Here is a 54706-nt window from a genome sequence, read left to right on the forward strand (position 1 = left end):
GCCCGGGATGTAGAAGTAGCCGGTGCCGTAAGCGTCGCAGACGCGAACGTACTCAACCGGTTCCGGCTCGGCAGCGACGATTGCGTCTGCTGCGAGTACCGGGGTCGATGCAGCAAATGCTGCTGCCGACGCGAGCAATACCATCTTGATGTTCATTGTAGAATTCCACTCCTTTGTCGATCGGGGCTTTACCCTGTCTCCGAAGATCCAAAGCCGACCCGTTTGAACAGCCTCACGGCGTGCGGATCGATCGAACCGCCGAACGTTCATCCCACAGACATCAGACTGTAGCAATTCGTGAACGGCCCCCACCCGCAAACGCAGCATTCTTTCTGCGTAAAGCGTGGTTTTTATACAACAATTTCAATGAATTGGATAGGTGACGCACAAAAACCGCCGCGACAAGCAGCGGCTGTCGCAAGCGGTTGGATAATCCTCCCAAGGCATCGCGAAAGGGAGCAAGCTCAAACGCTTCGCGAAACAAGGGAACTGTAGCGCTGGCTAAGGACTATATAAAGATCGGAGATTGGGACATTGTGTCCTGAAATCGAACCTAATGGTGCAGATCGCGACCATTTGATCGACCTGAAGGCCCGCTGGGCGTTGTCTTATCAATCAAGATAGATACGCGCGTTGCCATTGGCCTAACGTTTTGGCCAAGAATCAAAAATAGCGCAGCGCGCGATATTGGGCTGCACGGACATTATCCAGATATCCCCTGGTCTCTGCCCGAATCAGCACTTGCGCCTCCCCAACGCCCAGGCCAACTCACGACCAGGGTGGCTTCGCACAGTTCCATGACAGGAAGATTACAATTTGGAAAGGTTTCGCGCTCGACGTCGAGATGTAGGTTCTTCGCGAGCACTCTGAGAAGTCACGGATGAACCCCTGAGTCTCCGCGGCTCGTCTGCGCAGATATGTCTCCAAGAGGAGCTTCTCCCCTCGTTAAAGCGGGCGCGATTCGCTCGCGCCTGTCTGAATTATACGCGCTTCATTGAAGGCGCCTGCCCGCCTCAGTCCTCGTTGGACTTGGCGTTTTCGATTAGCATGTAGTCAAGCGGCAGCTGCGTCGAATACTTGATCTGCTCCATCGCGAAGGCAGAAGACACATCCCGAATTTCGATCTTGGCGATCATGCGCTTGTAGAAGGCATCATAGGCGGCGATATCGGGCACGACGACGCGCAAAAGATAGTCGACATCGCCGCTCATGCGATAGAATTCGACCACTTCGGGGAACTCCGCCACGACCTCGGAGAAGCGGCGCAGCCATTCGATGGAATGGGTCGCGGTGCGGATCGACACGAAGACCGTGACCTTGGTGTTGACCTTTTCCGGATCGAGAATCGCTACCCGGCGCTTGATGACACCGTCTTCCTCCATTTTCTGGATACGCCGCCAGCATGGCGTCGTCGAAAGCCCGACCTTTTTGGCGAGGTCGGCGACGGCGAGCGTCGAGTCTTCCTGGAGCAGGCGCAGTATCTTTCGGTCGAGGCGATCCATGCGAAATTAAGTCCCTTTCGAATTATTTTCTTTGTATAGCGCGATTCCGGCCGACGAAAAGAATTTTGTTTCAGAAGACAAGCATTTTGATTCGCCGACGTAGCTCGGGAAGCAGTTCTTCCTCGAACCACGGATTCCGTTTGATCCAGCCGGTATTGCGCCAACTTGGATGCGGCAGCGGAAGAACAGCGGGCTTGCCTGGAAGAGTGAGGCTGTCGCGCCAGGCCCGCACCGTCTCTGTCATGTTTTCGCGCCGCATCGACCCCATATGCGAGGCCTGCGCATATCCGCCGACGGCAAGCACCAATTCGATCTGCGGCATGGCCGAAAGCACGCGGCCTCGCCAGACCGGCGCGCATTCCCGTCGCGGCGGCAGGTCGCTGCCCTTGGCGTCGTAACCCGGAAAGCAGAAGCCCATCGGTACGATCGCAAAGCGATCCCGGTCGTAGAAGGCCGGTCGGTCCACCTGAAGCCACTGCCGCAGCCGGTCGCCGGAGGCATCGTCGAACGGCAGCCCGCTTTCATGGACGCGGAGCCCCGGCGCCTGGCCCGCGATCAGGACACGGGCGCGCGTCGAAAGAACGGCAACCGGCCGAGGCTCATGCGGCAGGCGATCGTCAATGCCGCGGATCGGCGCGTCGCGGCAGATCCGGCAGGCGGCGATGGCCTGCCGTAAGGCCTCCAGCCCGTCATCGGGCTCACCATCAGTCATTCCCATCCTGTCCATTCGCCGATCAGCCGCCGCAGGCTGGAGCTTTCATGCCGTGCCTGATCCCTGACGTCGCGCGGCATTTCGAAACGACCTGCCCAAAGCCCGAGCTTTTGCACCCGCGCCTGCTCTTCCTCGTGCTGGTAGCCGCCATAGGAAACTGCCAAGCCCAAGGCTACCATGCGCGCATTGATATCGCCGGCGTTGCTGCGGCAGACGACCAGAAGCCGGTCGTAACGATCCCGCTCGCTTCCGCCGCATTGCGTGCCTTTGTCAGAAACCAGCTGCTGCAGACTGCGCTGGGCAAGTTTGCCGCAGGGCCAGTCTTGTCCTGCCCGCTCGCATGTCTGCGACAGTTCCGGTGCATCGATGCCCTTCAGCCGCATGCGCTGGCCCTCAAGAGCGAGGCTGTCGCCATCGACGGCATGGAAGGAACCCTGATGCTGGATGTCGGGCCTGTCGTTGAGCTTGGCCGCGATTAATGCAACGAAAACAAGAAAAGCCAGAGCGGTTGTACCGTCCCGGGTCAAGACAAGAAGCCGCGCCACGCTTTTGCCTCCTTCAAAAACAAACCCTTGGCAAAGATGGCAAACATCTTCTTAAGACTTTCCGGTTAAGCTCTTATTCATCTGCGGAACAAATTTCAACGTGCACATGAGTACCGGCGTCAGCACATCGACCGACAAGATCATTGTCGACAAATCGCGCGGCCACCGCAACAAGGCGGTCTCCAGGGCCGTACGGCAGACGCGCGAACGCCTGCAGTCCGGTCATACCTCCAGTGCTGCCTTCGATCGTGATGTGCTGCAGATGTATGTCACTGCCGTGCTGCAGGGCGCGGCGATCATGCCGCTTTTCGTCATCATCGTCGCAGCACTCGGCACCTATTTCGCCGAGGATGCGAGCCTGCTCTTCTGGGCGTTGCTGACGCTGACCTGCCATACAGCCAATATTCTTCTGGCACGCCACGCCAGGACGAAGGAAATAACGGCTGAAGCGGCGCGCCGTTGGCGCAACCTGTTGCTTACGGGCCAGTTCCTGATCGGCTGCTGCTGGGCGGTCTTTGCCCTGCAGGACTGCTCGGCCTGCGAACCTTCGAGCTTCACGCTCTATAAGGGTGCCACCCTTTTGATCGCACTGTCGGTCACGACCATGTCGAATTTCATGCTGACGCCCGCCGTGCTCGTCGGCTTTGCGCCCGCTGTCGTGGCGCTCGCCGCAAAAAGCGGCCTGTCGCGCGATATTCTGGAACTCTCCCTGGCCGGTGTCTTCACCGTGACGGTAGTCTTCTTCAATTATATCAGCGACCGGCTCTTCCAGTTCAGCCTGAAGATCCTTTCCTTCCAGTCGGAAAAGGACGATCTGATTGCCGAGCTGGAAGTGGCCAAATCCATGTCGGACGAGGCGCGCCGCCGTGCTGAGGAGGCAAATCTTGCCAAGTCTCGCTTCCTCGCCTCCATGTCGCATGAGCTGCGCACGCCGTTGAATGCCATACTCGGCTTTTCCGAGGTCATGTCGGCAGAGGTCATGGGTCCGCTCGCAAATCCCACCTATAAGGAATACGCCGGCGATATCCATCGCTCCGGCCAGCATCTGCTCGATCTCATCAACGAAATCCTGGACCTGTCACGCATCGAAGCCGGCAAATACGAGCTCAGCGAGGAGGCGGTCTCGCTGCTCGACATTACCGAGGACTGCATCGGCATGGTGCAACTTCGCGCCCGCGCCAAGAACATTACCATCCACGATCAGGTCGAGCGCCAGCTTCCGGCGATCTGGGCGGATGAGAAATCCATGCGTCAGGTCGTGCTCAACCTACTTTCCAATGCTGTGAAATTCACGCCTCAGGGTGGAGAAATCAACGTCAAGGTCGGCTGGACGGCCGGCGGCGGCCAGTACATCTCCATCAAGGATAATGGCCCCGGCATTCCCGAAGACGAAATCCCGGTCGTGCTGTCGGCCTTCGGCCAGGGCTCGATCGCCATCAAGAGCGCCGAACAAGGCACCGGCCTCGGCCTGCCGATCGTTCAGGCGATCCTTGCCAAGCATGACGGCCAGTTCATCCTGAAATCCAGGCTACGCGAAGGCACCGAAGTCATCGCCATCCTGCCGGCCAAGCGCGTGCTGCAGAGCATCCCGGCTGTGGAACAGGCTCAGCCGGTTGCCAAGAAACGCCGCAGCTTCGCTTAGTCCATCCTATAACTTAAAAGAACAGATGCCTGATGATGACGAAGCCGAGATAGAGGCTGCAGGCGGCGATCATGCAGGTCACGGCGAAGGAGCCGAGATCCTTGGCATGTTTGCCGACGATCGAAATCTCCGGTGAAATCCGGTCGATTACTTCCTCGACCGCCGTATTCATCGCTTCGATGGAAAAGAGCCCGAGGAAAAGCACCGTGGTGACGACGAATTCCGTGGCGTCAGCACCGACGAAGAAAAGCACGATCAGCGCCACGGCAAAGAAACCGATCTCCTGCCGGAAGGCCGCTTCCCTGAAGACCCGCAGGAAGCCGGCCCAGGAATAGCTGGCCGCTGCCACGAAATGGCGAAATCCCGTTTCCTTGATCACGGCAGGTCTCGTCAAAGGCGCCTCGTTTCCTCCAAGCCGGTCTTTTTGCCGACGCTTTCATGTATGAGCGAATACGCAGATACCGTTTCCCCGATCTCGGCGCAAGCAATGCGCTGGCAGGGTTGCGGTTTTGACCGTATCAATGTTTGCCGGAAACGCCGGCCTGGCTGAAGGTCGCCATGCCCGAATGGCAGGCGGCAGCCGCCTTGACGATGCCGGCAGCAAGCGCTGCCCCCGTGCCTTCGCCAAGCCGCATCCCGAGCGCCAGAAGCGGCGTCTTGCCGAGCTGTTCGATGGCGCGCAGATGTCCCGGTTCAGCCGAGACATGGCCGATCAGGCAGTGGTCGAGCGCAGACGGATTGGCCGCCCTGAGGATAGCGCCTGCGGCAGTTGCCGTATAACCGTCGATCAACACAGGAATACGCTCCATGCGCGCCGCAAGAATGGCGCCCGCCATCGCCGCGATCTCGCGACCGCCGAGCCGGCGCATGATTTCCAGGGGATCGTCGAGGTGATCGCTGTGCAGCTCGACGGCGCGCTCGACGGCATTGATCTTGCGCTCCAGCATCTCGCCTTCCGAACCGGTGCCGGGGCCGACCCAGTCGCGCGCCGTGCCGCCATAAAGCGCGTAGTTGATGGCGGCCGCAATCGTCGTGTTGCCGATGCCCATTTCGCCGATGCAGAGCAGGTCCGTGCCGCCGGCAATCGCTTCCATGCCGAAGGCCATGGTGGCGGCACAATCGCGCTCGGTCAGCGCCGGTTCCTGGGTGATGTCGCCGGTCGGGTACTCGAGCGCCAGATCGAAGACTTTTAGGCCGAGATCATAGGCGACGCAGATCTGGTTGATTGCCGCCCCGCCAGCCGCGAAATTCTCGACCATCTGCTGCGTGACTTCAGGCGGGAAAGGCGTGATCCCCTGCCGCACGACGCCATGATTGCCGGCGAAGATCGCCACCAGCGGCCGATTGACGGCGGGCGGCTTGCCCGTCCAGGCGGCGAGCCAGAAAGCGATCTCTTCCAGTCGTCCAAGCGCACCCGGCGGCTTCGTCAGCTGCGCGTCGCGTTCGCGGGCGGCGACCAGCGCGCGACCGTCCGGTCCCGGCAGGTCACGAAGAAGGGCGCGAAAATCGTCGAACGGCAGGCCTGAAACGCTCATCTGAATGGCTTTCCTTGTATTCTTGTCTTTTCCCGGCAAATCGGGTTCTTTGCGTCGCGACTCTCTTAAAGCGAGCGGCTCAGGCTCACAACTCAAAAAGCCCGAAGACGGCAGTCGTCCGAGAAGACCAAAACGCCGCAGGGGAGACGGGGGCCGCGAGAATGATTCCAGGAATGATAAAGGACATTGCAGTCGATGCCGCGCGCGCAGTGGCGTTCTTAAGCCGCATTCCCATGCCGCCATGGCTCTTTATCGGCGATGACGGCAAGATTGGCCGGCTGGTCCGTGTCTTCCCCGTGGCCGGGCTCGTTATCGGCGCCCTGCCCGCTCTCGTCTTCCTGCTGATGCTGGCATTTCACGCCGACCGCCTGATGGCCTCACTCGCAGCGCTCGCTGTGCAGACGATCCTGACCGGCGCACTGCACGAGGACGGGCTTGCAGATACCGCCGACGGTATCGGCGGCGGCAAATCCCGCGAGCAGAGCCTTGTTATCATGAAGGACAGCCGCATCGGCAGTTACGGCGCGATCGCCCTCATCCTTTCTTTCGCCCTGCGGGCCTCGGCACTTACCGCCATTGCACGTGAAGCATCGCCTTTTGCCGCAGCACTCGCCATTCCCTCCGTCGCCGCACTCAGCCGCGGGGCCATTGCCTGGCACTGGCAGCGCCTTCCCGCGGCAAAGCCGGATGGGCTCGCGGCCTCGACCGGCAGTCCCGCCGAGGTAGCCATGCAGATCGCCCTCGTCACCGCGGGTTTTATCACCGCCATCCTCGTCTGGCCGGCACTCGGTCTGCTGCCGTTGGTTTCGGCCCTTCTTGGCGCCGGTCTCTCGACGCTGGCCTTCACCTGGTTCATCCGCCGCAGGCTCGGCGGGCACACCGGCGACACGCTCGGCGCCACCCAGCAGATTTGCGAGGTCGCAGCCTTCTGCGCTCTTGCCATGGCGCTGTGAAATTACGATATATCGCCCATGCGAACACCATGCATCCGCGTATGCTCCTTGGATCCTCTCACCGGTCTTTGCGCCGGATGCGGCCGCACAACGGATGAAATTGCCGGATGGATGCGCTTCTCCGACAAGGAGCGCGAGACCATCATGGAAAACCTGCCCACCCGCCTCGCGGCACTCGCTGCCGAATCGACGAAAACCCTGGAGGCCATCGGTTGATGCGCCTCATTCTCCTGCTTGCCGTCATTGTCATCGGCCTTGCCGTCCTGCTCCTCAACAATGATCAGAGTCCCATCATGGGCCTTGAAAGCGATGATTTCGGCCGCTTCGTCTACCTGTTGCCAATCGCTCTGATGCTGACAGCCGGAATCTGGGGCAGCCGCCAGAATATCGGTCAGACCCTGCGCCAACTGATGATCTGGGTCGTCATCATCCTGGCGCTCGCCACTGCCTATCTCTACAGGCAGGACGCGATGGCCGTCGGCAACCGCCTGCTTGCCGGCCTCGTGCCCGGCCGCGCCGTGGTGGTTACGACCAGCGAAGGCGGACAGGAAGTCATCGTCCACAAGATGCTGAACGGCCATTTCGAGGCCGAGGTGTCGGTCAACGGCCAGTCCGTGCCGATGCTGGTCGATACCGGCGCCAGCATGGTGGCGCTCTCGCACGCCGACGCGCTGCGCATCGGCATAGACCCGAAGCAGCTCACCTATTCCATGACAGTGATGACCGCCAACGGTCGCGCACGCGCCGCCCCTGTTACCCTCGATCAGGTTGCGATCGGCCCGATCGTGCGCAGCAATGTCGCGGCATCCGTCGCCGAAGACGGCAGGCTCGACCAGAGCCTGCTCGGCATGAGTTTTCTTGAGACACTCGGCTCCTTGCAGATGCAGACGGATGAGTTAAGGATGCGGGACTAACAGCCGCATCCGCCTTGCGGCACGGATCCTCTAGCCCTAGTCTCTCCGCATCCCCGCCATAGAGGGTCACATCCACCAATGTCCATTACCATTGCATTGTTCGGCGCCGGGGCCATGGGCAGCGCCGTTGGCCGCCGCCTCGCCGAGTCCGGCGCCAAGGTCATCACTTTTCTCGACGGGCGCAGTGAAGCGACGATCGAACGCGCCCGCGCCGCGGGCCTCATCGCCACTCCGCTTTCGGCATTCGCCGAGGCCGATATCATTCTCTCCATCGTCCCGCCTGCCGAAGCGCAGAAGGTTGCGGATCTCATCGCTCCGGTGCTGCGCGACAGCGGCAAGAAACCGCCCTTCGTCGACCTCAATGCCATCAGCCCGAAGACCATGGAAAAGCTTGTGGCAGGCCTTGCTCCATCAGGCGTCAAGGTCCTCGACGGCTCGATCATCGGTGGCCCGCCGGTATCGGGCAAGGCCGGTCCGGTCGTCTGCCTCAGCGGCGATCTCGCCTGCGAGCCGGATTTGCTTTCCCGCTTCGGCCTGAAGATCCGCCCCATAAAAGGCCCGGTCGGAGCCGCCTCGGCTTTGAAGATGTGTTACGCCGGCATCAACAAGGGCATTACCGGCCTCTCTGCCGCCATGCTGCTTGCCGCCGCCCGCAACGGCGCCAGTGAGGCGCTGAAGGTGGAACTGGCCGAAAGCCAGGCCGAACATCTGAAGCGGCTGCGCCAGTCCATTCCGGACATGTTTCCGAAGGCCTATCGCTGGGTGGCGGAAATGGAGGAAATCTCCGAGTTTCTCGGAGCCGACGATCCCGCCGCCCTCGTCTTCAAGGGCATGGCAGGCGTCTTCCGGACCATTGCCGATGATCGCAGCCGGGAGTTGATCACCACGCTCGATGCGATGCTGGACGACGGGTATTAAACCGGTCACAGGCCCTGCGCGAAATCGATAATCGCGCGGCTGACGATCTCCGGCCGCTCCTGCGGCAGCCAATGGCCAGCACCGGGCACGAACTGCGTCGCCCTGAGGCCAGGCGCGAGCCCTGGCATCGCATCGATAATCTCCCGCATACCGGGGATGGTGAGGCCCATGTCGCGTTCGCCGATCATGAACAGCGAGGGAACCTCCACCTTCAGCCCCGCCAAAGCTTTCTGCAGTTCCCAGTTCCGGTCGAGGTTCCTGTAATAATTCAACCCGCCGCGAAAGCCTGACGCCTTGAATGCGTCGGCAAAGACGTCGAGCTCGGCTTGCGGCAGCCAATCAGGCAGCCTTTCCCCGTCGGGCAGATCAGCAAGAAGACCGGATGCGCGCGAGACCATGCCGAACGGATTGGGCGTTCCGTCGCCTGGCAGTCGCGGACCCGCCTCGCCGCCGGCAGCGCCATAGATCTTGCGCAGTGTGACATCCACATTCCGCTCGAATTCAGCTTCCGCCAGTCCAGGCTCCTGGAAATAGAGCACATAGAGCAGATGATCCGCTGTCGCCGGAAAGATTTTCGTCGGCGGCACGGGCGGTTGGCCGATGAGAGGCACGCTCATCGCGACAATGCCCCGGAACCTGTCCGGCCGCATCAGTGCGGCCTGCCAGGCAACCGTTGCACCCCAGTCGTTGCCAACGATAACAGCCTTTTCCTCACCAAGCGCATCGACGAGTGCCACCATGTCGGCCACGAGATCAAAGACTGTATAGGCGCCGGTCTCATCAGGGCTTTCCGTTCGGCCATAACCGCGCATATCGGGCGCCATGGCATGGAAGCCCGCCCCGGCAAGTGAAGTAATCTGATGGCGCCAGGCATGCGAGGTCTCTGGAAACCCGTGGCAGAGCAGCACCAGCGGCCCCTCGCCGGCTTCGGCAATGTTCATCCTCAACGTTGCGGTTTCAATCATGCGCTGCTGCATCGCTGCCTCCTCGACAACAGGCGCGCTCCGGAAAAAATGCACCCGGGCGCCATTGAATCTTTAATTCCGTATCTTTTTACGTTACAGAAAACAGGAGTCAATAGAGCGTAACACTATTTGTTACGCTATCGAGAGGCACAGATGCGACAAGACGGAAGACTGGCGCGGATGATCCACGTTCTCGTCCATATGGGATTGCTGGGCGGCCGGGAAACGAGTGAGCGCATCGCCCAGATGCTCAACACCAATCCTGTGGTCGTCCGCCGCACCATGGCCTCGCTGCGCCAATACGGCATCGTCGAATCGGAGGGCGGTCGCGGCGGCGGCTGGTCGCTGACGAGACCGCTTTCCGAGATTACCATTCTGGATGTGCAGCGCGCTCTGCAGGGCGAAACCATTCTGGATGCGCCGCTCTCAAACGATCACCCTTCCTGCCCGGTCGAGCGCGCCGCCAACGCCAAGCTGCAGCGCGCCTTTGCAAGCGCGGAGCAGACGCTTGAGCGGGAATTCCAGCAGGTGACGCTGGCCGAAATCGGCGAGATAGCCATGACTTCCGCCTAGGCTGAAAAGCGGGCGTGACTGGTGTCATCCTTGTCAGCAATGCCTGACGCCTGCCTTACCGACAGCCGTAGCTGCGGGAAACGACGGTCATCACCAGATCGTCGCCCTCGGCACTGCGAACGCCTGGATTCTCCTGCAGGAAGTGGCAGAGCATTTCGCCGATAATGATCGGTGTCGTGCCCGGCGGCAGGCAGATATTCCACCCGACCGAATGGCCGAGACGGGTTATGCTGACCATCGCCTGCGGATCCTCGGCCGCATCTGCGAACGCACGCCGCGCAAGAAACTCATCCCGGTTCCATTTGTCGAGCCAGCCGGAAACATAGCCGGTGACGAACTGCCGCGAACCGCCACAATCCGAAAAGAGAAGATCGCCGCTGGCATATTCCATCGGCGCCTTGGCCGAGACAGTCGCCAACAGGGTTGCAATGAGAATGCCCGGCATCTGATCCCTCGCCCGCATATCGATGCCGGAAACTTCAGCCCGAACATGTCGGAATTAAGCTGGAACTATTGCCGATCCATGACGTCGGAGAAGATGGTAAATGCCCGAATCGGAACTGAAATTCCTTGTTAATGGGGGTAAATAGCCTTCAATGCGACTTGCCTTGCAGCAGCACATCAAAGACCATCTGCTTGAATGTCTCGAGCGGCGCTCCGATGCGTTCTGCGCGCATACGTAGAAGCGCCCCTTCCCAGCCGTTGATGGACGAGTTCGAGGCCAGGGCTCTCGGCCTTCAGCACTCCGCCCTAAGCCATTCATTTCCCCTAATAAAGTCGGATGTCGCAGCAGCCTCACCCAGCGGCATGTTCAGCCTGCCGGCTATCCCACCATTTCAGCACCCTGAGCGCCCTGAGCGTCACCCAGCGGGAGGGTTCACCCTCGCCGTCATCCATTACAAACCAGGTCCGGCCGGAGACGCGCCAGTCGAGGGGCCAGCGACCATCTTCCAGTCGCCGCGATCGGAGGTATCTGATTGCCTCCTTCAGTCGCACATCAGGCGCAGCCCCGGTCAGCAAGCTTGAGGCGCGAAAATAATCGAGCCCCCGCAGCACATCGAAGCGCCAGCGGTTCGGGTGCAGGAACTGCATGAACTTCTCGTCGACCGGTTCGCCGGTGCTGAGCCGCCACATCAGGTGCCGCGCCAGCAGATAATCCTCCCCCGACCGTCTTGCCTCGCGCGATAGCTCCGTGCCGCCGGTTGCCCGCTCATATTCCAGAAGCCCCTCCAGTACATTGATCGTCGTGTGGAAGGAGGAGCGCAGCGAGCCATTCGCCCGCTCGCAGTTCCAGCCGCCGTCGGACTGCCGCTCGCCAAGCAATCTTTCGACGATCGGCGAGACATCGACGCCGAAATAGGCGCCGTCACCAACCGTGCGGCCATTGATGCATTCCTCCACCTCGCCCTCCCAGAAAGGCTGCCCGCCCTCGTCCCAGCGGCAATTGGCGCCGATGAGCGCGACGGTTCTCTTGGCGCTCTCGGAGTGCGGATCGAGCCCGAATTCGCGAAGCTGCGTCAACGAGAAATTCGTCGCCGTCCAGGGCTGGCCAGTCGCCTGCCATTCCTCGCGCGTGAAATCGCGGGGAAGGAAGGAACCGCCCGCCCATTGCCCATCGGCATCCTGAAAGGACAATAGCTTGGCACCCCACCCCTCCCGCTCGACCTTCTGCCGCTCGGCAGACCAGACGGGTTCGGGCGCGTCCAGAAGATCGCGCAGCACCTGCCAGCGGATAGCGGGATCGGAGGCGAGCAGCCAGTCGATCACGGATGTCTCAGATGGCATCGGCAGGTCTCCCTTTGTTGCGAAGACGGTTTAAAGTTTGGCCAAGCATGCGTCTGCCGTCAATATTGCGAGGCTCTACGCGAGGATCCCCCCGGAGACTCCCTCTGCGCATGGCAGCCTGATATAGGAGCGCCCATCCTTGCCATGGAGCGCACGGAGCTCGAGATGAACCCACGACAATTGAAAACCTTCCTTGCGGTCGCAAGGCATTGCAACTTCACCCGCGCGGCCAGCGAGGCGAACCTCGCCCAGTCGAGCCTCAGCGACCAGATGCAGGCGCTCGAAGAGGAATTGGGCGTTCAGCTTTTCGAACGCTCCCGGCAGGGCGTGACCCTGACACCGGCCGGTGACACGCTGAGGGCCTATGCCGAAGAAATCCTTGCCCTGAACGACGACGCAAGGACTGCAACCCGTACAGCAGCCGGTCTTGAGAAACAGGCTCTGACGATCGGTACGCTCGAAACCATTGCGGTGGAGAAACTCGCGCCCTTTCTGTCGCGATTTCGCAGGGTCCATGCCGATATCGCTCTGACGCTGAAGGTCGCCGGCAGCGGTGAATTGCAGGGGCGGCTAAGAGATGGCTCGATCGATATCGCCTTCACATTCGATCGCGGAGAACAGGACGAACGTTTCGCGACCCGTCTCGTCTCGCAGGAACCGCTGATGCTGATTGGAGGCCGCAATTCCACGGCCACGCCGCCCGAGAGCCTTGCAGATCTGAGCCGCCTGCCCTTCATCGCCACGGAACCCGGTTGCGTCTATCGCCGCCTGTTCGACACCGCCTTCGCCGAGGTAGGCATTGCCGCACCCGCTATCGTCACGCAAGCCGACAGCATCCAGACGATCATCCGCCTCGTTGCATCGGGCGCCGGTTACGGTCTTGTCCCGCGTCTAGCCGTCACCCCGGCCGTCGAGCGCGGCGATGTCCTGGAATTGCCCTGGCCGGGCGACACGCCCACCGCCTCGCTGATCTTGATATGGCGGCGCCGGCGTGTGCAGCCGCCTGCGCTCTCCATGTTGCTTTCCGCAGCAGTAGAGGAACTTCGGCCGGTCAAACCAGCCGATGCCCGCCTTCGACGTGCAGGATAGCGCCTGTGGTAAAACCGTTGCCGATCAGGAAGCGGATTGCATCGGCAATATCTTCGGCTCGGCCCACGCGGCCGACCGGCAGGCGCTTGGCCATCGCTTCCAGCGTCGCCTGTTTGGCGTCGCCGGCCACGAAACTCCAGATCGGCGTATCCACCCATCCCGGCGACACCGCGTTGACGCGCAGAGGCGCAAGCTCCACCGCAAGCGCCCGCACCAGCCCTTCCAGCGCCGCATTGACGGCCGCAACGACCGAACCGCGAGCCGCCGGCCGATAGGCCGCGACGCCTGACGTATAGGTGATCGAGCCAGACGGCGGCAGACAGGGCGCGCCGTATTTGGCAAGCAGCAGCGGCCCGTAGAATTTGCTCTCGACCACCCGCTGCGCCGCTAAAAGCTGCAGATCCGGCAGAAGCTGGTAAGCCCCTTCGATGTCCGCCGCCGTGCTGACGATATGATCGACCGGCCCGCAATCGCGAAAGAAGGCCGCGATCTCCTCCTCCCGCGCAAGATCGAGGGTGGCGGTCTTAAGATCGGAGGGATCACCGAGTTCCCGCCGCGCCGCTTCAAGCCTCTCCTCACTGCGCCCGGCAATCGTCACCCGCGCCCCCTCGGCCAGCAGCCGTCGCGCCAGCGCCAACCCCATGCCGGAACTACCGCCCACGATGATAATCTCTGCGCCTTCTATTCTGATCTCAGCCATCTGCATCTCCTTCTTGGCTGGGAGAGCAGATGCCTCGCTACGGACTGCAAGAAAAACGGAAGAAACCGATGACGCCATCGGTTTTTCCGATGATGCTGGCAAGGGCGGCGATGCCTCAGGTCGGCCAGAGCATCCCGGCGACGGCGCAGCCGAGCAGCACCGGAATGACCGCCAGCTTGAACCGGAAGATCGCGATTGCCGCCGCAAGGCTCAGCAATAGCGACGGCAGCGACAGCGACGTCCAGACGGGCAGCTCGATCGAGATGGATCCGATGCTGTAAACCCCGGCGCTCCGGAACAGGAAGTGCAGGCCGAACCAGATCGCGAGATTGAGGATGACGCCGACGACGGCCGCCGTGATGGCCGACATCGCGCCTGCCAGCGCGGCGTTGCCGCGCAGCTTCTCCACGAAGGGGGCGCCGAGGAAGATCCAGAGAAAACAGGGAACGAAGGTTACCCATGTCGTCAGTATGGCGGCGAGCGTGGCTGCCGTCATCGGACCGAGGCTGCCGGGATCGCGATAGGCCCCCATGAAGCCGACGAACTGGAGAACCATGATCAGCGGCCCGGGCGTCGTTTCCGCCATGCCCAGACCATCGAGCATCTCGGTGGGCGTCAGCCATCCGAAGCGCTGGACGGCTTCCTGCGCGACATAGGCAAGCACGGCGTAAGCGCCGCCGAATGTCACCATCGCCATCTTGCTGAAGAAAACCCCGATCTGCGTGAAGATATCGCCGGGGCCGAGGAAGAGATAGAGCAGCAGAAGCGGCAGCAGCCAGAGCACCAGCAGGACCGACGAGATCTTCAGCGACCAGCGGAGGTTCGGTCGCGCGTGATCAGGTATGTCTTCCCCGAGCAGCGCGTCTGCGTCGGACAGAACCGCGCCGCCGGCTGCCTTATGCCCGCCGCCGACCTGGAACAGGCGCGAGCCCGACTTCGATCCTAAGAAGCCGATGATGGCGGCCGCCAGGATGATGAGGGGAAAAGGCACATGCAGGACGAAGATCGCCAGGAAAGCGGCTGTCGCGATCCCGATCATCGCCCTGTTCTTCAGCGCACGGCCGCCGACCCTGACGACCGCCTGAATGACGACGGCAAGCACCGCCGCCTTCAGACCGAAGAACAGGCCTTCGACGGCATCGACGCTGCCGAGGGTCACGTAGAGATAGCTAAGCGCCAGGATGGATAGGAAACCCGGAAGCACGAACAGGATCCCAGCGACCAGGCCGCCGGCGGTCCGGTGCATCAGCCAGCCGATATAGATGGCCAGCTGCTGCGCCTCCGGCCCCGGAAGCAGCATGCAATAGTTCAGCGCATGCAGGAAGCGGTGCTCGCCAATCCACCTCTTCTCATCGACGACGATGCGGTGCATGACGGCGATCTGCCCAGCCGGTCCGCCGAAGCTGAGGGCTGCGACGCGCACCCAGACGCGAAAGGCCTCGCCAAAGGCGACGCCATGTGGGTTCGGCGGCGCCCCGCTATCGGGCGCCGCATGGGTGACGGCACTGTTCACGTCAGTTCCCCTTCTTCGCGGAAGGCCAGTTGTGGGTTTCGTCCGTGGCATCGCGGCACCAGCGGTAGAAGGCATCGTAGAGCAGCATGCCGGCATCCAGCTGCTTGAGGTCGTCGACGAACATACGTGACAAGCCGAGCGAGGCCGCCAGCAGCCCGGCGGCTTCGGGGGCAATATCCGGCCGGGCGGTATCGGCGCCGCGAACGATCGTTGCGAGCCTCGACAGCGGCCCCGACGTAAGGCCGAATTCCGCAACCATTACATCGAAGGTGCAGAGCTCGCCGCGATGGCTCCAGAAGACCTCTTCGATATCGAAAGGCACGGCGCCGAAGCGGTCGGCAATCAATAAGACGTCTGACGTAGGCACGAAAAGAAAAACCGCGGCGGGATCGACGAAGCGCCGGATGAGCCACGGACAGGCGATGCGGTCGATCTTCGGACGCGCACGTGTGACCCACACGGTCCGTCCCTGCCGGTCGCGCGGCGGCAGCCTGTCGACGGGCACGGCCACGCCGCCCGAGCCTATCCACGCTTCGAAGCCGCCTTCCAGCACCTCCGCAGCGCCGCCCGCATGGCGGATATGGGCGGCGACCCCATGGCTGAGCTTGCCGCCTGCCTGGCAGACGACGACCACCGGCCCGGCGAAGCCGGCCGCCCATTCGTCGATATTGGTATGGGATTTACGGATCGAGCCCGGCACGAGCCTCGGATCACGGGCGAAATCATCGTCGACGCGCACGTCGACGATGACAGGCGCATTGGGTGTGCCGACCATACGGTTCAATTTGTCTGAAGATATTTCGAGAAATGAAGGCATGACGCGTCCTCCGGTGTTCGGTTTCATGGACGCGATTCTTCGGCATGTCGCCTCGTGGGGTGATCGCAACCCCATATGGTTTTTATGCGCGCCGTCGTTTTTCGTGTCAAGCGGCGGAGGAACTCAATTCCGCCCGCCATTCGCCCTGATCACCTGCCCATTGACCCAGCCGCTTTCCGCACTCGCGAGAAACGAGACGATGCGAGCGATATCCTCCGGCTGCCCAAGCCGGCCGAGTGGGATTTCGTTCGTCAGGTGCTGGATCAGCTCCAGGGAGCGGCCGGCGAGCAACAGTTCGGTCGCGACAGGCCCGGGCGCCACGGCATTGACGGTGACGCCGCGGTGGCCGAGTTCCTTGGCGAGGATATGCGTCATCGCTTCCACCGCCGCTTTGGTCGCCGTGTAGACGGCGTTACCCGGCGAATAATGGCCGATGATGCTGGTGGAGAGATTGATGATGCGGCCGCCGTCGCGCACCCGTCTTGCACCCTCGCGCATGCCGTTGAAAGTGCCGGTCAGGTTGACGGCGATCAGGCGCTGATAGTCTTCGTCGCTCACGTCGGAAAGCGGGCCGAAGGTGGCGACGCCGGCATTGTTGACGAGCACGTCGACGGTTCCGAACTCCGCTTCCGTGCGCTGGAAGAGGTCGGCAACCGCCCCTGAGTCCGAGACATCGGCGCGGAGCGCGAGCGCCCTGCCGCCGCCTGCCGCGATGGCCGCGGCCACCTCTTCGGCCTGCCCAGCGCTTCCCGCATAATTGACGACCGTCCGGAAGCCATCGGCTGCGAGCCGTCTGGCAATCGCCGCACCGATGCCCCTGGATGCGCCGGTGACGATGGCGGTCTTGATCTCGTTCGACATGTGTCATTCTCCGTTCTGTTCCGGCTCAGGAGATCGCAGGCACGCCAAGGCGTATGCGCCTCACCGGCTCCGGTGACGCGTCAAATGAACTCGACCTCGTTGTGCTGCCCGATCGCTTGTGCGCTTGATCCGACGTCGGTAATGTGAGCGATAACTCGCTTTCCCGCTACTCGCATTTCAAGGCCCGTTTTCAGCGATGTCCGAAAGCCGCTCCGCGCCCAGAAAAGCGCCCAAACAGGCCCGCTCGCTTGCGACGGTCAACGTGATCGTCGAAGCCGCCGCTCGCATTCTGGAGGAGCGCGGCCATGAGGGTTTCTCTACCAATGCGGTGGCCGAAAGAGCCGGAGTCAGCGTCGGCTCGCTCTATCAGTATTTCCCGCGCAAGGATGCGCTGATCGGTGCGCTGATCCTGCGCCAGACCATGTCACTGATCAGAGATGCGGAAAGTGCTGCCGATCAATCGACGGGCGAAGCGGCGCTCTCCGCCCTGATCGCCCCATGCGTTCGCCAGCAGCTTGAACGCCCTGCTCTTGCCCGTCTGCTGGACTATGAAGAAGCGCGCCTGCCGCTCGATGCGGAGACCGAGCAGGTCAAGCGCCGCTTCTTCGAGCTCACCCGCGAGGCGCTGCTGCGGCCGGACATGCCGGCGCAACCCGATATCGATGTTGCGGCGCGCGATGTGGTAGCGATCGTCAAGGGCATGATCGATGCCGCCGGCGAGCATGGCGAGGAGGACAGAAACGGGTTGACGCTGCGCGTCAAACGCGCCGTCATCGGCTATCTCAGAGCTTCACCGGAAGGCGGATAATCCCGGAACCAGATTTAGATCCGGATAAAAGACCCCTCGGCCCGGGAGCAGGACCGAGGGGTCTTCATTTGCAGGATAAACGCGGCGATCGCTGGGAACGACGAACCTTCGGGAGGGAACAAGGCTGCCGCGTTGCATCAGGAACGACAAGGATCGCGCTTGGTTCCCAGAAAATTGTCAGCCGCCAGCCTGCGCAGCAGAAAATCCGCGCGGGTTTCAACGTCTGTCTTCGGCAGGATGACGAGTTCATAGCCGATTTCAGGATAGGCCGCAGTCAGCCGCTCGTATTCGGCAACCGCCTCCTCGAAACCATGCCGCCGCTCGGGATCATTGACATAGATCTCCGGCCACGGCGGCGTCAGAAACACCGTCTGGTAGTAACGATGCCGATCCCGGAGGGTCTCCAGCACCGCTTCTCCGGTAGCGGCCTGCAGCGCGGCGGCGGCATCGATCAGACCGCGATCGAAAAACGTCCAGCCCGCCTGCGTCTCTGCCAGCGCCTGATCATCGAGCGCCATCGCGATCGCGCGTCTGGCAAATGCCACCGGATCGACCCAGGGCAAGGCCGCGCCCTGCCCGGCCAGCTCCTCTTTCACGATCCGCCGTCCGGGCTCCTCGACGGTGGCGTAGCCGCGCCGGGAAAGCTCTTCGAGCAGAGTGGATTTCCCGCCGCCGGAGCAGCCGGATATGACGACTAGTTTGATCATGGATATCTCCAATCAGTGACAAGGATGAAATGCCGGGCCGGAGCGCCACGAGTCCGTTACGCCACCGGCGCTTGAGTGCTGAGAGGGATTGGGATTGCGGGGCCGAACCGCCTCATCGCTGCGCGAAGCATGAGGATACGCCACCCGTTTGGAAAATCAGGAGCCGATTTCCAGATCGAAGGCGTGGCCCCGCTGGGAGCCGGAGCAGCGCAGTGAACCCCGATGAATCGCGGCGATGCGCTCGACGATCTTGAGGCCGATCCCGAGGCCGTCGCTTTGCGTGGCAAAAGTGTTGACGGCGGCGGGATGCTGATCCTCGACTCGAATACGGCCATTGGCAACACGCACGATAATGGCGGTACGGATAGGCGTATGGCGCACGGCATTTTCGATCAGGTTGCGCACGGCATCTTTGAGCAGGGCCGGCACACCCTGCACGATGGCGGCATCGACCTGCGCGGAGAATTCCAGCGAATGGTCGTTTTCGTAGACCCAGGGGGCAAGCTGTTCCACGACGCTGGATGAAAGCTCGACGAGATCGACCTCCTCGAACATGCCGTGATCGAAGGTATCCAGCCTTGCGAGGGCGGTGATCTGGCTGACGAAGCGCACGAGATCGTCGAGGTCCGCCTCCGCCTTGCGCGCCCGCGGATGGTCGATATGGCCAAGCTCCAGCTTGATCGCCGCAAGCGGCGTGCGCACCTCGTGCGCGATGCCCGATGTCAGGATCTTCTGGGATTTCATCAGTTCGCCGACACGTTCGAAGGCCCGGTTGACGGCCTCGGCGAGATGGGCGATCTCCCGCGGCATATCCTGGAATTGCAGATGCGAACGGGAATCCATCGGGTCGATCCGTTCGGCCGCTTCGGCCGCGATCCGCACCGGCTTCAGCGCCTGGCGCACGGAAAGCAGGGTGGCGCCAAGCACGAGCACCAGCAGAATGCTCATCGGCACGATCATATGTTCGATCACCTCATTCCAGAGGACATCCGATACGACATCCTGCGGATCTCCCATCGTCGCGACATCGACGAGGAAACGCCGTCCGCCGATCGTGAACGCGCGCCCGCCCACCAGCGTCAGCGGTTTGCCGGCTTCCAGCGACCGCAGCCAGAAATCCGGAGGGTTCACGTCCGGCGGCAGGAAACGGCTTTCGCAGGCGGCGTCGCAGGACTGGAAAACAAACCCGCCATCGGCCTCGCGGATGCGGGCCACATAGCCGGTCTGCGCCTGCCCGTAGCGCCCCTGGACGCTCTCAGGAAGCCAATAGCGGACGGCGCCGTCCTCCACTGCGATGCCGGAGGCCAGCCGTTCGGTCTCCTGCTCTACGAAGAGCCGTGAAAGCTCCCCCACATTCCAGTAATAGTCGGAGAAGATCACGGCGAGCTGCACCACCATGGCCAGCACCGCGAAGAAGGCGATACGCCGGGCCAGGATCGCGCCCAGTGTCGGCGACCGGCCGCTCATGCGCGCGCCTCCCGCATCATGTATCCGACACCTCTGACTGTCTCGATCAGCACCTTTGTCGGATGTCCTTCGAGTTTCTTGCGCAGCCGGGAAACGGCAAGCTCGACGGCATTGCTGCTGCGCTCATCTCCGAATTCCGAGAACGCATGCTCGATCTTCGGCTTGGGCACAACCTGGCCGCCATTGCGCATCAGAAGTTCGAGCAGCCCTTTTTCGGAGGGCGCAAGCGCAATCTCGGTACCCGCACAGACCACCCGGCGCGAGGCCACATCATATTCAAGTGCGGCGAATTCCAGGACGGGCATGACGGTAGCCGGCGCGCGCCGCGTCAGGGCGCGGATGCGGGCGATCAGCTCACCGTTGTGAAACGGCTTTACGAGATAATCGTCCGCGCCGGCATCGAGCCCGGCGATGCGTTCGTCGATCGCGCTGCGCGCGGTCAGCACCAGAACCGGCATCTGAATCCTTGCGGCCCTGAGCGACCTGAGAAACGCGATCCCGTCCTCATCAGGCAGGCCGAGATCGAGAAGCAGCAGGTCATAGTCCGCTTCCTGCAATGCGAGCCGCCCCTCCTGCGCGAGCGCGAAGGCATCGATCTTCCAGCCGACATCGTGGATGGCTTCGCAAAGCAGCTCGCGAAGCCGGGAACTATCCTCGATCAGCAGTATCCTCATGCCCTCTTTCGACCCGTGACCATCGACCAGACGAGGTTTTCCTTGTGTCTCCAGCTTTCGACGATGGCCGCACCCGCATGGATGAGGGCAAGCACCATGATGCCGTTTGCGATGGTGCCATGCAGCTTCTCCAGCCACTTCTCGCCCCAGAAGGCATCCAGCGTCGTCATCCAGCCGGTTAGCGCCGTTGCCGCCAGCAATGCCATCAGGGCAAGCATCATAACCGATGCCAGCGGGTTGTGACCAAGATAGCGTCTCTCGTTGCCGTCGATCATATCGAGGATCTGCTCCATCACCCTGCGCGGCGTCGGCAGGAAATCGGAAAAGCGAGCGTGTTTTGTACCGGCGAAACCCCAAATGATGCGAATGACAATTGCCGCAGCCACGATATAACCCGTGATGCGGTGCCAGTATTTGCCCTCTTCGAGGATGAAGAGATTGAGCGCGCAGGCCGTAACGACAGTCCAGTGAAACAGCCTGACGACCGGGTCCCAGACCCTGATTGTCTCCGTGGCGGCTTCGGAGGGCTCTTGGCCCTCCTCCTCCTTCTTCTTCAATGAGATGGCGGACATCGCTCAATCGCCCTTCTGGACAATCTCGCCGGAAACCGGATTGAAATAGACTTCGGCGCGCTCGCCGTTCTTGTCCTTGCCGTAGATCTCGTAGCAATTGCCGGTGACCTCGAAGGTTTTGATCTTGTAGCCCATGGCCTCGATCTTCGCCTTCATGGCCTCCTCGGACATCCACTTGGATTTCGGCTCCTTCGTGCAGCTTGGGCTCGCGAGCGCCAAGGCCGGCGAGAGCGACAGGATTGTAAGAGCGGCGATCAGTTTCAGCTTCATGATTTTACCCTTTTGCTGCGGCCCCTAGCGGGCGACGACAATCGGGTAGCGCGACGAAGCTGTCTGTTTGCTGTCGGGAATTGCAGACTGATCTCTTTCAGCCGGCGGATACTGAGCTCTCCGCCCTATTTGCTACGCGGCAGCGGCCGCAGGAACAGGCGCTCGTAACTCTTGAACGGCGGATCGGCGCCGAAGCGCGCGTTGGCTGCGATACTGTCGGGATCTGCAGCGACATTGGCGCGGTAGCTGAGATAGGTCTCCTCATCCGGAAAGGTGAAGAGCGCTATCGCAATATTGCCTGCCCCATCCGCCCCGGCGCCGGGAAAACTCAAGCCTGCACCATCGGGCTTTTCGCGCGGCATGAAATATCCGTGATGTGTTCCGCCATAGCGCTCGATGAGCTGCATCCAGACTTCGGCATAGGCTTCGAATTCGGCGCGTTTGTTCGGATCGAGGCGGTAGCGCACCTCGCAGGTAACAGGCATGGTCGACTTCAAGGAAATTCCTCCCATGTCAGCATATAGCTCATAAGAGGACGCCGGCCATGCACACAGTGCCAGATCTGACGGAATTGCAGGAAACGCGGCTGCGTATGGAGGTCAAATACCTGCCCGCCTCGCCGTTCCGGCGGAGTTATGAGCGGCTCTGCAGGCGCTTCGAGGAGGATCTCGCCGATGAACGGGACCGCCTGCTCAGCCAGTGCGCAAGCCTGATGCTGATCAAATTCATTCAGGAGGATATTGCAGGTGTGACGGATTGATGCCGGCTCTGAGCCCTAACCGGTCCGTCATTCCAGCTTGCCGCGAATCGCGCCGCCCGCTACCTCTTGGGCAAGGCTCGACCCAAGCCTCCTCCCTCCATCCGGGAAAGCATCGTCCATGCGGGGCAATCCACCATCGAACCATCTGTTCGAGCACCGCATAAGGAGGGGTTGCGTTTCCGGCTCGCAATGGAGGTTTGAATGAAACTGTCTGCACCCATCTACCAGCTGAAGCGCCGGGCGAAATTGCTGGCGCGTACCGACACGATCCCGCTCCATCAGGCGCTCGATCGCATCGCGCAGGAGGAAGGCTTTACGGCCTGGAGCTTGCTTTCTTCCCAGCATGAGTCAACTGCATCTCCCATGCTGTCGCAGCTTGCTGATGGCGATCTGCTGCTGATTGCCGCCCGCCCCGGCCACGGCAAAACCCTGCTCGGCCTGCAACTTCTGCTCGATGCCGTCAGGCAGGCCCGAAGGGCGACCTTCTTCACGCTCGAATATACCGAAGCGCAGACCCTGCAGCGCCTGCATGCCCTGCCCGAAGGCCACGTGCTGGGCGAAAAGATCGAGATCGTCACCTCGGACGAGATCAGCGCCGATTACATCATGCGCCATCTCGCGGGCGCGCCCAAAGGCACGGTTGCCGTCATCGACTATCTGCAGATCCTCGACCAGCAGCGCATCAAACCGAGCCTTTCTGAACAGGTGACCGCGCTTCGCAGCTTTGCCCGCGAAACCGGCATCGTGCTGGCCTTCATCTCGCAGATCGACCGGTCCTTCGAGGCCGACGGTAAGAGCCTGCCGCGTCTTCAGGATGTCCGCCTGCCGAACCAGCTCGATCTCAGGCTGTTCACCAAGGCCTGCTTTCTGCACGATCGCGAAATCCAGCTTCAGCGCGTCGGCTGAACCGGAAATCGGGGCCGGCGCCCTGCCTGAGCTGTCATGGCGGGCAATGGCAGAGCTCTGCTCGCGTGATCTTAGGCAGAAAGTTGCAGAAATGCCGCAGACGACAGTTCCCTCTCGTGGACTGCGGTATGACACTCCCGTTCGGCCGGATCATTTGCTATCCCTGCGCTCGAAGAGCATGGGCGCATCGAGGTAGACTTTGCCTAAGTAAGAACCGGTCTCAATCCAGTTTCACCCGTACGACCTGATGGCGGCAGCTGTCGGCGTATGAATGCGTTCATCGGGTGGCGGCAAGAGACCGGTTTGGCATTGTTCCGATCGCCAGCGCAGCTCCGCTGTCTCTGCTCTTCAGCCACCCCAAAGCATCGCCACACCGCGCCCTCAAGGCATTTCTCTCGCGCCATCTTGGTGGACTTCCGAACGGAAGACCAAGACTTATGTGCGATACTTTACGGGTCCGATGGACCGTTACGCCGAAAACCGCCCCCCAGCCCTGGATCGCCTGTGGCGGATGCGGCGGATTGAGAGCCTTTCAATCCAGTGACAAGATCAGGCTGAATGCCAACGGCCGCAAGCTGGATGCCTGGCTCATCTACAAATGCCTCACCTGCGACAAGACCTGGAACCGGCCACTCTTCGAGCGCCAGAACGTCCGCGATATCGATCCGGCCACTCTGGAAGCGCTGCAATCCAACGATATCAGATGGATCCGGACGGAAAGCTTCAACCTCGATGCCTTGAAACGCAAATCGCAGCGCATCGACGAATTCCCGGAATTCGATATTGCGAGAGAGGTGCTGCGAGAGACTGCCGGCTGGACGCGGCTGGAAATCGAACTGGTGGTACCGTTGCCTGCGGGCATACGCCTCGACCGTCTGCTGGCATCCGAGCTGAGGCTTTCGCGCACGCGGCTCCAGATGCTCCACGAGAGAGGTCTGCTCGGGACGAGCTCGGATCGCGCCGACATCCTGCGGCGGCGTATCAGGACCGGTATCGAAGTGGTGATCGATCTTGCGACCGTCGCGGATCGCGAGCTCTCCTGGGGACCTCTGGCAACCGGCAGTCCCAGGTAGCCTATTGCGCGAAGGCCCGTATGCCGGGCCTTCGCCACTCCATGGGGCATTCCACAGAAATGGGGGCAGTCAGTGTGAGGCCGGCGACGTGGCGAGCGACACCGCCGGCTCATGCACCGGTCGCCGACCGGTGATCCGCCGCGGCTTCAGCCGGTCCTGCGATGTCAGGGGATTGTCCGCGTCGATGGAGCGGAAGAGCGCCTGCAGCTCAGGCTCCTCGACAAGCAGCGCTGCCTCTGCCGGCGAAATCCAGATCTTCTGCCTCTGGGCATATTCGCGGAAATGCGCCGCCTCGCTCGCCAGCCGCAACAGATGGATCGAAACCGTCAACGGCGTCTCATGATCTTTCAGGTAGGTGTAATAGCCGAGCGGCTTCTTCCTCACCTTGCCGATGATCCCGGCTTCTTCGAAAGCCTCGCGCTGAGCACACCGATAGGGCTTTTCCCTCCGCTCCGGATAACCCTTGGGGATCACCCATCGTCCGGTATCTCGGCTGCTGATCAGCAGCACGCTCAGCCTTCCGCCCCTCTCGACGCGGCAGCAGATGGCACCGCTCTGGTCAACCCAGCGGCCGCCCGCCTTTGCCGGGATTTTCTTGTTCAATTCAGATAAATGCCTGGATGGATGCATAGTCCGCTCGTTGTCTCCTTCTCCTTGCATGAAGAATAGAGCACAACGCCGAATCGAAAATAGCGACCCCTAAAATTAGGGTATCCGATGCATGAGCAAACCCTTGCCCTCAGGCAAACAGGTTTGCAATCCCATAGCAGGCGGCGGCGATAGCGGCGGCAGCCGGCATGGTGATGATCCAGGCAATGACGATATTGCCGGCAATACCCCAGCGCACGGCCGAAAGACGCCGCGCCGCGCCGACGCCGATGATCGCGCCGGTGATCGTATGCGTCGTCGAGACGGGGATGCCGAGCCACGTCGCACCGAACAGCGTCAGCGCCCCGCCGGTTTCGGCGCAAAATCCCTGCATCGGGTTGAGCCTCGTGATCTTCGAGCCCATCGTGTGAACGATCCGCCAGCCGCCGAAGAGCGTGCCGAGCGCCATGGCCGACTGGCAGGAGATGACGACCCAGAGCGGCACATGAAAGCTCCCGCCGAGATGACCCTGGCTGAAGAGAAGAACGGCGATGATGCCCATCGTCTTCTGCGCATCGTTGCCGCCATGACCGAGCGAATAGAGCGATGCCGAGACGAACTGCATGAAACGGAAGGTGCGGTCGACGGCGAACGGCGTCTGGCGCACGAACATCCATGAGACGACGAGCACGAAAAACAGCGCCAGCAGGAAACCGATTGCCGGCGACATGACGATCGCACCGACTGTCTTCAAGAGGCCACTCCAGACGATGGAACTGAAGCCGACCTTCGCAAGTCCGGCCCCGACCAGTCCGCCGACCAGCGCATGCGACGAAGACGAGGGAATGCCGAACAGCCAGGTGACGATGTTCCAGACGATCGCCCCCATCAGCGCCGCAAAGATCACCTGCGGCGAGACGATTGAGGGATCGATGATGCCGGTGCCGAGGGTTTCGGCGACATGCAGGCCGAAAAACAGAAATGCGATGAAGTTGAAGAAGGCCGCCCAGGCGACGGCATATTGCGGCCTCAGAACCCGGGTGGAAACGATCGTCGCAATCGAATTCGCCGCGTCATGCAGTCCGTTCAGGAAATCGAAGAACAGGGCCACACCGATCAGGCCGATCAGCAGCGGAAGGGAGAGAGTGGCTTCCATCAGACGTTCTCGATGACGACGCCGCTGATTTCATTGGCCACGTCCTCGAACCGATCGACGATCTTTTCCAGGTTGGAGTAGATCTCGCTGCCGATCATGTAGGCCATGGCATTGCCGCTGGCACCATGCCTGCGATAGAGGTCCTTCAGCCCCTCGTCATGCAGTTCGTCAGAACGGCCCTCGACCCGCGTGATCTCCTCGGCGATCGCCGACAGCTGATGGGCATTGGCGCCGATCCTGTCGAGCAGCCCGATCGCCTGCTGCATCAGGCCGGCAGCCTTGACGATCTCGCCGCCCAGTTCCCGCATCAGCGGATCGAAGCTCGATTGCTCGAAAAGCCGTATGATCTTCACCGTCTTGTGCATCATGTCGATCGCATCGTCCATGGACTGGATCAGATCCTTGATGTCGCCACGATCGAAGGGCGTGATGAAGCTGCGGCGGATGGCGAGCATTACTTCGCGAGTGATTTCGTCGGCCTCGTCCTCCAGGGCGATAATGCGGTCGCAATTCTCCTGAACCGCCTCGCCTTTCAGGAGCTTCTCCATTGCCTCGGCTGCCGCCACGACGGTTTTCGCATGCCTGCAGAACATCTCGAAGAAGCGGTCCTCCCGCGGCATCATCTTACGAAACACGCTCATCATATCAGGCGATCCTTCCCTGTGCGGGCGACGGTCATCGGAGACTGTCATAAATGTGTCATAAAGCGTCGCAGGCAATTGATCGAAAAAGTAAAAGTTGACAATGCTTGATGTCATGAAATCCAGCAAAAAAGGTGCAAAATCTCGCACCGGTCCATCGAGACCCCTGTTGAAGCAGCTTGCAGGACGGCCGGAGAAGCTATTCTCCGGCGCCTTTCGCCAGCAATATGGCGCGCTCTGCTTCCGCTATACGAACCCCGGTGCCGAGACCGACCACCCCGAGATCGAAGTCCTCGTCGTCACCACGCGTGACAGCCGCCGCTGGATCATTCCCAAGGGCTGGCCGATGAAAAAGAAGAAGCCGCATGAGGCGGCCGCTACCGAGGCCTGGGAGGAAGCCGGCGTGCGCGGAGCCGTCAGCAAGCAGCCGGTCGGCCGCTATACCTATCTCAAGGAGCTCGATGACGGCGACGTCGTTCCCTGCATCGTCGATATCTTTCAGATCGAGGTGGCGCACACCCAAGAGCAATTCCGGGAAGTCGGCCAGCGCGTGCTGGACTGGGTGAGCCCGGACGAAGCAGCCCGGCGCGTACGCGAACTCGAACTGAAATCCCTGCTCGTCGATTTTCGCCCCCGGTCTGGCAAGGGGCAGCGCAAGAAGAAGGGCTGAGACGTAGAGCAGCCCTACTCCCGGTCGCCCCGCTTCTCCTGCGACATAAGCTGGCTGAGCGTTGCCGCCAGGATCGCATCGGCGGCATAAGTGAAGGTGCCCGATGATTTCACCTCCTCGGCCGCCCGCAGCAGTGCACCCAGTGCGGCGCGCGCAAAGGACCCGCCCACACTCACACGGCGCACCCCGGCAGCCGAGAGTTCGGTAACGCGATAGCGCGGCCCCTTCAGCCCCATCACGACATTGACGGGCTTGTCGACGGCGGCGCAGACCGTTCTGATCGCTTCGATATCAGGCAGGCCGGGCGCATAGAGCACATCGGCGCCGGCTGCCGAGAAAGCCTGCAGCCGCCTGATCGTGTCATCGAGATCGGGACGCTCCCACAGAAAATTCTCCGCCCTTGCCGTCAGCAGGAAAGGCAGTGTCCGCGCCGCTTCCGCCGCGGCCTGCACACGCTCGACGGCCTGTGAGAGATCATAGATCGGCCTTGCCGGATCGCCGGTTGCGTCTTCGATCGATCCGCCGACCAGCCCGGCAGCAGAGGCCAGCCGGATCGTTTCGGCGCAGATCTCGGGCGCGGCACCGAACCCGTCTTCGAGATCGGCGGATACGGGAAGATCGGTCGCTCCGACGATCTCCGCGGCATTGTCGAGGATCTCGCCGCGCGTCAGGCTGGCAAATGAATCCCGCTTGCCCTTGGAAAAGGCATAGCCGGCGCTGGTCGTTGCCAGGGCTTCGAAACCAAGGCCTGTCAGGATCCGCGCCGAGCCAGCATCCCATGGGTTCGGAATGACGAATGCCTCATCCCGCTGATGCAGCGCCTTGAACCGCTCGAACTTCGTCTGTTGCTCCGCCACGACTCTCCTCCTCCGCATATGACAGCTAGGTCAGACTAGCATCCGCGAACAAAATGTGAACGACTTTGTACTGTCTATACAGTTTTTGCCGATGGCGGTCCGCCGATCAGTTGCGTAGCCGATAGCCCGTCTTGAAGATCCAGCCGAGCGTGCTGAGACAAATCACCAGAAACAGCGAAATCATGCCGAGGCTGACCAGCGGGTTGACGTCAGCGATCCCGTAGAAACTCCAGCGGAAGCCGCTGACGAGGTAGAGCACCGGGTTGAAATGGCTGACGGCCTGCCAGAAGGGCGGCAGCATGTTGATCGAGTAGAAGCTGCCGCCGAGGAAGGTGAGCGGCGGTACGACGAGCATCGGGATCAAGTTCAGCTGTTCGAAATTCGTCGCCCAGATGCCGATCATGAAGCCGAACAGACTGAAGCTGATTGCCGTCAGCAGGAAGAACAGCACCATCATGAAGGGGTGCTCGATGCGGACATCGACGAAGAGATTGGCAGTCAGGAGGATGATGGTGCCGATGATCAGCCCCTTGGTGGCCGCCGCCCCGACATAGCCGATCAGGATTTCCGTCATGGCGACGGGGGCCGACAGGATCTCGTAGATCGTGCCGGTGAATTTCGGAAAATAGATGCCGAAGGAGCCGTTGCCGATGCACTGGCCGAGCAGCGTCAGCATGATCAGGCCGGGCGTGATGAAAGCACCGTAGGAGACGCCCTCCACCTGCTGGATGCGCGAGCCGACGGCAGCACCGAAGACGATGAAATAGAGCGAGGTGGAAATGACGGGGGAAACCACGCTCTGCAGCAGCGTGCGGCGCGTGCGCGCCATCTCGAAATAGTAGATCGACTTGATCGCCTCGAAGTTCATCTTGCGGCTCCCACCAGCGATACGAAAATGTCTTCGAGCGAGCTCTGCCGCGTCGAGAGATCCCGGAAATGGATGTTGTTCTCGCCGAGGCGCGTCAGCAGCGATGCGACGCTTTCGTGCTCGTCGCGCGTATCGAATTCGTAGACCAGCCGGTTTCCCTCTGCCTCGATCGACAGGCCGTTGCCGGCAAAACAGTCCGGCAGCGTGTCGAGCGGATCGTTGAGTTCGAGGATAAGCTGCTTGCGGCCGAGCTTGGCCATCAGCGCCTGCTTGTCTTCGACCAGCAGCAGCTCGCCGCCATTGATGACGCCGACGCGGTCGGCGATCTCTTCGGCCTCTTCGATGTAGTGTGTCGTCAGGATGATGGTGACGCCTTCGGCACACAGCCGCTCGACGACCTTCCACATATCCTTGCGCAGCGTCACGTCGACGCCGGCTGTCGGCTCGTCGAGGAAGAGGATGGAGGGTTCGTGCGACAGCGCCTTGGCGATCAGCACGCGCCGCTTCATGCCGCCCGAGAGCTGGCGCAGCGTATTGTCCTTCTTGTCCCAGAGCGACAGGTCGCGCAGCACTTTCTCGATATGGGCCGGCTTGGCCTTCTTGCCATGCAGCCCGCGCGAAAAGCTCACTGTGTTCCACACCGTCTCAAACTGGTCGGTGGTCAGTTCCTGCGGCACGAGGCCAATCAGCGTGCGCGTGGCACGGAAATCCTTCACCACATCGTGCCCGTCGACCACGACCGCGCCGCCGCTCGGATTGGCGATGCCGCAGATGATCGAGATCAGCGTTGTCTTGCCCGCCCCGTTCGGCCCGAGCAGCGCCAGGATTTCGCCGCGCTCGATTTCGAGGTTGATGCCCTTCAGCGCCTGGAAGCCATTTGCATAGGTCTTGGTGAGATTCTGGACGGAAATGATCGGTGCCATAGGGGCTCTTTGCGGATATCAGTCGAATTTGGCCCGCTATATAGTCCCATTATGAAGCTTTGACATCCCGGCGGGTCTGAACACTGAATTCACACCATTGTCCCATCCGCCGATCCTATCAGGCATCGGACGCTATCGCGGGTCATCTGCCGGGTGAAAGAAAATCACCTCCCGGCTTCCCATGTCATCAATCGGTGATGTTCATCCCCCATAAACACACGCGAGGACAGCATCGGCTCCCGCCCGCCGCCACCCCTTTGCGGAGCCGCCCCTTCGGCGATCTCGTTACGCCTCTCTGCTGACCTCGGCATTGTAATGAAATTTATTGTCAGTCACGAAATGCAAGGAACCGGCCCAGTATCCCCTGTTCAGCCGTGTTCGTCTAAGCCGGCCCCTGGCCGGCTTCTTTTTTGTCGAAGCACAGCCTACGGCACGGCTTCATGCTCCTCCCGCGCCGCTTCCCAAACTTCCTTCGCCGCATCGAGGTTGATAAGCGCGATGGCAAGCCCGACGACGAGATCGGGCCAGATCGAATGCCAGAGATAGGCCGTCACCAGACCGGCGGCGATGATGGCGATATTGGCGGCTGCATCGTTGCGGGCCGACAAAAACGCAGCCCGCGTCAGCGAGCCGCCGGCATGGCGGTGGGCGGCAAGGATATAGGCGCAGAAGAGATTGACGGCGAGCGCCCCGAGACCCGCAAGCGACAGCTGCACGGGCAGCGGCGGCACCGGATGGACGATCTTGCCCCACGCCGTCACCAGGAAGGCGAGCGCCGGCACGAGCAGGATGCCTGCCATGCCCATGCCGACCCGCGCCCGGCTTTTCGCCGACCATGCCATGGCAAAGAAGATCAGCAGATTGACCGAGGCATCTTCGAGAAAATCCACGCTGTCGGCGAGCAGCGAGACGGAACCGATCGCCAGTGCTACCGCAAATTCCACGCCGAAATAGCCGAGATTGAGAAGCGCGACCGTCATGACGGTGCGCCGAAGAGCCTGTTCCATGCTGCTGTTCCCTATCCGATGGCGTCTCGTCCGAAGCCCCTCGCCTTAACCCGACCAAGGTCGAGGGACGTGCATACGACGCCTTGGAGAGTGCGGAGACGTTTACGACATACCTCTTCTCCCCGCCGGGGAGAAGATGCCGGCAGGCAGATGAGGAGGCTCCGGGCGCAAACGGACCTTTTCAAAACCCTCCCCCTATGACACTCGTTGCTCGATCTTGGAGAGGTTTGAAACAGGGTCTTTAAGCTGAACAGGAGAAGCGAAGAGAGCCGCTTCAGTCGTTGACGCTCTCGAGGATATCGTCGAAAAGCCGCTCGGCATAGCGCATCGTTTCGATCTGCTCTTCCGGCGAAAGCTTGTGTGCAACGCATTCCGCCCGTATCGCGGTCCTGAGCTTTGCCAGCAGGGCTGCCTGTTCATAGGGCGTGAAGGCACCATCGCGAACGGTGATCTTTGCGATCGTTTCCAGGATGGCGATACGGCCTTCCACCTGTCTTGCCGAGCCGACATAGAACGGCCGCGGCGGGCGGAGGTTACGGCGCGGAAATGCTACGATGTTGCTCATAGCCCGCTCACAGGGCTGGTGTCTTGAAATCGGAGCCTGACAACATGGTGTGCAGCTTGTATTCGCTGTCGGCACCCTGCCGGTAAAGGTCGATTGTCACACGAGCGAGTTCACGCGCCTCAGTGCAGTCGCGTGACCAGCCGCGCTCCGCGCAAAGCCGGTCGAAGGCCTTCTGCACGATCGCAAGTTCCACAGCGCCGATCCAGCGGTCCGCAGGTGCATCCGTTCTGATCTTCGGTTGCATGATCTCCTCCCGATCGCTCCATAAAGATGCTGCCAAACGCATGAATGTGGAGAGAGTTCCACACAAAATGCGGAACGCAAAAATCTTCCTTCAGCTCCCTCGCACGCCTTGGTTTACCGCCTGAAAGCGTCCCCGCCTGCCGCCGGAAAAGAAAAATTGTGCGTTAAAACTCTTAGGAATCGTCCAACCCGCGCTTGTAGATCGGTCTCCCGCCTGACGGCCCGCGCCTCCTACGGCCCGGCCCCGAAGAACGCGAGCCGGGTCAGGATCGTATAGTCCGCTTCCGATACCATCAGGGCCACAAAAACCAGCACCAGGAGCGGCGGCAGCAGGATCGCGTAGACCAGCGCCAGCCGTTCCCAGGCCATGTGCATGAAGACGGCGACGATCAGGCCTGCCTTCAGCATCATGAACACCAGGATCAGCGTCCACCTGAGATAGCCCTGGATGCCGAGATAATCGACCATGTAGGAACCGGCGCTGAGCACGAAGAGCAGGCCCCAGACGAGGAGATAGAGCCGGATCGGGTGCTGCTGCCCGCTATGTGTTTGAGCAGGCGCCGTCTGGCTTTGTGCATGCGCCGTTGTCTCGCTCATGACGACCTCACCACAGATAGAAAAACGCGAAGATGAAGACCCAGACCAGGTCAACGAAGTGCCAGTAGAGGCCCATGATCTCGACGGCCTCGTAGCGGCCCTTTCGGCTGGTGAAGAAGCCGCGGCGTTCCAGATCGAAATCGCCACGCCGGACCTTGCGGGCAATGATCAGCAGGAAGATGACGCCGATGGTCACATGCGTGCCGTGAAAGCCCGTGATCATGAAGAAGGTCGATCCGAACTGCGCCGCCCCCCACGGATTTTCCCAGGGACGCACGCCTTCGGTGATCAGCTTCGTCCATTCGAAGGCCTGCATGCCGACGAAGGTTGCCCCGAGAAATGCGGTCAGCAGCATCAGGGCCGCGGTCCTTCCGCGTTCGTGGCGATAGCCGAAATTGACCGCCATCGCCATGGTGCCGCTGCTCGAGATCAGCACGAAGGTCATGATCGCGATCAGGATCAGCGGAACGTCCTGGCCGCCGATATGGAGCGCGAAGACCTCACTCGGATTGGGCCAGGGGACCGGCGTCGACATGCGGGCGGTCATATAAGCGATCAGAAAACAGCCGAAGACGAAAGTGTCGCTGAGCAGAAAGATCCACATCATCGCCTTGCCCCAGGAGGCGGTCTTGAAGGCGCGCTGATCCGAGCTGAAATCGGCCGCGACACCACGCAGGCCTGGTAGCCCGACGCCGGGCTCGCCATGTGTCTGGACGGGATGTGCCATCTGCAAATCTCCTAGTTCAGTAGCGTACGGCAGAGATCGACGAAATCATTCGCCCAGCCGGCAAAGAGCGCGAAGAGCAGAAGCCAGACGGCGAGCATGAAATGCGAATAGATGGCCGAGAGATCGACGCTGAGCCGCAGCCTTTCGGGCTGGACATCGGCTGAAAATGCCCTCACCGTCGTATGCGAGAGAACGGCAAGCCCGCCCAGAATATGCAGGCCGTGCAGGCCGGTGAGCATATAGAAGAAGCTGTTGGCGGGGTTGTCGGCAAGCACGTAGCCGGCCGCGTCAAGCTCCCGCCAGGCCTGGATCTGGCCGACGAGGAAGAAGACGGCAAGAGCAAGCCCTGTCACGAGCGCCAGCCGCAGGCTTTCCATGCGGCCGTGCCGGGCTTCGCGTCTGGCCCATTGCAGCGCAACGCTGCTCAAAGCGAGTGCTGCGGTATTCACCCAAAGCAGGCGCGGAATCGGCATCCCCCACCAGTCGGCGGAGGCCATGCGCATGAAATAGGCGCTGACGGCAAGGCTGAACAGCGCGCCGACGACGCCGAGAAACACGAAGAGGCCGAGTTTGACCGCCGGCACCGGTGACAGCTGCCGGCCGGTATCGTCATGCGCCGGCACCTGCACAGACCCTGTTTCAAGCCAGGGCTTCGAGGTCAGCCGCTGCCCGGAGAGCCACCAGATGATGATGACGGCCACCGCGGCAAGGAAGATCAGCATGACGTTCATGCCGGAACCTCCCGTGTGACGCCGCCGCTTGCCGGCACATTCTGCGGAATGAAATCCTCCGCCGCTCCCGGCACGCTGTAATCATAGGCCCAGCGGTAGACGACAGGCAGTTCCCTGCCCCAGTTGCCGTGCGCCGGCGGCGTCTGGGGCGTCTGCCATTCGAGCGTCGTTGCCCGCCAAGGATTGCCGCCTGCCTCCCTGCCCCGGAAAAGGCTCCAGACCAGATTGAACAGGAAGACGATTTGGGCAGCCCCGACAATCAGCGCCATGATGGTGATGAAAATGTTCAGCGTATGGGCCGAAGGCGGAACGAAGGCTGTCTCCCCCATCTCGAAATAGCGGCGCGGCACGCCGAGCAGGCCGAGATAATGCATCGGGAAGAAGATGGCATAGGTGCCGAGGAAGGTGATCCAGAAATGGATCCGTCCGAGCGTCTCGTCCAGCATGCGTCCCGTCACCTTCGGATACCAGTGATAGATCGCCCCGAAGATGACGAGGATCGGCGCGACCCCCATGACCATGTGGAAATGCGCGACGACGAACATCGTATCCGACAACGGCACATCGACGACGACATTGCCGAGGAACAGACCGGTGAGCCCGCCATTGACGAAGGTGACGATGAAGGCGAGCGCAAAGAGCATCGGCAGCGTCAGGTGGATGTCGCCGCGCCACAGCGTCAGCACCCAGTTATAGACCTTGATCGCTGTCGGCACGGCGATGATCAGCGTCGTGGTGGCGAAGAAGAAGCCGAAAGCCGGATTCATGCCGCTGACATACATATGGTGCGCCCAGACGACAAAGCTCAAGGCTCCGATGATGACGATCGCCCAGACCATCATCCGATAGCCGAAGATGTTCTTGCGCGCATGCGTGCTGATCAGGTCCGAAACGATGCCGAAGGCAGGCAGTGCCACGATATAGACCTCCGGATGGCCGAAGAACCAGAACAGGTGCTGGAACAGGATCGGGCTTCCGCCGCCGTGCTGCAGCTGCGTGCCCATCTCGACGATGGCAGGCATGAAGAAGCTGGTGCCGAGCAGGCGGTCGAACAGCATCATGACGCAGGCGACGAAGAGGGCCGGAAAGGCCAAGAGCGCCATCACGGTCGCGGTGAAGATGCCCCAGACGGTGAGCGGCATGCGCATCAGCGTCATGCCGCGTGCCCGCCCCTGCAGCACCGTCACCACGTAGTTCAGGCCACCCATGGTGAAGCCGATAATGAAGACGATCAGCGAGGTGAGCATCAGGAGGATGCCCCAGTCCTTGCCGCCGGGCGTGCCTGACAGGACGGATTGCGGCGGATAGAGCGTCCAGCCGGCTCCTGTCGGGCCGCCGGGCGCAAAGAAGCCGGCGACCAGGATCAGCACCGCAAGCAGATAGATCCAGTAGCTCAGCATGTTCGCGTAAGGAAATACCATGTCGCGCGCGCCGACCATCAGCGGGATGAGGTAATTGCCGAAGCCGCCGAGGAAGAGCGCGGTGAGCAGATAGATCACCATGATCATGCCGTGCATGGTGATGAACTGGTAATAGTGGTCGGCATCGATGAAGGAGAGAGCGCCGGGAAAGGCAAGCTGGATCCGCATCAGCCAGGAGAGCACCAGTGCCACCATACCGATCGAGATGGCGGTAATCGAATATTGCACGGCGATAATCTTCGCATCCTGGCTGAACACGTATTTCGTCCACCAGCTGTGCGGATGATAAAGCTCGACATCCTCGACTTCGGCGGATGGGATGCTGCCGGATGGAATCTCGACCATGATCTCTCTTCCCTTCCTTCCCGATGCGGCCTCCGGCTGTCATCTGCCGGTTGCCAGCCGGCAAGTGGCCTTTGGCCACTTTCGCCGGCTTCAGTTTACCGGCGGCGGCTCTCCCGATGACGCCGTAAGCTGGGTGAATGTCTGCTGCTGATCGAGCCAGGCCTGATAGTCCGCCGTTTCGTCGACCACGACGGTCCCGCGCATCTGCGGATGACCGACACCGCAGAGTTCGGCACAGAGGATCTCGAAGGTTCCCGTTCGCGTCGGCGTGAGCCAGAAATAGGTGACCATGCCGGGGATCATGTCCATCTTGGCACGGAATTCCGGCACGTAGAAATCGTGGAGCACATCCACGGAGCGAAGCAATATGTGGACCGGCTTACCGACAGGCAGATGCAGCTCGCCGCCCTCGACGATGAGGTCGTCGAGGCCGTTCGCGTCGTTCTTGTCGAGGCCGAGTGGGTTCTCAGGGGTAACGTCGCGCGTCTGCGCACGGCCGAGCTTTCCGTCCGCGCCCGGCAGGCGGAAGCTCCATAGCCATTGCTGGCTGACGACCTCCACCGATGCGGCATCGGCAGGCACCGTGATGAATTGGTTCCACACGAAGAGCCCCGGCGCCAGCATGGCCGCGACGCCGACCGCCGTTCCCCCTGCCAGCAGCAGCTCCAGCCTGCGGTTCTCGGGCTCGTAATGCGCCCGGTTGCCCGGCTTGTGCCGGAAGCGGAACACGCTATAGGCCATGAAGGAAATCACCGCCACGAAGACGATGCCGGTGATCCAGAAGGTGATGACGAGCGTGCTGTCGATATAGCTCCAGTTGGATGCGATCGGCGTCCACCACCACGGGCTCAGCACATGGAACAGCACGGAGCCGACGACAACAAGGACGAGAACGAGTACAACAGCCATTTCCGCCCCTCCCTGGGCCGACCGACCGTAAAACTGCACTCCGCAAATCTGCTGTTTATTATCGCACAGATAGAAAATATGGCAATTACGGCGTTTCAGGGCGCATTTGGGGACGCGTCCTGCGCTTTTGGTTGAAAGTGTGTGGCAACCTGAGGGCTTGGCGCCACGCACGCTCGACCGCTTGCCTGGCAAGGAAGAGCACCTAATTCGCCTGATCACGAAGTGCCGGCTGTGAGGACGCGGCCTCCCAAGGATGCCGCGGTATCCTCTTTATCACGAAAGTTTGGCATGCCTTTCGCCGGTCCATTGTTGCCGATGCTTGCCGGAGCATGTATCCGGTCGCCGAAAACCTAGTCCCAACACGGTCCGAGGCCATACTGTACCTCGCAGCCAACAAGCATGAGCCGAATGACTGAAAATGCCATCGTATGGGGTATCGCCGGGCTTACCGCGGCTGGCGTGGTCGCCCGGCCGTTCCGCTGGCCGGAGGCGATCTGGGCTGTCCTTGGTGCCCTTGTCCTGGTTGCCTTCCAGCTGATCGGACCTGTCGATGCCGCGGCAGGCATCGCTAGGGGCATCGACGTGTACCTTTTCCTGATCGGCATGATGCTTTTGTCCGAACTCGCCAGGAGAGAGGGCCTGTTCGACTGGATTGCCGCCATTGCGACCTCGTATGCCAAAGGGTCCCCCAGGCGCCTTTTCGTGCTCGTCTATCTCGTCGGCCTCGTTGTGACGGTTTTTCTTTCGAACGACGCGACCGCCGTCGTGCTCACCCCTGCTGTCTATGCAGCTTGCCGAGCGGCCCGGGTTCGGGACCCGATGCCCTATCTGCTCGTATGCGCCTTCATTGCTAATGCCGCGAGCTTCCTGCTGCCGATCTCGAACCCAGCCAATCTCGTGATCTTCGCCGGCGGTGAAATGCCGCCTTTGTCACGCTGGCTGTCGACATTCCTCCTGCCGTCGATCGCTTCCATCGTCGCGACCTTCATTTGCCTCTACTGGACGCAGCGGCGCACCCTCTTGGAAGAAAACCTTGCCGCCAAAGCGGAACGACCGGCCCTCACCCGCAGTGCAAGCCTTGCAGGCTGGGGAATCCTGGTGACCGCCGTCATCCTTGTGGCAGCGTCAGCGATGCATGTGGATCTTGGTGTTCCAACATTTCTTGCAGGAACGATCACCACGGCACTGGTTCTCACGCTGACGCGGCAGAGCCCGGTCGAGACGATAAAGGGCATAAGCTGGAGCGTCTTGCCCTTGGTGGCCGGCCTGTTCGTGATCGTGGAAGCGCTCGATCGGACAGGTGTGACGGGCCTTCTCTCCGGCCAGTTGGCCTCCCTAGCTTCGGCATCAGAGGCGCAGGCCGTCGGGGTGGCCGGGGTGTTCGTCGCCGTGATCTGCAATCTCGTCAACAATCTTCCAGCCGGATTGGTTGCCGGCAGTGCAGTCCAGGCGGCACACGTCTCGGATAAGGTTGCGGGTGCCGTCCTAATCGGCGTCGATCTCGGACCCAATCTCTCTGTGACGGGATCGTTGGCGACGATTTTGTGGTTGTCGGCATTACGCCGCGAAGGTCTCGATCTTGGCAGCTGGAGATTTTTAAAGCTTGGGGCGGTGGTGATGTTTCCCGCGCTGATCCTGTCTTTGGCTTCCCTTATCTTGCTCTGACGAACCGCCTGCGCTAGGTCTGCCAAGCCATCTGTCTTTATAAGATCAGGGGTCGGGCCTTATCGGCTCGACCCCTGAGAAAACTCGCCATTGTAGCAGGACCGGACGAAGTTCCCGGTACCCGATCAGAACTCTTCCCAACTGTCCGCCGGACGGGCACCGCCACCCGCTGCGACCTTGAGCTTGGGAGCCGCGTGCTCGGATGAGGCGCGCGAGGACGGCAGCGCCATTGCCCGCCCCACTTGCCGCAGCGCCGAAGTCTGGACCGTGCCGACGCTGAATTGCGCAATCAGCGTACGCAGACGGCCCGCTTCTTCAGCAAGCGCATTGGAGGCCGCATTCGATTGCTCGACCATGGCGGCATTCTGCTGGGTCGTCTGGTCCATGGAGTTCACGGCGGAATTGACTTCAGCGAGACCCGTCGACTGCTCCTTGGCAGAGGTAGCAATCGCCTCCATGTGATTGTTGATCTCGATGATGAAGCTTCCGATTGTCTTCAGTGCCTCTCCGGCATCGCGCACGAGCTTCACGCCGCTTTCGACCTCGGAGGTGGAATTCTGGATGAGCCCCTTGATTTCCTTGGCGGCCTGCGCCGAGCGTTGCGCCAGCTCCCTCACCTCCTGCGCGACGACCGCAAAGCCCTTGCCCGCCTCCCCGGCGCGCGCAGCTTCCACACCGGCATTCAGCGCCAGCAGGTTCGTCTGGAAGGCGATTTCATCGATTACGCCGATGATGTTGGAGATCTGCTGCGAGCTCTCCTCGATCTTTCGCATCGCCTCTTCCGCATGTGAAACCACTTCGGCAGACTTTGCCGCAGATTGATTGGCCTGGCTTGCGACACCGCGGGCCTCTTCGGTTCGCTTCGTCGAACTGTTGACGTTGGCGGTGATTTCGTCGAGAGCGGCCGCCGTCTCCTCGAGGGACGCTGCCTGTTGCTCTGTCCGCTTCGACAGATCGTTGGCGCCCGCGGCAATCTCCCGGGTGCCGGAATCGATCCGTGCCGTCGTGTCGGCCACGGACCCGAGGGCCGTGCCGAGTTTGCCGACAGCTTCGTTAAAATTGCTCCTGAGGCTTTCGAAGTCGGTTGCGAAGGGCTGTTCGAGGCGAAAGTCGAGTCTGCCCTCGGCAAGCTTGTTCAGCGACGAACCGATTTCGGTGACGGCAAAAACCCGGTCCGTGACGTCGGTGGCGTATTTCACCACTTTGGTGACCTTTCCGTGCTCGTCGGGGATCGGGTTGTATGAGGCATTCAGCACGACCTTCTTGCCGTTCCTACCGACGCGCGTGAACTCCTGCGCCTGAAACCGGCCGCTTCTGAGCTCGCTCCAAAACTCCGCATAGTCGGGACTGGCGGCATAGGACCGGTCGACGAACATGCTGTGATGCTTGCCCCGGATCTCGTCCAGCGAGTAACCCATCGTCTTGCAGAAATTCTCGTTGGCTGTGACGATCTCTCCGTCCAGGGTAAACTCGATAATGGCCTGCACGCGGCCGATCGCAGCCAGCTGGTTCTGATAGTCGAGATTGAGAAGACGCTCCTTTGCGTCAGCCCACTCCACCACGAATGCTCTGGGCTTTCCGCCCTCCATGACCGGAGTAACGTGAAGGTCGAAGCTATGGCTGCCCACACGGATGGTTGCACTGTGGGGCTTGGTCAGCCGCGCGAGCATGTCGCGCTGGTGCGACGGATTCTTGTGAAAGATGTCGATATTGCTTCCGATCAAAGTATCGACGGCAAAGCGCGGCAGTTCCTTCTTGAGGTCCTGTTCGGCCGCCGTCAGTAGCTTGCGGACAGCGCCGTTCATATAGATGATGTTCAGCTTGCTGTCGGCAATCATGACATTTGCCTTCAGGCTTGCCAGTGCTGCCAATTGAGCCTTGGTATTGCCGCCGATCATTCCAATCATTTCGCTCCTTTCGAAGCCGTAGCTTCAAGTTGAAATTTCGAGCGATCGACGGTTCAGCTGAACTCCATTTCTCGCATGTGCAAATATTTGCACATGCCGATTAATCGTCGTTTAACGTTAATTTCGCGGATATCCACGCACGAGAAAGGCTTCAGGCAGCCTCGTGAAGTATTTCCGTTATTTGGAATACTGTTTGAGATAGGCGATGAGATCCGTGATTTCCTGATCGTCCTTCAGGCCGACGAAGGCCATCTTCGTGCCCTTCACCTTGACTTTCGGATTGTGCAGATAATCGCGCAGCGTCGCCTCGTCCCAGACGAGCCCGCCATCACCGGCCGCCTTCATCGAAGCCGAATAGGCGAAATCGGGGTGCGTTCCGGCCTTCCTGCCGAGCACCCCATTCAGCGACGGACCGACCTTGTTCGTATCGGATTCGACGATATGACAGGTCGCGCATTTCTTGAAAACAACGGCACCCGCTGTCGGATCGCCCTCCTGCGCCCCTGACCTGCCAGGGGAAAGAGCAATCACAGATGCACCGATCAGCAGAACGACACGATAATCCACGGCAAACCTCATCCTCCTAAAGGTCGCCCAGCCACTCCCGCCCTCCGCTGGCATTCGCGCGGATCGTGGTTGCGATGGCCAAAAGCTTAATCTTTCGCGCGAGCAAGTCAATCGGCTCCACAATTCGGCACCGGGGTGACGATCGCCACGAAGTCGAAACCGGGCATTCGCGCTTAACAGCGGCGGGGGGGCGCCTGCCTTCGCCCGATTGTTCCTGCGCGTGGGAACTGTAGCCGCCGCCGGATGTTCGTCGCCGCAGCGCTCGTCATGCGGCAGAGCAGCCGCCAAAACTGACATATGATGCATGGCGGCGACATCAGGCTTCGTCGTTGCTCGACCAGCGGACGCCGGCGTCGTCCGCCGCTTCGATGAAGGCTTCCCGCGCCTCGTCGGGAAGAAGCTGGCCTTCCAAGACAGCCGCAAAGCAGGCCAGCGCATGCTCAAAGGCCAGACCATGGGTGACAGGCCATTTTTCGGCAAGAAGCACCGCCGCATGGCCCGTTCCACGCACGATAATGGGGATCTCCTGGCCCGGAAGCCGGATATGCAAGGGTATGGTCCAATCTGGCATGATGAATAGCGCCGCCGCCCAGGATCGATCGTTTCCGCGCCCAAACGCGGCGACCGGGAGAAAGTTCCCGCACGATAATTCCGGCCAATGCGTTAGTGATGGTAGCCAATTTCGTGTGCGATGCGCTGGCGGGCACGGTTCACCCGGCTCTTGATGGTGCCGATCGGGCAATGGAAATGGTTTGCCGCTTCCTCATAGGAGCGCCCGTCCACCAGGATGAAGGCAAAGGCGGCACGATAAGGCTCCGGCAGGTGGCCGCAGGCAGCTTCAAGTTCATGGCCGCGCAGATGCCATTCCTGATCCGCAGGCACACTGCCCTGCGACGAAGCGCAATCCTCCAAACCGAACGTCTCGCGCTGCCTAAGTCGGAAGCGCGTGCAGAAGGAATTGCGCATGATCGTAAACAGCCAGGATTTCATCCTCGTGCCCTGTTTGAACTGCTCTATATTGGCGAGCGCCCTGACTAGCGTTTCCTGCACGAGATCATCAGCATCCGCTGGCGTCCGGTAAAAGGTGCGGGCAAATGCCCTCAGCGCTGGAATGTGCGCGACTATTTCCTGTTGAAGAATTTCGGGGGAATATTTCACGTCCCAGCTCCCTGGCCTTGATATGGATGGCCGTCGAGATGACCCACACTATCGCGGGCCTTCGATATAGAGGGGAAAGGGTACAGACCTCTATTCGTTCCACGACCGAACATATTTGAGAGGAGCCGCGCGGCGGGAAGACTGACGGCATCCGGAGCGCCCCTGACGTCAGCTGCCGTTTTCGCTTGATGCAAAGATTGCCTTGGCGATCTCGGCAAGTGCGACCGGGCTCCCCGATGAGCCTGTAGCCGCCGTATCTTGCGGCACATTCACGTCGACCCGTGTCAGAACTCGATCCAGGTTTCCAGCCGGGCCTTCCGGAAGGATTGTTGGGCACTTGCCGGCGCCGCGCTGTTAGCCGCTCAGTAGGCTCAAGAGATGCTGCACATGCCGATGAACGGCATCCGCACTCTCCTCTGCCGATAGCGAGGTAACATTGAGGTTGAGTTTATTGACATGCTCGGGATTGAGCACCTGCAGCGTCCGGCTGCGTTCCCGCGAGGCTTCGGCATCGACCGATTTTAACCGCTTGCGTCGCTCCGCTATGGCAACCCGCCGCGCCAGTTCCTCCACCTCGCAAAGCAATCGCACCGGCACCAGCAGCGATCGTCGCTGCTCGGCAGCGTCGGCAATCTGGTGGAAGGTTCGATGACTGCGCTCGTCGTCCTGAATGCCGGCATGGGTGAAGATGAAATTGACTGAAGGCGTGCTGAAGGCGACGATCGTATCCAGAACCGCCTGCCGCACCCTGCCCGTCTGCTCCCAGATCTCCTTGGGCAACGGCGTTGTCAGATCATGATCGAGAACGCCGAGCACCGGGTTGTTGACCCAGTGATTGTCGATGATTTTTGCCGAAAGAAGCGGGCTCAACTGCTTGGCGATGGTGAGCTTGCCGCTGCCCGGAAAGCCGATGAGCAGGAGGAAGATGCCGTTCATGGGGGCGCAACTCCGTGAACAGGCCGACGACAACAGGTTTGTGCGAATGAGCGCATGACACCTCTCAAGCTTCAACAAATATTGTTAGATATTGATAGGGCGAAACTGTCGCTGTCACAGTCGGCACCAGCGACGCTGACTCAGACCTCTCCGTAATGTCAGCCTATTTGCAGACGGCTCGTCCGCCCCTGCGCGACATCAGATCGAAGTGGAAATGGTTCCAGTGCTCCGGATTATAGCCGGGGCCGAGCACGGTCGTGAAGTAATTGCAGCTGTCGCTGCGCACGGCCTTCAGCAGGCGCCCTTCGCGGAAGGAGAACAGTCCCTTCTTGCGCACATCGATTTCATGGCCGTCTTTCAGCACGAACTTGCCGACATCGATGGCGTTGCCTTTCGCGTGTTCCGATATCGGATTGTATCTCTGGCGGCTGTTGTTCATGCGCCGGCAGGAATAGCCGCCGAGCGGCTCGATGGTGCGAATGCCGGTCCAGTAGCGGAATCGGGCCGACGGTGCGAGTTCGTTCTTCACCCATTTGGCGAAGGCGAGTGTTACCTGGCAATTCAGAACCACCGCCGGCTTGACGCCGATATTACCCGAAAGGCCCTTCAGCGACACCGGATATGGCACTTGGCATGACGGCCCGTTGGAGATCGGCGGGCGGTCCTCGAAGATCACGCCCATACGCTTCAGTTCGCGCCGACAGGAAAGCTCCGAGGCCGGCATGGCACCGGGATCGACGGGAGTTGCCGGCTCGCTCATCATGGGGTTGTTCGGCCGCAGCATGGCGACCTCTTCCGGCTCATCCTCTTCCGGTACGCGCGTCGGCGCAAGAACCGGGCTGCCGTCGCTCCAGGTCTGCGCGCGGTTGCCTGCGGCGCGCATCGGCGCACGGCTCATCTGGCTGGCTGCGACCGGCTGCGGCATGGTCCGCTGGTTGAGTTGTCTCGGATTATCGGTGCCGATACCGTCGACGACTGGCTGGGTGGCATTGCCCTCGGCAATCTGCTGCTGCTCGTCCTGCGCCAGCCCCACCACCGGCTCGTTATCAGATCCGGCGCCGAGTTCCTCATCCATATTGACGCCCCCTTCGGGAACGGCGAGCGGCTTCACGCCGCCCCAGTTGCCGCCGGATGCCTCTTGCTGCTGGCCCTGTTGCTGGGCGAGCGCCTCGTCGCTGTCGATCATCGGCAAGCGCCGCCGCCCTTGCTGGGGCGTGCCCATGGGCGCCGATGGCTGTGCCGGGGCGCGCATCTGCTGGCCCGTTCCGGCAAGGTTTGGCGTATCGAGATAATCGATCTGGCCCTGCGTATTGCCGACGGGAGCGCTGGCGGCAGGATAGGGTTGCTGGCTCTCGACCGTCGCCATGCGCGCGGCCCCGCGCGCCGGCGTGATGGAGCTAACCCTGGTGCCATGATCGACATTCTCAGGCGGCACCAGGCCGTCGCTGATCGAACAGGTCGTCAATGCCGCAGAAAGCAGGACTGGCAAGGCGGTACGCCGGAGAAGGGAAAGGAACGCCATACTATCGCTTCCGCATGCGGCCTGTGATCGGAAAACCTCGATTCAAATTTAATTAAAAACGGTGAATGAAAGCTTTACGTGTGGAGAATGGTTTATCGTGAGGGTCAACACTCGCTGGAGAGGTATCTCCACACCGCGGGATTAGAGGATGCCCTTGAAAGCCGTTTGGTGAGCCGGTCCGCTCAAGCTTTCCACCGCACATCGCGAAAGGCGCAAACGAAATGAACACACTTGAAATCCGCATCGAAGAAATCCGTGCACGCGAGGAGGCCTTGCATCGGCCGGAGATACGCCGCTCCCGCCAGGCCTTGGAAGACCTGCTGGCGGAGAGCTTTTGCGAATTCGGCGCATCGGTGACAGTTTATCGGCGCGCCGACATGATCGAACTTCTGCTGCGGGAAACCGACAGCGCCGGTAACGGCGAACTTTATTCCGGCGACTATGCCTTAAGACCGATCTCGGCCGATGCTGCTCTGCTGACCTACCGCACATGGCGCAAGCAGGCGGAGATCAGAGCGGCATGTGCTGCGCAGCTCAATCTGGAAATACGACGGACGGCGCTGGCAGATGCTCTTCCACCAGGGCACGCCGACACGGCACTAGCGCCACAAGCGGATCGTCGATCCGGCGCCGGCGCCTCCGCGAAGGCCGGTCATTGCTTTGGGCCTATTGGCATCCCCAGCCGGCACCATACCTACTGCACCATGAGCCCGTACTCAGGAAAACAACCGATGGAAGCGGCAGTAGAAAAATTACTCGAGCGCTACCAACGCCTTTTCCGGCAGGCACTCGCCGGCAAAGCCGATATGGATGAGGTCGCCACCCTCTATGCCTCCGATGTCATCGCCGCCTCGCCTGCCGGAGTCAGGTCCAGCAAGAATGACGATGGACTCAAGCGGATGATGGCGCAGGGTTATGAGCGCTATCGCTCCATTGGCACCAAGGAGATGACGCTTCGGCATATTCGCCTTTCGACGGTCGATGAGAGCCACTGTGTTGCCCGTGTCGCCTGGAGGGCAACTTATGCCCACAAGGACCAACCGGACACCGACATTGACTTCGAGGTCCATTACCTCGTGCAGGTTCTGGATGGAGATGCGAAAGTCTTCGGCTGGGTCTCCGGCGACGAGCAGGCGCTCTTGAAGCAGCATGGTATCGGCTGACGCGCTGCCAGACCTGACCTGTCTTCGGAGGAAAAACATAGGGCCGCGGCAACCAACGCCGCGGCCCTTTGTCGTCACATCAGCAGCCTGTCAAGCCGCCCGGCCGTACTGGGCACCCTGCCCGGCCTGACCGCGCAGCCGGAACTTCGACAGCAGCGCCCGCAGTTGCTGGCTTTCCTCCGCAAGGGTCTGGCTGGCGGCCGTGGTCTCCTCGACCATCGCCGCATTCTGCTGGGTCATCTGGTCCATATGATTGACCGAGGTGTTGATCTCGTGCAGCCCGGTCGCCTGTTCGCGGGCGGCGGTGGCGATGGTGTCGACATGGGCGTTGACGCGGTTCACCAGGGCCTCGATTTCGACCAGCGCATCGCCGGTGGAGCGCACCAGCGCCACGCCGCCTTCGACTTCGGCTGCCGAGCTCGAAATCAGCGTCTTGATCTCCTTGGCCGCATTGGCCGAGCGCTGCGCCAGCTCGCGTACTTCCTGCGCCACAACGGCAAAACCGCGGCCCGCCTCGCCCGCACGGGCCGCTTCCACGCCGGCGTTCAGCGCCAGGAGGTTGGTCTGGAAGGCGATCTCGTCGATGACGCCGATGATCTGGCTGATGCGGCTTGAACTATTCTCGATGCGGCTCATGGCCGAGACGGCATTGCGGACGATCTCGCCGGATTTGCCGGCACTCGTCTTCGTCTCCGCCACCATGTTGCGTGCCTCATTGGCACGCTCGGAGGCAGTGCGCACCGTGGCGGTGATCTCGTCCAGCGCGGCTGCCGTCTCTTCGAGCGCTGCGGCCTGCTGCTCGGTGCGCTTGGAGAGGTTGTTGGTCGCCTCGCTGATATCTCGGGCGCTGTCATTGACGACATGGCTCGATTCCGCGATCGCATTGATGACGCTGTTCAACGCATCGACGGCGGCGTTGAAGTCGGACCTGAGCTTGGCGTAATCCTGGCCGAGATCATCGATTGCAACCGTCAGGTCACCCGCTGCAAGCCGTTCCAGCCCGGCGCCGAGCGCGCGCATCGCCGCCGTCTGGCGTTCGGAGGACGAGCGCAGGCTCGCCTCGTTGCCGCGCCGCTCGCTTTCGATCTCCTGCCGGCGCTCGTCTTCGCGAACGCGCAGTTCCGCCCGCTCGGCAACGGAGTCGCGCAGCACGATCAGCGATTTCGCCATCTGGCCGATCTCGTCGCGCCGGTCGGCGTCTGATATCTCCACGGAAGCGTCTTCGTCGGCAATCGCATTCATAGCGGCCTTCAGACGTGCAACCGGCGTCGTCACGCTGCGCACGATGGCATAGGCGATGGCGAGGGTGGCGATGGCGCCGATCAGGCAGAGAGCCGCGGCCCAGATCGCATTCTGGCGATAGAGCGCAGCAAGGTCATCCGCATAGACGCCGGTGCCGACGACCCAGCCCCAGGGCTGAAAACCTGCCACGTGCGAATATTTCAGCACCGGCTGGTCGGCGCCGGGTTTCGGCCAATAGTAATCTACGAAGCCCTGCCCGTTCGCCTTCACCGTATTGACGAATTCAACGAACAGGAACTTGCCGTTCGGGTCCTTGTTCTGTGTGAGATCCTTGCCGTTGAGTTCGGGCTTGACCGGATGCATCACCATGACAGGATGCATGTCGTTGATCCAGAAATAGCCGGTACCGCCGCCGTAGCGCATCGAGGCGATTACTTCCTTGGCGGCCTCCTGCGCCTGCTCGCGGGTCATCGTGCCCGCTTGCTCCAGCTTGTAATATTTATCGAAGATGGCAAGCGCCGTGGCGTCCATCTGCGCCAGACCGGCTTTGCGCTCGGCCTCCAGCTCCTGATAGGAATAGTTGAGAAAGAAGATCATCGTCGCGGCCAGCACGACAAGCGCGAAGGCGACGAGGCTGTAGAGGCGGGTTGAAATCCTGATGTTGCGCATGGGGTTCCGGCGGCTCTCATATGTGACAATGAACAGATACTGATGGAGGTCGCTTACCGGACGGTAAAACTTGATTAGAATATTTTGAAAAAACGCTGCGTGAGGCGATCAGGCGGCCACGCTGCAACATCAAGCAATTGAATTCAAACCGCATTTAAACGGCTGACGATTTTGCGCAACCAGCCGATATCTTTCGGGCACACGGCCCGAACAGTCGGTTTTGCGGGCCTTCGCACCGCCTGGCCTTTGCATTAGGGTGACTCTACATGAATCACCGGCCAGATAAGGAGCCCTTGATGACCGATGCCGCCAAGCCGACAGGCGAACTCACCTTGCGTACGCTCGCCATGCCTGGAGACGCCAATCCGGCCGGCGATATTTTCGGCGGCTGGGTCATGGCGCAGATGGACCTGGCGAGCGGCATCCGCGCCGCCGAGCGCGCAAGGGGCCGCGTCGTCACCGCCGCGGTCAAGGAAATGGCCTTCGAACTGCCGGTCAAGATCGGCGATACGCTGTCGATCTATACCCATGTGGAGCGCGTCGGGCGCACTTCGATCACGCTGCGAGTGGAAGCCTGGGCGCACCGCTCACGCTACAACCAGCAGGAAAAGGTCACCGCAGGCACCTTCATCATGGTGGCGCTGGACGAGGACGGCAAACCCAAGGTCGTCCCCCAGGAGTGAGATGATGCAGGCGGCCGCGACACCGGAAGTCTACGTCTACATCCGCACCGTGATGTCGATGGTGATCGGCCTCTCGCTCGCCCGCTTGCTGACCGGCCTCGGCGGCATCGTGCAATCGCCCGGCAAGTTCAGGGTCTATTGGGTGCATCTCGGCTGGGTCGCCTCGATGTTCCTGTTCATCATCCATTTCTGGTGGTGGGAGTATCGCCTGCAGTCGCTCGCCGTCATCTCCTTCGGCGTCTACCTCTTCCTCATCAGTTTCTGCTGCCTGTTCTTCTTCCTTTGCGTGCTGATCTTCCCGACGACGATCGAGGATTACGGCGGCTACGAGGAATATTTCATCTCCCGGCGGCGCTGGTTCTTCGGCATGCTGGCTGTGACCTATGTGGTGGATTTTCTCGACACGCTGCTGAAGGGGAAAGCATATCTCGCGGCGCTCGGATGGGAATACCCGGTGAGGAATGCCGTCTATATCGTTCTGTGTATCGTAGCCGCGTGGACGGCGAACCGCCGGTTTCATGCGGTGTTCGTGAGCATTGGCCTCATCTACCAGATTACGTGGATCTTCCGGCTGTATGATTTCATTTGAGGCCTCGCTTCTTCCTCATTGCTGTGTTTGTCACAGAATGAGGGAGGTGAGGATGCCTCAAGCCCGCAAAAACTGCGACCCCTTGTCGAAACTCAGCCCCGGGAAAATGTTCCCAGTCAGGTCCCCGGCCGACACATCGAATTGCCGATAAAGCATCGCCGCCGCCAGTTCCCGCACGTCGGCGGTCGGCATCAGGTCGCGATCGTCGAGCAGGCTGCCATCGGCAATCCCCGGCCATTTACCGAGAATGCGCCCGCCATCGATTGCTCCGCCCGCCAGCACCGCGCAGCCGCCCGTGCCATGGTCCGTGCCGCCGGAACCGTTCTCGCGCACCGTCCGGCCGAATTCGGTCATGGCGAGCACCACCGTCTTCGACCAGAGACCGGCCCCCATCGTCGCCTTCAATGTCGTGATCGCCTGTGCCAGATCCTGCACCGGCCGCTTGAACTGGTTAAGCTGGCCGACATGCGTATCCCAGCCGGTGATTGAGAAGCTGGCAATGCGGTAATCGCCCTTCAGCATGTTGCCGGCAAGAGCCGCCACATCGGTGATCTTCTCGCCGCGCTGGCTGAAAGGTTCAGCCATCATGGAAGCGCTGTTGGCCCGCATCGCCTCGTCCATCGCCTTGGCAAAGGCCGGATCGCCGGCATAGAGGCGCATCAGGAACTGCATCTCGTCCTTGGCAGGTCCGAGATTGGAATCGGAAGCCCAGACATCGACATTGTTGGGGCCCGTCAGGATCAGCTCCGTGGAGGTGTTGACGTCGATCGCCTTTCGCGCCTCCGACCGCGGGATGACGGCAAGCGCCCGATTGAGCCAGCCGGTCCTCTCCTCGGCCACATGCTCGCCGCCGGATTCCAGCATGTCCTGCCCGTCGAAGTGGCTGCGCTGGTCGCGATAGGGCGTCGAAACGGCATGGACGAAAGAAAGCTCCTTCGCCTTCCAGAGCGGCATCAGATCGGCGGCCGCCGGGTTCAGGCCGAAATGCCCGTCGAGATCGATGAGCCCCTTGTCCGGCGTCAGCGCCAAGGTCGGCCGAAAAGCCGCAAAACCGGCATCGCCGTAAGGCTGTACGAGATCGAGCCCGTCCATCGCGCCACGCAGCACGATCGTCACGAACCTGTTTTCGCCTGGCATCGCCGCGAAAGTGACGGGCGTGACGATGGGTGCTGCGGCAAGACAGCAGGCGGAGGCAAGGAAACCGCGCCGGGAAAGCGTAAACTCTGTCATGACAGGCTCCTATCGGCGATTGAATTCGGGAGAAGCGAGCACCAGCGTCAAGCCGCTGATCTTGTTCGGTGTCTGCGACACGACACGGATCGTCTCGTCACGGGCGGCATCGGCGAGCGTTGCTTTCAGGAATTCGCGCGGATCGGCATCCTTGCCGAACTGGGCGTTGGCGCGGCGTGCCCATGACAGGCGCTCCGAAAGCTGGCTTGCGGTAATCCAGGCGGAAAAATTTTCCTCGAAGCCGGCCGGGCTTGGCGGCAGCCACGTCGGCTGGCCCATGCGGCGAAGAGCGCCCTGCCCGAGCGCGCGCGCCATCTGGAAAGCCTTGCGCCGCTTGATCCTGGCCTCGTCATCGAGGCTCGGCGGCGCGTTCATTGCCTGAGCATCGGGCGCTTCAGTATCAGGAGCTTGCGCATCCGGCGATCGCCTATCCGATTCGGCATCCTTCGCCCGCGTCATTGCCATCATGTCGTCGCCATCGCTATCTTCCTGCTGATAGGCCTGCATGAAGGCAGCGACATCGCCCGCGCCCGCGCCGCTGTTCAGCGCCCGAAGCCCGGTGACGATAAAATCGAAAGGCTGGCGCGCCTTGGCGCCCTCATCCCGCCAAGCGGCCGGATGGTCGAGCATGGCACGGTAGACGGCCGATAGCTCGCCATCCGTCTTCTTCCATGCTTCACTCATGGCAGCGATCATATCCTGCGGCGGCTGGTCCGAGATGAAATGCACCGCAAGCTTGCGGCTGATATGCTCGGCCGTCTTCGGATTGGCCGCGAGATCGTCAAGCATCGCGAGATAATCCTCGCGCCTGCGCTTCGCCCCGCCATAGCTCACACCGAGCACTTCATGTCTGCCGGGCTCGGATATCTGCGGGCGGAAGTCCGTCTCCATCTCCTTCTGGTCGACGGTGAGCCCGGTCAGCACCATGGCCGCCGAGCGCACGTCGGCCTGCGTATAGCCGCTGCCGGCGCCGAGTGTGTGCAATTCCAGAAGCTCGCGGCCGAGATTTTCGTTCAGTCCCTTATTGCGCCGCATGCCGCCTTGGGAATCCGGCCCGAGCGACTGGGCCTGATCGAGATAGATCAGCATGGAGGGATGCTCCGTGGCGCGGCGCAGCAGCGTTGCGAATTTCCCGCCCATGTAAGGCCGGATTGCCACTGCCTCGTAAAGCGGCACGATCAGCCGCATTGGCAGGCTCTTGGCGGCACTCGTGGAAAAATGATTGGTCCAGAAGGTCGCGAGCCGCTCGTTGAAACCATCGGGCGAAAGCACCGCCTGCATCAGCCGCGCATTGGCATCCATCTGGAAGAGCATCTGCGCGTGGCGCTGCAGAAGCCGCCGCTGCTGCCGGCGATCGAGATCGTCGCCATCGGTCTGCCGGATCTGTTTCAGCCGGTCCTGCAGGTCGAGCAGCGCAGCACGCCGCGCCTCGATGCCGCCGACCGGAAAGCGCGGCACGCTGCCGGCACCGCGCGTTACCTGCGCGATCAGATCATCCTTGGTTTGCGGCAAGGCCTCGCCCGGCCGCAACCCATAGCCGAAACGGATCGCCGCCATCGTCGGAAAAGACAGGCTCATGACCACTCACCTCCTCATCACCAGACGGTGACAGGGTCTCAGCCAATTGCGACGGCAGTCTGTAGGAAATGCGGCGATTTTCCGACATGGACGATTTGTAATCTATTGAAATCGTTAGGATAGACAGGTTGCATCGCCGCATTTGCCACGCTGCCTGCCCTTGCGTCGTCGACTTTGTCAAAGCCTGCGAAGCGGCGGACACACAGGTCGAACCTGTCGTCATCGTCTGGTAGTGGCGGCCGGCGACAGAGTCTCCAGCCTCCCGGGCAGATATCCCGTCAACCCCGGAAGATGAAGGACGCGCCGATAGCAATCAGCGCAAAGCCGATGGCATGGTTCCAGGTCAGGTCCTCGCCAAGCCAGAAAATCGAGAAGCCGGCAAAGACGATCAGCGTAATGACCTCTTGCATCGTCTTCAGCTGCGCCGTCGAATAGACGGCCGAGCCGATGCGGTTGGCGGGAACCGCCAGGCAATATTCGAAGAAGGCGATGCCCCAGCTGGCGAGAATGGCGAGGAAGATCGCGCTGCCCTTGTGCTTCAGATGCCCATACCAGGCAAAGGTCATGAAGATGTTGGAGGCAAAGAGCATGATCACCGGCCAGAAGGCGGCCGGGTTGAGCGAAAACGGCATGGGCTGATCCTGTAGGTGAAGCCGAAAGTGGACCGCACGGTTAGCAGCGGTTTTCAGGCAATCAAGCCTTGATCGACTAATATTGCCTCAGCCGCCGTGCTTTTCCGATGCGCGATAAAGACGCGGGCTCGACATGTCGCTGGGCGGCTCGCCCTCGACCATCACCTTGTTTCGCCCTGCGTCCTTTGCGGCGTACAGCGCCTTGTCGGCCCGCGCGATCTGCTCATAGAGAGAATGATCGGCAGAATTGGCGGCGGCGACACCGAAGCTTGCGGTGATCCCGCCGTCGAAACCGATCGGCCCGCCGTCGAAGCCGTTCGGCTTGCGGTTAGCGCTGGCAAAGGCAAGACGCAGCCGGTTGGCGAAATCGGCAGCCGAAGCCAGCGGCGTTGCCGGCAGGAAGATCACGAATTCCTCGCCACCGAACCGCGCCGCAAAGCAGCCCTCCGGCAGCCGCGCCTGCAGCATCTCGGCAAAGGCGCGGATCACCTCGTCGCCGGGTCCGTGGCCAAACGTGTCGTTCACCCATTTGAAATTGTCGATGTCGCAGATGATGACGGCGCCTTGCGCCCCTTTCCTCTCCTCGACCATGCGATCGAAGCCACGCCGGTTCAGCATGCCGGTCATCGGATCGCGCTCCGCGGCGTCGCGATGCGCGGCGATCGTATCGAGCGTCGTTGCCGCAAGCGCCGAAAGCGCAAACATCAGCGCCAGGATGGAAGCCGTCGCCTGCATCGTGAAGGCATATTGCGACGAGATGAAATCCTCGTGGCCGCCATAAGATGGCACGATGAAGACGAAGACCACATTGCGGATGATGATATCGGCAACGACGAGGCCGGAGACGGCAAGCAGCAGCTTGTCAGCCGCATGGCGCATGTGCCGCAGACTGACAGCGACAGCAAAGCCGAGCAGCGCCACGCAGGCAAGATCGTTCAGCAGGAACTCTGCTGGAATGCTGACGGCCACCAGCGCCGCATAGAGCATGCCCGCATACATCAACCCGGCAAAGGCAAGACGCAGCCGGAAATAGGAAGGCCGTTTGAAACGGGCGAGCACTGCGCCGGAATAGAAAATGAACGCGAGAAGGAACAACGCATCGGCAATGGCAGAGGCGGTGCGCTCTTCAAGCAGGCTATCGAAAAGCGGAACGGAAAACGCGGCCGCAGAGAAAAGATAGCCCGGCCCCCACAATTTCGCTTCCCGCGACCCGAACCGGCCGACGAGCAGGAAGGTGCAGCCGAAAATCAGCATCATGACCGGCAGCAGGAAGGCGAAATTACTATCCATGACCCCTCGCGGCGGACGCAATACAGAACCGGCGCTTCAGAGACGGTAGGACAATGATCTTAAAAAAGGAGAAACCGGCCGGGATCAGAAATTCGGACCAGAACTAGGCATTACGCAGCGGTCGGATGCCCGCAAGGCGAAGACGGACACGATGACCATCGCTGTCCGGGAGCGATTGCATCGGCGCCCCTCCTCGGCGGCGGCCCAGCAGGAGAGAGGCGCGTGCCCAGCACAGCCCCGCCTTTCAGGTCTTGGGAGCGCAGGGGGCTTCGTGTCTCTCGCCGCCCATCCACCGTAACCACGGCCCGACATGGAACAGGCTCATCAGCCCATACATGGCCGCCATGCCGCTGAAGGCCGATGCGCCATGCATCGGCATTCCGCCCATCGAGCAGATCATGTCTACCGCCTGATCGCTTGCCGAGAGCGCAGCCATCACGGCAAAGGTGGGCGCTGCCGCAAGCGATAGCCCGCGCGCGATACCGGGCAGAAGCGGGCCGGCGCTGAGGCCGGCCCCCATCTTCGAAGGCGTGCTCATACCCCTGCCTCGTAACGGTCGTGGTGACGCCACCACACACCCGTTTCGTTGCGCCCCAGCGGTGCGCGGTCGAGCAGCTGGTACATGCCCCAGATCCCGTCCAGCCCGCGGGCATAGGAGGAGTAGCTGTGGTAGATCTCGCCGTCCTGCAGGACGAAGGCGCTGAGGCCGGGGCGGTCGCGGGTGTAGGTGGAGATATCGGTGCCCGTCGTTGCGGCCATCTGCGCCACCGGGCCTTCGCCGCCGCGCAGCTCCCATTCCTGTACCCTCTTGCCGGCCTGCGCATCCGGGTTCGGCGGTTCGCGGCGATAGTTATATTCGATGCTGCCGTCGCGCTGTTCCTGCAGCGTGAACACCACATTGAAATCACGGTTGAAATCGCTGCTGGCCGACGAGGCCCAGTCGAAGGTCCAGCCCATACGGCGCTTGAATTCCAGGAGTTTGGCCAGCGGCGCGCGGGAGATGGCGGTAAAGGCGACATCGTGATTTTCCAGATGCACGGTGACGCCGTTGAAGCCATCGGCGATCGCCGAGCAGGATGGGCAGCCGGCCGTATAGTCCGGCCCGAACATGAAGTGATAGACGAGCAGCTGCGAGCGGCCCTTGAAGAGTGCCGAAAACGGCACGATGCCGGCTTCGGTCTCGAACCGATAATCCTTGTCGATCTTCACCCAGGGCAGCTCCTGGCGGCGCTCGGCCAGTGCATCGCTGCGGCGCGTCAGATCCTTCTCCTCGTCGAGCAGCGCCAGCCGCGCCTGCAGCCATTCCGCCCGTGTTCCGGTCTTGTGCATCACCATGGATCTTCTCCTCACTTTACGTTGAAAGGTC

63 protein-coding genes and 1 pseudogene are annotated in these 54706 nt (G+C 61.4%); 17 read left to right on the forward strand and 47 right to left on the reverse strand.

The features are described from left to right. The 4 genes from FHT78_RS00005 to FHT78_RS00020 form a co-directional block, all read right to left on the reverse strand. Positions 1-156, reverse strand: a 156-nt coding sequence (locus FHT78_RS00005) for a porin (protein WP_183738773.1), incomplete at its 3' end; no start/stop codon positions are given. An 857-nt stretch (positions 157-1013) separates the two neighbouring features. Continuing rightward, positions 1014-1502, reverse strand: a complete 489-nt coding sequence (locus tag FHT78_RS00010; RefSeq protein WP_113301461.1) for an Lrp/AsnC family transcriptional regulator — start codon at positions 1500-1502, stop codon at positions 1014-1016. 70 nt (positions 1503-1572) lie between these two features. Further along, entirely contained in the window at positions 1573-2214 is a 642-nt protein-coding gene (locus tag FHT78_RS00015) for a uracil-DNA glycosylase family protein (protein ID WP_183738776.1), read from the reverse strand. Then, positions 2211-2759: a thermonuclease family protein gene (locus tag FHT78_RS00020; protein WP_183738779.1), complete on the reverse strand. Its 549-nt coding sequence runs from the start codon at positions 2757-2759 to the stop codon at positions 2211-2213. The genes FHT78_RS00015 and FHT78_RS00020 overlap by 4 nt, the downstream gene beginning before the upstream one ends. A gap of 106 nt (positions 2760-2865) precedes the next feature. On the opposite strand from FHT78_RS00020, the gene FHT78_RS00025 reads away from it, so the two are divergent. Beyond that, on the forward strand, positions 2866-4401 hold the full coding sequence (locus FHT78_RS00025) for a HAMP domain-containing sensor histidine kinase (protein WP_183741759.1): 1536 nt from the start codon (positions 2866-2868) through the stop codon (positions 4399-4401). 13 nt (positions 4402-4414) lie between these two features. Here FHT78_RS00025 and FHT78_RS00030 read toward each other — a convergent pair whose 3' ends face one another. Further along, positions 4415-4795: a diacylglycerol kinase gene (locus FHT78_RS00030; protein ID WP_183738782.1), complete on the reverse strand. Its 381-nt coding sequence runs from the start codon at positions 4793-4795 to the stop codon at positions 4415-4417. A 124-nt stretch (positions 4796-4919) separates the two neighbouring features. Further along, positions 4920-5936: a nicotinate-nucleotide--dimethylbenzimidazole phosphoribosyltransferase gene (gene cobT, locus FHT78_RS00035; RefSeq protein ID WP_183738785.1), complete on the reverse strand. Its 1017-nt coding sequence runs from the start codon at positions 5934-5936 to the stop codon at positions 4920-4922. A gap of 173 nt (positions 5937-6109) precedes the next feature. Here cobT and FHT78_RS00040 point away from each other — a divergent pair, with 173 nt between their 5' ends. The 4 genes from FHT78_RS00040 to FHT78_RS00055 all read left to right on the forward strand — a co-directional run bounded on the left by FHT78_RS00040 (position 6110) and on the right by FHT78_RS00055 (position 8721). Then, positions 6110-6889 (forward strand): adenosylcobinamide-GDP ribazoletransferase, encoded by a 780-nt coding sequence (locus tag FHT78_RS00040; protein ID WP_246715010.1) that lies wholly within the window; start codon positions 6110-6112, stop codon positions 6887-6889. Positions 6890-6907: 18 nt separating this feature from the next. Beyond that, positions 6908-7105 carry a DUF1289 domain-containing protein gene (locus tag FHT78_RS00045; protein ID WP_183738791.1) on the forward strand — a complete coding sequence of 66 codons (198 nt, stop codon included), beginning with the start codon at positions 6908-6910 and terminating at the stop codon, positions 7103-7105. Beyond that, on the forward strand, positions 7102-7803 hold the full coding sequence (locus FHT78_RS00050) for a TIGR02281 family clan AA aspartic protease (RefSeq protein WP_183738794.1): 702 nt from the start codon (positions 7102-7104) through the stop codon (positions 7801-7803). The genes FHT78_RS00045 and FHT78_RS00050 overlap by 4 nt, the downstream gene beginning before the upstream one ends. Before the next feature lie 78 nt (positions 7804-7881). Next, entirely contained in the window at positions 7882-8721 is an 840-nt protein-coding gene (locus FHT78_RS00055; protein WP_183738797.1) for an NAD(P)-dependent oxidoreductase, read from the forward strand. A gap of 5 nt (positions 8722-8726) precedes the next feature. On the opposite strand, the gene FHT78_RS00060 is transcribed toward FHT78_RS00055, so the two are convergent. Then, positions 8727-9698: an alpha/beta hydrolase gene (locus tag FHT78_RS00060; protein WP_183738800.1), complete on the reverse strand. Its 972-nt coding sequence runs from the start codon at positions 9696-9698 to the stop codon at positions 8727-8729. Between the two features lie 141 nt (positions 9699-9839). On the opposite strand from FHT78_RS00060, the gene FHT78_RS00065 reads away from it, so the two are divergent. After that, complete coding sequence (locus FHT78_RS00065) at positions 9840-10259, forward strand: Rrf2 family transcriptional regulator (protein WP_183738803.1); 420 nt, start codon at positions 9840-9842, stop codon at positions 10257-10259. Between the two features lie 55 nt (positions 10260-10314). Here the strand turns inward: FHT78_RS00065 and FHT78_RS00070 are convergent, their stop codons facing one another. The 3 genes from FHT78_RS00070 to FHT78_RS00075 form a co-directional block, all read right to left on the reverse strand. Further along, positions 10315-10704 carry a Rap1a/Tai family immunity protein gene (locus tag FHT78_RS00070; protein WP_183738806.1) on the reverse strand — a complete coding sequence of 130 codons (390 nt, stop codon included), beginning with the start codon at positions 10702-10704 and terminating at the stop codon, positions 10315-10317. Between the two features lie 148 nt (positions 10705-10852). Next, complete coding sequence (locus FHT78_RS29585; protein WP_281412832.1) at positions 10853-10984, reverse strand: TetR family transcriptional regulator C-terminal domain-containing protein; 132 nt, start codon at positions 10982-10984, stop codon at positions 10853-10855. A 70-nt stretch (positions 10985-11054) separates the two neighbouring features. Continuing rightward, positions 11055-12044 (reverse strand): squalene cyclase, encoded by a 990-nt coding sequence (locus tag FHT78_RS00075; protein WP_183738809.1) that lies wholly within the window; start codon positions 12042-12044, stop codon positions 11055-11057. A 165-nt stretch (positions 12045-12209) separates the two neighbouring features. On the opposite strand from FHT78_RS00075, the gene FHT78_RS00080 reads away from it, so the two are divergent. Further along, entirely contained in the window at positions 12210-13133 is a 924-nt protein-coding gene (locus FHT78_RS00080; protein WP_183738811.1) for a LysR family transcriptional regulator, read from the forward strand. Here FHT78_RS00080 and FHT78_RS00085 read toward each other — a convergent pair. The 4 genes from FHT78_RS00085 to FHT78_RS00100 all read right to left on the reverse strand — a co-directional run bounded on the left by FHT78_RS00085 (position 13096) and on the right by FHT78_RS00100 (position 17024). Continuing rightward, a complete protein-coding gene (locus FHT78_RS00085) occupies positions 13096-13833 on the reverse strand; it encodes an SDR family oxidoreductase (protein ID WP_183738813.1) in 738 nt (245 codons plus the stop codon). The two genes, FHT78_RS00080 and FHT78_RS00085, sit on opposite strands and share 38 nt — an antisense overlap. Positions 13834-13948: 115 nt before the next feature. Then, positions 13949-15346 carry a chromate efflux transporter gene (gene chrA, locus FHT78_RS00090; protein WP_183738816.1) on the reverse strand — a complete coding sequence of 466 codons (1398 nt, stop codon included), beginning with the start codon at positions 15344-15346 and terminating at the stop codon, positions 13949-13951. Between the two features lies 1 nt (position 15347). Then, complete coding sequence (locus FHT78_RS00095; protein WP_183738818.1) at positions 15348-16163, reverse strand: sulfurtransferase/chromate resistance protein; 816 nt, start codon at positions 16161-16163, stop codon at positions 15348-15350. Between the two features lie 123 nt (positions 16164-16286). Next, a complete protein-coding gene (locus FHT78_RS00100) occupies positions 16287-17024 on the reverse strand; it encodes an SDR family oxidoreductase (protein WP_183738821.1) in 738 nt (245 codons plus the stop codon). Between the two features lie 196 nt (positions 17025-17220). On the opposite strand from FHT78_RS00100, the gene FHT78_RS00105 reads away from it, so the two are divergent. Beyond that, on the forward strand, positions 17221-17832 hold the full coding sequence (locus FHT78_RS00105) for a TetR/AcrR family transcriptional regulator (RefSeq protein ID WP_183738825.1): 612 nt from the start codon (positions 17221-17223) through the stop codon (positions 17830-17832). A 137-nt stretch (positions 17833-17969) separates the two neighbouring features. Here the strand turns inward: FHT78_RS00105 and FHT78_RS00110 are convergent, their stop codons facing one another. The 6 genes from FHT78_RS00110 to FHT78_RS00135 all read right to left on the reverse strand — a co-directional run bounded on the left by FHT78_RS00110 (position 17970) and on the right by FHT78_RS00135 (position 22019). After that, positions 17970-18539 carry an AAA family ATPase gene (locus FHT78_RS00110; RefSeq protein ID WP_183738828.1) on the reverse strand — a complete coding sequence of 190 codons (570 nt, stop codon included), beginning with the start codon at positions 18537-18539 and terminating at the stop codon, positions 17970-17972. Between the two features lie 156 nt (positions 18540-18695). Then, complete coding sequence (locus FHT78_RS00115; protein ID WP_183738831.1) at positions 18696-20006, reverse strand: ATP-binding protein; 1311 nt, start codon at positions 20004-20006, stop codon at positions 18696-18698. Next, on the reverse strand, positions 20003-20680 hold the full coding sequence (locus FHT78_RS00120) for a response regulator transcription factor (protein WP_183738834.1): 678 nt from the start codon (positions 20678-20680) through the stop codon (positions 20003-20005). The genes FHT78_RS00115 and FHT78_RS00120 overlap by 4 nt, the downstream gene beginning before the upstream one ends. Further along, a complete protein-coding gene (locus FHT78_RS00125; RefSeq protein ID WP_183738838.1) occupies positions 20677-21252 on the reverse strand; it encodes a cytochrome b/b6 domain-containing protein in 576 nt (191 codons plus the stop codon). Before FHT78_RS00125 ends, FHT78_RS00120 begins: the two co-directional genes overlap by 4 nt. 3 nt (positions 21253-21255) lie before the next feature. Beyond that, positions 21256-21522 carry a PepSY domain-containing protein gene (locus tag FHT78_RS00130; protein WP_183738841.1) on the reverse strand — a complete coding sequence of 89 codons (267 nt, stop codon included), beginning with the start codon at positions 21520-21522 and terminating at the stop codon, positions 21256-21258. Positions 21523-21647: 125 nt separating this feature from the next. After that, on the reverse strand, positions 21648-22019 hold the full coding sequence (locus FHT78_RS00135; RefSeq protein WP_183738844.1) for an NIPSNAP family protein: 372 nt from the start codon (positions 22017-22019) through the stop codon (positions 21648-21650). Positions 22020-22066: 47 nt separating this feature from the next. On the opposite strand from FHT78_RS00135, the gene FHT78_RS00140 reads away from it, so the two are divergent. The 3 genes from FHT78_RS00140 (at position 22067) to FHT78_RS00150 (ending at position 24261) form a co-directional block, all read left to right on the forward strand. Next, positions 22067-22282 carry a hypothetical protein gene (locus FHT78_RS00140; protein WP_183738846.1) on the forward strand — a complete coding sequence of 72 codons (216 nt, stop codon included), beginning with the start codon at positions 22067-22069 and terminating at the stop codon, positions 22280-22282. A gap of 201 nt (positions 22283-22483) precedes the next feature. Next, the gene (locus FHT78_RS00145) at positions 22484-23188 is read left to right on the forward strand and encodes a DNA helicase (RefSeq protein ID WP_183738849.1); all 705 of its coding nucleotides are present in this window, start codon (positions 22484-22486) and stop codon (positions 23186-23188) included. A 437-nt stretch (positions 23189-23625) separates the two neighbouring features. Then, positions 23626-24261, forward strand: a complete 636-nt coding sequence (locus FHT78_RS00150; protein WP_183738851.1) for a DUF1062 domain-containing protein — start codon at positions 23626-23628, stop codon at positions 24259-24261. Positions 24262-24330: 69 nt separating this feature from the next. Here FHT78_RS00150 and FHT78_RS00155 read toward each other — a convergent pair whose 3' ends face one another. The 3 genes from FHT78_RS00155 to FHT78_RS00165 all read right to left on the reverse strand — a co-directional run bounded on the left by FHT78_RS00155 (position 24331) and on the right by FHT78_RS00165 (position 26649). Then, positions 24331-24864 (reverse strand): NUDIX hydrolase, encoded by a 534-nt coding sequence (locus FHT78_RS00155; RefSeq protein WP_246715013.1) that lies wholly within the window; start codon positions 24862-24864, stop codon positions 24331-24333. 136 nt (positions 24865-25000) lie between these two features. Then, positions 25001-26005, reverse strand: coding sequence for an inorganic phosphate transporter (locus FHT78_RS00160; RefSeq protein ID WP_183738856.1), 1005 nt, complete (start codon positions 26003-26005; stop codon positions 25001-25003). Beyond that, positions 26005-26649, reverse strand: coding sequence for a DUF47 domain-containing protein (locus FHT78_RS00165; RefSeq protein WP_183738859.1), 645 nt, complete (start codon positions 26647-26649; stop codon positions 26005-26007). The genes FHT78_RS00160 and FHT78_RS00165 overlap by 1 nt, the downstream gene beginning before the upstream one ends. Positions 26650-26761: 112 nt before the next feature. Between FHT78_RS00165 and FHT78_RS00170 the strand changes: the two genes are divergently transcribed. Further along, entirely contained in the window at positions 26762-27316 is a 555-nt protein-coding gene (locus FHT78_RS00170; protein ID WP_183738862.1) for an NUDIX hydrolase, read from the forward strand. A 14-nt stretch (positions 27317-27330) separates the two neighbouring features. On the opposite strand, the gene FHT78_RS00175 is transcribed toward FHT78_RS00170, so the two are convergent. From FHT78_RS00175 to FHT78_RS00225, 11 genes are all read right to left on the reverse strand, one after another. Continuing rightward, entirely contained in the window at positions 27331-28173 is an 843-nt protein-coding gene (locus tag FHT78_RS00175; protein ID WP_348644687.1) for an isocitrate lyase/phosphoenolpyruvate mutase family protein, read from the reverse strand. A 106-nt stretch (positions 28174-28279) separates the two neighbouring features. After that, the gene (locus FHT78_RS00180; protein ID WP_183738867.1) at positions 28280-29041 is read right to left on the reverse strand and encodes an ABC transporter permease; all 762 of its coding nucleotides are present in this window, start codon (positions 29039-29041) and stop codon (positions 28280-28282) included. Beyond that, complete coding sequence (locus FHT78_RS00185; protein WP_183738870.1) at positions 29038-29964, reverse strand: ABC transporter ATP-binding protein; 927 nt, start codon at positions 29962-29964, stop codon at positions 29038-29040. Before FHT78_RS00185 ends, FHT78_RS00180 begins: the two co-directional genes overlap by 4 nt. Before the next feature lie 425 nt (positions 29965-30389). Further along, on the reverse strand, positions 30390-30971 hold the full coding sequence (locus tag FHT78_RS00190; protein ID WP_183738872.1) for a cation transporter: 582 nt from the start codon (positions 30969-30971) through the stop codon (positions 30390-30392). Between the two features lie 274 nt (positions 30972-31245). Beyond that, a complete protein-coding gene (locus FHT78_RS00195) occupies positions 31246-31536 on the reverse strand; it encodes a hypothetical protein (RefSeq protein WP_183738875.1) in 291 nt (96 codons plus the stop codon). Positions 31537-31543: 7 nt separating this feature from the next. Then, positions 31544-31780: a hypothetical protein gene (locus FHT78_RS00200; protein ID WP_183738878.1), complete on the reverse strand. Its 237-nt coding sequence runs from the start codon at positions 31778-31780 to the stop codon at positions 31544-31546. 230 nt (positions 31781-32010) lie between these two features. After that, a complete protein-coding gene (locus FHT78_RS00205) occupies positions 32011-32376 on the reverse strand; it encodes a cytochrome C oxidase subunit IV family protein (protein ID WP_183738881.1) in 366 nt (121 codons plus the stop codon). A gap of 7 nt (positions 32377-32383) precedes the next feature. Further along, positions 32384-33103: a heme-copper oxidase subunit III family protein gene (locus FHT78_RS00210; RefSeq protein WP_183738884.1), complete on the reverse strand. Its 720-nt coding sequence runs from the start codon at positions 33101-33103 to the stop codon at positions 32384-32386. An 11-nt stretch (positions 33104-33114) separates the two neighbouring features. Further along, a complete protein-coding gene (locus tag FHT78_RS00215) occupies positions 33115-33834 on the reverse strand; it encodes a cytochrome c oxidase subunit 3 (protein WP_183738886.1) in 720 nt (239 codons plus the stop codon). Beyond that, positions 33831-35600 (reverse strand): cytochrome c oxidase subunit I, encoded by a 1770-nt coding sequence (gene ctaD, locus FHT78_RS00220; protein WP_183738889.1) that lies wholly within the window; start codon positions 35598-35600, stop codon positions 33831-33833. The genes FHT78_RS00215 and ctaD overlap by 4 nt, the downstream gene beginning before the upstream one ends. Before the next feature lie 90 nt (positions 35601-35690). Continuing rightward, the gene (locus FHT78_RS00225) at positions 35691-36509 is read right to left on the reverse strand and encodes a cytochrome c oxidase subunit II (RefSeq protein ID WP_183738892.1); all 819 of its coding nucleotides are present in this window, start codon (positions 36507-36509) and stop codon (positions 35691-35693) included. Positions 36510-36917: 408 nt separating this feature from the next. Between FHT78_RS00225 and FHT78_RS00230 the strand changes: the two genes are divergently transcribed. Continuing rightward, entirely contained in the window at positions 36918-38174 is a 1257-nt protein-coding gene (locus tag FHT78_RS00230) for an arsenic transporter (RefSeq protein ID WP_183738895.1), read from the forward strand. 125 nt (positions 38175-38299) lie between these two features. Here the strand turns inward: FHT78_RS00230 and FHT78_RS00235 are convergent, their stop codons facing one another. From FHT78_RS00235 to FHT78_RS00260, 6 genes are all read right to left on the reverse strand, one after another. Continuing rightward, positions 38300-40081: a methyl-accepting chemotaxis protein gene (locus FHT78_RS00235; RefSeq protein ID WP_183738898.1), complete on the reverse strand. Its 1782-nt coding sequence runs from the start codon at positions 40079-40081 to the stop codon at positions 38300-38302. A gap of 177 nt (positions 40082-40258) precedes the next feature. Beyond that, positions 40259-40648 carry a cytochrome c family protein gene (locus tag FHT78_RS00240; RefSeq protein WP_348644688.1) on the reverse strand — a complete coding sequence of 130 codons (390 nt, stop codon included), beginning with the start codon at positions 40646-40648 and terminating at the stop codon, positions 40259-40261. 316 nt (positions 40649-40964) lie between these two features. Continuing rightward, a complete protein-coding gene (locus tag FHT78_RS00245; RefSeq protein WP_183738904.1) occupies positions 40965-41219 on the reverse strand; it encodes a DUF982 domain-containing protein in 255 nt (84 codons plus the stop codon). Between the two features lie 92 nt (positions 41220-41311). Continuing rightward, a complete protein-coding gene (locus FHT78_RS00250) occupies positions 41312-41806 on the reverse strand; it encodes a sigma-70 family RNA polymerase sigma factor (RefSeq protein ID WP_183738907.1) in 495 nt (164 codons plus the stop codon). Between the two features lie 354 nt (positions 41807-42160). Next, entirely contained in the window at positions 42161-42742 is a 582-nt protein-coding gene (locus FHT78_RS00255) for an AAA family ATPase (RefSeq protein ID WP_183738910.1), read from the reverse strand. Positions 42743-42905: 163 nt separating this feature from the next. Continuing rightward, on the reverse strand, positions 42906-44264 hold the full coding sequence (locus FHT78_RS00260) for an extensin family protein (protein WP_183738913.1): 1359 nt from the start codon (positions 44262-44264) through the stop codon (positions 42906-42908). A 221-nt stretch (positions 44265-44485) separates the two neighbouring features. Between FHT78_RS00260 and FHT78_RS29740 the strand changes: the two are divergent. Next, a pseudogene (locus FHT78_RS29740) lies at positions 44486-44698 on the forward strand (DUF4440 domain-containing protein); the annotation flags it as partial. A gap of 297 nt (positions 44699-44995) precedes the next feature. Continuing rightward, on the forward strand, positions 44996-45427 hold the full coding sequence (locus FHT78_RS00270; RefSeq protein ID WP_183738915.1) for a nuclear transport factor 2 family protein: 432 nt from the start codon (positions 44996-44998) through the stop codon (positions 45425-45427). A gap of 90 nt (positions 45428-45517) precedes the next feature. Here the strand turns inward: FHT78_RS00270 and FHT78_RS00275 are convergent, their stop codons facing one another. Further along, entirely contained in the window at positions 45518-47338 is a 1821-nt protein-coding gene (locus tag FHT78_RS00275; RefSeq protein ID WP_183738918.1) for a methyl-accepting chemotaxis protein, read from the reverse strand. A 296-nt stretch (positions 47339-47634) separates the two neighbouring features. Here FHT78_RS00275 and FHT78_RS00280 point away from each other — a divergent pair, with 296 nt between their 5' ends. Both FHT78_RS00280 and FHT78_RS00285 read left to right on the forward strand, forming a co-directional pair. Continuing rightward, entirely contained in the window at positions 47635-48021 is a 387-nt protein-coding gene (locus tag FHT78_RS00280; protein WP_037103027.1) for an acyl-CoA thioesterase, read from the forward strand. Positions 48022-48025: 4 nt separating this feature from the next. Beyond that, entirely contained in the window at positions 48026-48610 is a 585-nt protein-coding gene (locus tag FHT78_RS00285) for a hypothetical protein (protein WP_183741761.1), read from the forward strand. Between the two features lie 57 nt (positions 48611-48667). On the opposite strand, the gene FHT78_RS00290 is transcribed toward FHT78_RS00285, so the two are convergent. The 6 genes from FHT78_RS00290 to FHT78_RS00315 form a co-directional block, all read right to left on the reverse strand. Continuing rightward, positions 48668-49840: a DUF1501 domain-containing protein gene (locus FHT78_RS00290; RefSeq protein WP_183738921.1), complete on the reverse strand. Its 1173-nt coding sequence runs from the start codon at positions 49838-49840 to the stop codon at positions 48668-48670. A 9-nt stretch (positions 49841-49849) separates the two neighbouring features. Beyond that, positions 49850-51418: a DUF1800 domain-containing protein gene (locus FHT78_RS00295; protein ID WP_183738923.1), complete on the reverse strand. Its 1569-nt coding sequence runs from the start codon at positions 51416-51418 to the stop codon at positions 49850-49852. A 278-nt stretch (positions 51419-51696) separates the two neighbouring features. Further along, positions 51697-52050 (reverse strand): DMT family protein, encoded by a 354-nt coding sequence (locus FHT78_RS00300; protein WP_183738925.1) that lies wholly within the window; start codon positions 52048-52050, stop codon positions 51697-51699. A gap of 87 nt (positions 52051-52137) precedes the next feature. After that, positions 52138-53340: a GGDEF domain-containing protein gene (locus FHT78_RS00305; RefSeq protein ID WP_183738928.1), complete on the reverse strand. Its 1203-nt coding sequence runs from the start codon at positions 53338-53340 to the stop codon at positions 52138-52140. A 244-nt stretch (positions 53341-53584) separates the two neighbouring features. Continuing rightward, positions 53585-53878, reverse strand: a complete 294-nt coding sequence (locus FHT78_RS00310) for a hypothetical protein (protein WP_246715015.1) — start codon at positions 53876-53878, stop codon at positions 53585-53587. Further along, positions 53875-54675, reverse strand: coding sequence for a thioredoxin family protein (locus tag FHT78_RS00315; RefSeq protein ID WP_183738931.1), 801 nt, complete (start codon positions 54673-54675; stop codon positions 53875-53877). The genes FHT78_RS00310 and FHT78_RS00315 overlap by 4 nt, the downstream gene beginning before the upstream one ends. Positions 54676-54706: the final 31 nt, after the last annotated feature.

Source organism: Rhizobium sp. BK196, assembly GCF_014193255.1.
Lineage (GTDB): Bacteria > Pseudomonadota > Alphaproteobacteria > Rhizobiales > Rhizobiaceae > Rhizobium.

Bases quoted from the DNA above. Each gene is read 5' to 3' on its own strand.
- FHT78_RS00085 (WP_183738813.1), bottom strand. From the start codon at position 13,833: ATGGCTGAGATCAGAATAGAAGGCGCAGAGATTATCATCGTGGGCGGT.
- FHT78_RS00170 (WP_183738862.1), top strand. From the start codon at position 26,762: ATGAAATCCAGCAAAAAAGGTGCAAAATCTCGCACCGGTCCATCGAGA.
- FHT78_RS00275 (WP_183738918.1), bottom strand. From the start codon at position 47,338: ATGCGCAACATCAGGATTTCAACCCGCCTCTACAGCCTCGTCGCCTTC.
- FHT78_RS00270 (WP_183738915.1), top strand. From the start codon at position 44,996: ATGGAAGCGGCAGTAGAAAAATTACTCGAGCGCTACCAACGCCTTTTC.
- FHT78_RS00040 (WP_246715010.1), top strand. From the start codon at position 6,110: ATGATAAAGGACATTGCAGTCGATGCCGCGCGCGCAGTGGCGTTCTTA.
- FHT78_RS00010 (WP_113301461.1), bottom strand. From the start codon at position 1,502: ATGGATCGCCTCGACCGAAAGATACTGCGCCTGCTCCAGGAAGACTCG.
- FHT78_RS00235 (WP_183738898.1), bottom strand. From the start codon at position 40,081: ATGATTGGAATGATCGGCGGCAATACCAAGGCTCAATTGGCAGCACTG.
- FHT78_RS00290 (WP_183738921.1), bottom strand. From the start codon at position 49,840: ATGACAGAGTTTACGCTTTCCCGGCGCGGTTTCCTTGCCTCCGCCTGC.
- FHT78_RS00065 (WP_183738803.1), top strand. From the start codon at position 9,840: ATGCGACAAGACGGAAGACTGGCGCGGATGATCCACGTTCTCGTCCAT.
- FHT78_RS00310 (WP_246715015.1), bottom strand. From the start codon at position 53,878: ATGAGCACGCCTTCGAAGATGGGGGCCGGCCTCAGCGCCGGCCCGCTT.
- FHT78_RS00160 (WP_183738856.1), bottom strand. From the start codon at position 26,005: ATGGAAGCCACTCTCTCCCTTCCGCTGCTGATCGGCCTGATCGGTGTG.
- FHT78_RS00120 (WP_183738834.1), bottom strand. From the start codon at position 20,680: ATGAGGATACTGCTGATCGAGGATAGTTCCCGGCTTCGCGAGCTGCTT.
- FHT78_RS00255 (WP_183738910.1), bottom strand. From the start codon at position 42,742: ATGAACGGCATCTTCCTCCTGCTCATCGGCTTTCCGGGCAGCGGCAAG.
- FHT78_RS00115 (WP_183738831.1), bottom strand. From the start codon at position 20,006: ATGAGCGGCCGGTCGCCGACACTGGGCGCGATCCTGGCCCGGCGTATC.
- FHT78_RS00055 (WP_183738797.1), top strand. From the start codon at position 7,882: ATGTCCATTACCATTGCATTGTTCGGCGCCGGGGCCATGGGCAGCGCC.
- FHT78_RS00210 (WP_183738884.1), bottom strand. From the start codon at position 33,103: ATGGCACATCCCGTCCAGACACATGGCGAGCCCGGCGTCGGGCTACCA.
- FHT78_RS00110 (WP_183738828.1), bottom strand. From the start codon at position 18,539: ATGATCAAACTAGTCGTCATATCCGGCTGCTCCGGCGGCGGGAAATCC.
- FHT78_RS00045 (WP_183738791.1), top strand. From the start codon at position 6,908: ATGCGAACACCATGCATCCGCGTATGCTCCTTGGATCCTCTCACCGGT.
- FHT78_RS00060 (WP_183738800.1), bottom strand. From the start codon at position 9,698: ATGCAGCAGCGCATGATTGAAACCGCAACGTTGAGGATGAACATTGCC.
- FHT78_RS00095 (WP_183738818.1), bottom strand. From the start codon at position 16,163: ATGCCTTCATTTCTCGAAATATCTTCAGACAAATTGAACCGTATGGTC.
- FHT78_RS00125 (WP_183738838.1), bottom strand. From the start codon at position 21,252: ATGTCCGCCATCTCATTGAAGAAGAAGGAGGAGGAGGGCCAAGAGCCC.
- FHT78_RS00300 (WP_183738925.1), bottom strand. From the start codon at position 52,050: ATGCCGTTTTCGCTCAACCCGGCCGCCTTCTGGCCGGTGATCATGCTC.
- FHT78_RS00230 (WP_183738895.1), top strand. From the start codon at position 36,918: ATGACTGAAAATGCCATCGTATGGGGTATCGCCGGGCTTACCGCGGCT.
- FHT78_RS00150 (WP_183738851.1), top strand. From the start codon at position 23,626: ATGTGCGATACTTTACGGGTCCGATGGACCGTTACGCCGAAAACCGCC.
- FHT78_RS00225 (WP_183738892.1), bottom strand. From the start codon at position 36,509: ATGGCTGTTGTACTCGTTCTCGTCCTTGTTGTCGTCGGCTCCGTGCTG.
- FHT78_RS00205 (WP_183738881.1), bottom strand. From the start codon at position 32,376: ATGAGCGAGACAACGGCGCATGCACAAAGCCAGACGGCGCCTGCTCAA.
- FHT78_RS00080 (WP_183738811.1), top strand. From the start codon at position 12,210: ATGAACCCACGACAATTGAAAACCTTCCTTGCGGTCGCAAGGCATTGC.
- FHT78_RS00140 (WP_183738846.1), top strand. From the start codon at position 22,067: ATGCACACAGTGCCAGATCTGACGGAATTGCAGGAAACGCGGCTGCGT.
- FHT78_RS00070 (WP_183738806.1), bottom strand. From the start codon at position 10,704: ATGCCGGGCATTCTCATTGCAACCCTGTTGGCGACTGTCTCGGCCAAG.
- FHT78_RS00165 (WP_183738859.1), bottom strand. From the start codon at position 26,649: ATGATGAGCGTGTTTCGTAAGATGATGCCGCGGGAGGACCGCTTCTTC.
- cobT (WP_183738785.1), bottom strand. From the start codon at position 5,936: ATGAGCGTTTCAGGCCTGCCGTTCGACGATTTTCGCGCCCTTCTTCGT.
- FHT78_RS00185 (WP_183738870.1), bottom strand. From the start codon at position 29,964: ATGGCACCGATCATTTCCGTCCAGAATCTCACCAAGACCTATGCAAAT.
- FHT78_RS00025 (WP_183741759.1), top strand. From the start codon at position 2,866: ATGAGTACCGGCGTCAGCACATCGACCGACAAGATCATTGTCGACAAA.
- FHT78_RS00200 (WP_183738878.1), bottom strand. From the start codon at position 31,780: ATGCAACCGAAGATCAGAACGGATGCACCTGCGGACCGCTGGATCGGC.
- FHT78_RS00285 (WP_183741761.1), top strand. From the start codon at position 48,026: ATGCAGGCGGCCGCGACACCGGAAGTCTACGTCTACATCCGCACCGTG.
- ctaD (WP_183738889.1), bottom strand. From the start codon at position 35,600: ATGGTCGAGATTCCATCCGGCAGCATCCCATCCGCCGAAGTCGAGGAT.
- FHT78_RS00105 (WP_183738825.1), top strand. From the start codon at position 17,221: ATGTCCGAAAGCCGCTCCGCGCCCAGAAAAGCGCCCAAACAGGCCCGC.
- FHT78_RS00180 (WP_183738867.1), bottom strand. From the start codon at position 29,041: ATGAACTTCGAGGCGATCAAGTCGATCTACTATTTCGAGATGGCGCGC.
- FHT78_RS00305 (WP_183738928.1), bottom strand. From the start codon at position 53,340: ATGGATAGTAATTTCGCCTTCCTGCTGCCGGTCATGATGCTGATTTTC.
- FHT78_RS00260 (WP_183738913.1), bottom strand. From the start codon at position 44,264: ATGGCGTTCCTTTCCCTTCTCCGGCGTACCGCCTTGCCAGTCCTGCTT.
- FHT78_RS00280 (WP_037103027.1), top strand. From the start codon at position 47,635: ATGACCGATGCCGCCAAGCCGACAGGCGAACTCACCTTGCGTACGCTC.
- FHT78_RS00215 (WP_183738886.1), bottom strand. From the start codon at position 33,834: ATGAACGTCATGCTGATCTTCCTTGCCGCGGTGGCCGTCATCATCATC.
- FHT78_RS00195 (WP_183738875.1), bottom strand. From the start codon at position 31,536: ATGAGCAACATCGTAGCATTTCCGCGCCGTAACCTCCGCCCGCCGCGG.
- FHT78_RS00245 (WP_183738904.1), bottom strand. From the start codon at position 41,219: ATGCCAGATTGGACCATACCCTTGCATATCCGGCTTCCGGGCCAGGAG.
- FHT78_RS00295 (WP_183738923.1), bottom strand. From the start codon at position 51,418: ATGAGCCTGTCTTTTCCGACGATGGCGGCGATCCGTTTCGGCTATGGG.
- FHT78_RS00015 (WP_183738776.1), bottom strand. From the start codon at position 2,214: ATGACTGATGGTGAGCCCGATGACGGGCTGGAGGCCTTACGGCAGGCC.
- FHT78_RS00075 (WP_183738809.1), bottom strand. From the start codon at position 12,044: ATGCCATCTGAGACATCCGTGATCGACTGGCTGCTCGCCTCCGATCCC.
- FHT78_RS00100 (WP_183738821.1), bottom strand. From the start codon at position 17,024: ATGTCGAACGAGATCAAGACCGCCATCGTCACCGGCGCATCCAGGGGC.
- FHT78_RS00130 (WP_183738841.1), bottom strand. From the start codon at position 21,522: ATGAAGCTGAAACTGATCGCCGCTCTTACAATCCTGTCGCTCTCGCCG.
- FHT78_RS00145 (WP_183738849.1), top strand. From the start codon at position 22,484: ATGAAACTGTCTGCACCCATCTACCAGCTGAAGCGCCGGGCGAAATTG.
- FHT78_RS00190 (WP_183738872.1), bottom strand. From the start codon at position 30,971: ATGGAACAGGCTCTTCGGCGCACCGTCATGACGGTCGCGCTTCTCAAT.
- FHT78_RS00315 (WP_183738931.1), bottom strand. From the start codon at position 54,675: ATGGTGATGCACAAGACCGGAACACGGGCGGAATGGCTGCAGGCGCGG.